Source organism: Streptomyces xanthophaeus, from assembly GCF_000725805.1.
GTDB lineage: Bacteria > Actinomycetota > Actinomycetes > Streptomycetales > Streptomycetaceae > Streptomyces > Streptomyces xanthophaeus.
On sequence record NZ_JOFT01000050.1, the window covers coordinates 1 to 55248 of the forward strand.

56 protein-coding genes (1 of these 56 only partly in view) are annotated in these 55248 nt (G+C 72.9%); 28 read left to right on the forward strand and 28 right to left on the reverse strand.

Features of this window, described 5'->3' with window-relative positions; translation table 11 throughout:
- The first annotated feature begins 168 nt into the window (after positions 1-168).
- Complete coding sequence (locus IO30_RS0126545) at positions 169-540, forward strand: hypothetical protein (RefSeq protein WP_031146870.1); 372 nt, start codon at positions 169-171, stop codon at positions 538-540.
- The gene (locus tag IO30_RS0126550) at positions 537-806 is read left to right on the forward strand and encodes a DUF4031 domain-containing protein (RefSeq protein ID WP_031146872.1); all 270 of its coding nucleotides are present in this window, start codon (positions 537-539) and stop codon (positions 804-806) included. The genes IO30_RS0126545 and IO30_RS0126550 overlap by 4 nt, the downstream gene beginning before the upstream one ends.
- Positions 807-827: 21 nt before the next feature.
- Here the strand turns inward: IO30_RS0126550 and IO30_RS0126555 are convergent, their stop codons facing one another.
- Together IO30_RS0126555 and IO30_RS0126560 are read right to left on the reverse strand one after the other, a co-directional pair.
- Positions 828-2066 carry a Cmx/CmrA family chloramphenicol efflux MFS transporter gene (locus tag IO30_RS0126555; RefSeq protein WP_051859937.1) on the reverse strand — a complete coding sequence of 413 codons (1239 nt, stop codon included), beginning with the start codon at positions 2064-2066 and terminating at the stop codon, positions 828-830.
- Between the two features lie 233 nt (positions 2067-2299).
- Positions 2300-2965: an HD domain-containing protein gene (locus IO30_RS0126560; RefSeq protein WP_031146876.1), complete on the reverse strand. Its 666-nt coding sequence runs from the start codon at positions 2963-2965 to the stop codon at positions 2300-2302.
- A gap of 142 nt (positions 2966-3107) precedes the next feature.
- On the opposite strand from IO30_RS0126560, the gene IO30_RS0126565 reads away from it, so the two are divergent.
- Positions 3108-3803, forward strand: a complete 696-nt coding sequence (locus IO30_RS0126565) for a copper homeostasis protein CutC (RefSeq protein WP_031146878.1) — start codon at positions 3108-3110, stop codon at positions 3801-3803.
- A gap of 535 nt (positions 3804-4338) precedes the next feature.
- Here IO30_RS0126565 and IO30_RS0126570 read toward each other — a convergent pair.
- A complete protein-coding gene (locus IO30_RS0126570) occupies positions 4339-6438 on the reverse strand; it encodes a HelD family protein (RefSeq protein ID WP_031146880.1) in 2100 nt (699 codons plus the stop codon).
- A gap of 327 nt (positions 6439-6765) precedes the next feature.
- Between IO30_RS0126570 and IO30_RS0126575 the strand changes: the two genes are divergently transcribed.
- Together IO30_RS0126575 and IO30_RS0126580 are read left to right on the forward strand one after the other, a co-directional pair.
- A complete protein-coding gene (locus IO30_RS0126575; protein WP_031146882.1) occupies positions 6766-6951 on the forward strand; it encodes a hypothetical protein in 186 nt (61 codons plus the stop codon).
- A 468-nt stretch (positions 6952-7419) separates the two neighbouring features.
- Positions 7420-8223, forward strand: coding sequence for a glycosyltransferase family 87 protein (locus IO30_RS0126580; RefSeq protein ID WP_237403434.1), 804 nt, complete (start codon positions 7420-7422; stop codon positions 8221-8223).
- Here IO30_RS0126580 and IO30_RS0126585 read toward each other — a convergent pair.
- Entirely contained in the window at positions 8189-9832 is a 1644-nt protein-coding gene (locus IO30_RS0126585; RefSeq protein ID WP_031146886.1) for a DNA repair helicase XPB, read from the reverse strand. The two genes, IO30_RS0126580 and IO30_RS0126585, sit on opposite strands and share 35 nt — an antisense overlap.
- Positions 9833-9972: 140 nt before the next feature.
- Between IO30_RS0126585 and IO30_RS47915 the strand changes: the two genes are divergently transcribed.
- A complete protein-coding gene (locus IO30_RS47915) occupies positions 9973-10977 on the forward strand; it encodes a GNAT family N-acetyltransferase (RefSeq protein ID WP_324617568.1) in 1005 nt (334 codons plus the stop codon).
- Here the strand turns inward: IO30_RS47915 and IO30_RS0126600 are convergent.
- Together IO30_RS0126600 and IO30_RS0126605 are read right to left on the reverse strand one after the other, a co-directional pair.
- Entirely contained in the window at positions 10962-11564 is a 603-nt protein-coding gene (locus IO30_RS0126600) for a DUF4291 domain-containing protein (RefSeq protein ID WP_031146888.1), read from the reverse strand. The two genes, IO30_RS47915 and IO30_RS0126600, sit on opposite strands and share 16 nt — an antisense overlap.
- A gap of 47 nt (positions 11565-11611) precedes the next feature.
- A complete protein-coding gene (locus tag IO30_RS0126605; protein WP_037895206.1) occupies positions 11612-14134 on the reverse strand; it encodes a helicase C-terminal domain-containing protein in 2523 nt (840 codons plus the stop codon).
- A gap of 86 nt (positions 14135-14220) precedes the next feature.
- Here IO30_RS0126605 and IO30_RS0126610 point away from each other — a divergent pair, with 86 nt between their 5' ends.
- A complete protein-coding gene (locus IO30_RS0126610) occupies positions 14221-15234 on the forward strand; it encodes a hypothetical protein (RefSeq protein ID WP_031146892.1) in 1014 nt (337 codons plus the stop codon).
- 59 nt (positions 15235-15293) lie between these two features.
- Here IO30_RS0126610 and IO30_RS0126615 read toward each other — a convergent pair whose 3' ends face one another.
- Both IO30_RS0126615 and IO30_RS0126620 read right to left on the reverse strand, forming a co-directional pair.
- Positions 15294-16154 (reverse strand): hypothetical protein, encoded by an 861-nt coding sequence (locus IO30_RS0126615; RefSeq protein ID WP_031146894.1) that lies wholly within the window; start codon positions 16152-16154, stop codon positions 15294-15296.
- Between the two features lie 9 nt (positions 16155-16163).
- The gene (locus tag IO30_RS0126620; RefSeq protein WP_031146896.1) at positions 16164-16664 is read right to left on the reverse strand and encodes a SigE family RNA polymerase sigma factor; all 501 of its coding nucleotides are present in this window, start codon (positions 16662-16664) and stop codon (positions 16164-16166) included.
- Between the two features lie 203 nt (positions 16665-16867).
- Between IO30_RS0126620 and IO30_RS0126625 the strand changes: the two genes are divergently transcribed.
- Positions 16868-17494, forward strand: coding sequence for an HAD family hydrolase (locus tag IO30_RS0126625; RefSeq protein ID WP_031146898.1), 627 nt, complete (start codon positions 16868-16870; stop codon positions 17492-17494).
- Positions 17495-17529: 35 nt separating this feature from the next.
- Here IO30_RS0126625 and IO30_RS0126630 read toward each other — a convergent pair whose 3' ends face one another.
- Positions 17530-17781: a hypothetical protein gene (locus tag IO30_RS0126630; protein WP_031146900.1), complete on the reverse strand. Its 252-nt coding sequence runs from the start codon at positions 17779-17781 to the stop codon at positions 17530-17532.
- A gap of 217 nt (positions 17782-17998) precedes the next feature.
- On the opposite strand from IO30_RS0126630, the gene IO30_RS47690 reads away from it, so the two are divergent.
- Complete coding sequence (locus IO30_RS47690; protein ID WP_031146902.1) at positions 17999-18382, forward strand: cold-shock protein; 384 nt, start codon at positions 17999-18001, stop codon at positions 18380-18382.
- Positions 18383-18455: 73 nt separating this feature from the next.
- Here the strand turns inward: IO30_RS47690 and IO30_RS0126640 are convergent, their stop codons facing one another.
- The 4 genes from IO30_RS0126640 to IO30_RS0126655 all read right to left on the reverse strand — a co-directional run bounded on the left by IO30_RS0126640 (position 18456) and on the right by IO30_RS0126655 (position 22578).
- The gene (locus IO30_RS0126640) at positions 18456-19313 is read right to left on the reverse strand and encodes a 1,4-dihydroxy-6-naphtoate synthase (protein ID WP_031146904.1); all 858 of its coding nucleotides are present in this window, start codon (positions 19311-19313) and stop codon (positions 18456-18458) included.
- The gene (locus IO30_RS0126645; protein ID WP_037895209.1) at positions 19300-20025 is read right to left on the reverse strand and encodes a futalosine hydrolase; all 726 of its coding nucleotides are present in this window, start codon (positions 20023-20025) and stop codon (positions 19300-19302) included. The genes IO30_RS0126640 and IO30_RS0126645 overlap by 14 nt, the downstream gene beginning before the upstream one ends.
- Positions 20026-20037: 12 nt before the next feature.
- Complete coding sequence (locus tag IO30_RS0126650; RefSeq protein ID WP_031146908.1) at positions 20038-20523, reverse strand: hypothetical protein; 486 nt, start codon at positions 20521-20523, stop codon at positions 20038-20040.
- A gap of 675 nt (positions 20524-21198) precedes the next feature.
- Positions 21199-22578, reverse strand: a complete 1380-nt coding sequence (locus IO30_RS0126655; RefSeq protein ID WP_063768274.1) for an MFS transporter — start codon at positions 22576-22578, stop codon at positions 21199-21201.
- 349 nt (positions 22579-22927) lie between these two features.
- Between IO30_RS0126655 and IO30_RS0126660 the strand changes: the two genes are divergently transcribed.
- Positions 22928-23845 carry a DUF3027 domain-containing protein gene (locus tag IO30_RS0126660; RefSeq protein WP_031146912.1) on the forward strand — a complete coding sequence of 306 codons (918 nt, stop codon included), beginning with the start codon at positions 22928-22930 and terminating at the stop codon, positions 23843-23845.
- 104 nt (positions 23846-23949) lie between these two features.
- Here the strand turns inward: IO30_RS0126660 and IO30_RS0126665 are convergent, their stop codons facing one another.
- The 5 genes from IO30_RS0126665 to rfbA all read right to left on the reverse strand — a co-directional run bounded on the left by IO30_RS0126665 (position 23950) and on the right by rfbA (position 28815).
- Positions 23950-25218: an acyltransferase family protein gene (locus IO30_RS0126665; protein WP_051859939.1), complete on the reverse strand. Its 1269-nt coding sequence runs from the start codon at positions 25216-25218 to the stop codon at positions 23950-23952.
- Positions 25219-25358: 140 nt separating this feature from the next.
- Entirely contained in the window at positions 25359-26315 is a 957-nt protein-coding gene (locus tag IO30_RS0126670; RefSeq protein WP_031146916.1) for an NAD-dependent epimerase/dehydratase family protein, read from the reverse strand.
- Between the two features lie 84 nt (positions 26316-26399).
- A complete protein-coding gene (locus IO30_RS0126675; protein WP_031146918.1) occupies positions 26400-27296 on the reverse strand; it encodes a glycosyltransferase family 2 protein in 897 nt (298 codons plus the stop codon).
- A gap of 41 nt (positions 27297-27337) precedes the next feature.
- Positions 27338-27943, reverse strand: a complete 606-nt coding sequence (locus IO30_RS0126680; protein WP_031146920.1) for a dTDP-4-dehydrorhamnose 3,5-epimerase family protein — start codon at positions 27941-27943, stop codon at positions 27338-27340.
- Positions 27940-28815: a glucose-1-phosphate thymidylyltransferase RfbA gene (gene rfbA / locus IO30_RS0126685; RefSeq protein WP_031146922.1), complete on the reverse strand. Its 876-nt coding sequence runs from the start codon at positions 28813-28815 to the stop codon at positions 27940-27942. The genes IO30_RS0126680 and rfbA overlap by 4 nt, the downstream gene beginning before the upstream one ends.
- Positions 28816-28920: 105 nt before the next feature.
- On the opposite strand from rfbA, the gene rfbB reads away from it, so the two are divergent.
- The 3 genes from rfbB (at position 28921) to IO30_RS0126700 (ending at position 31767) form a co-directional block, all read left to right on the forward strand.
- Positions 28921-29898 carry a dTDP-glucose 4,6-dehydratase gene (gene rfbB, locus IO30_RS0126690; protein WP_031146924.1) on the forward strand — a complete coding sequence of 326 codons (978 nt, stop codon included), beginning with the start codon at positions 28921-28923 and terminating at the stop codon, positions 29896-29898.
- Positions 29895-31253: a lipopolysaccharide biosynthesis protein gene (locus IO30_RS0126695; RefSeq protein ID WP_063768469.1), complete on the forward strand. Its 1359-nt coding sequence runs from the start codon at positions 29895-29897 to the stop codon at positions 31251-31253. The genes rfbB and IO30_RS0126695 overlap by 4 nt, the downstream gene beginning before the upstream one ends.
- Before the next feature lie 136 nt (positions 31254-31389).
- Positions 31390-31767, forward strand: coding sequence for a hypothetical protein (locus IO30_RS0126700; RefSeq protein ID WP_031146928.1), 378 nt, complete (start codon positions 31390-31392; stop codon positions 31765-31767).
- A gap of 13 nt (positions 31768-31780) precedes the next feature.
- Here IO30_RS0126700 and IO30_RS0126705 read toward each other — a convergent pair whose 3' ends face one another.
- A complete protein-coding gene (locus tag IO30_RS0126705; RefSeq protein WP_031146930.1) occupies positions 31781-32800 on the reverse strand; it encodes a hypothetical protein in 1020 nt (339 codons plus the stop codon).
- Between the two features lie 76 nt (positions 32801-32876).
- Here IO30_RS0126705 and IO30_RS0126710 point away from each other — a divergent pair, with 76 nt between their 5' ends.
- Positions 32877-33569 carry a GDSL-type esterase/lipase family protein gene (locus IO30_RS0126710; protein ID WP_031146933.1) on the forward strand — a complete coding sequence of 231 codons (693 nt, stop codon included), beginning with the start codon at positions 32877-32879 and terminating at the stop codon, positions 33567-33569.
- Positions 33570-33629: 60 nt separating this feature from the next.
- On the opposite strand, the gene IO30_RS0126715 is transcribed toward IO30_RS0126710, so the two are convergent.
- Positions 33630-34619, reverse strand: a complete 990-nt coding sequence (locus tag IO30_RS0126715; protein ID WP_031146935.1) for an aldo/keto reductase — start codon at positions 34617-34619, stop codon at positions 33630-33632.
- Positions 34620-34804: 185 nt separating this feature from the next.
- Between IO30_RS0126715 and IO30_RS0126720 the strand changes: the two genes are divergently transcribed.
- The 4 genes from IO30_RS0126720 to IO30_RS0126735 all read left to right on the forward strand — a co-directional run bounded on the left by IO30_RS0126720 (position 34805) and on the right by IO30_RS0126735 (position 36816).
- On the forward strand, positions 34805-34996 hold the full coding sequence (locus IO30_RS0126720; protein ID WP_031146937.1) for a hypothetical protein: 192 nt from the start codon (positions 34805-34807) through the stop codon (positions 34994-34996).
- Positions 34980-35504 (forward strand): DUF6879 family protein, encoded by a 525-nt coding sequence (locus IO30_RS0126725; RefSeq protein WP_031146939.1) that lies wholly within the window; start codon positions 34980-34982, stop codon positions 35502-35504. The genes IO30_RS0126720 and IO30_RS0126725 overlap by 17 nt, the downstream gene beginning before the upstream one ends.
- On the forward strand, positions 35501-36331 hold the full coding sequence (locus IO30_RS0126730) for a helix-turn-helix domain-containing protein (RefSeq protein WP_037895222.1): 831 nt from the start codon (positions 35501-35503) through the stop codon (positions 36329-36331). Before IO30_RS0126725 ends, IO30_RS0126730 begins: the two co-directional genes overlap by 4 nt.
- Positions 36332-36594: 263 nt before the next feature.
- Positions 36595-36816 (forward strand): DUF7848 domain-containing protein, encoded by a 222-nt coding sequence (locus tag IO30_RS0126735; protein WP_031146943.1) that lies wholly within the window; start codon positions 36595-36597, stop codon positions 36814-36816.
- A gap of 268 nt (positions 36817-37084) precedes the next feature.
- Here IO30_RS0126735 and IO30_RS45570 read toward each other — a convergent pair whose 3' ends face one another.
- Both IO30_RS45570 and IO30_RS0126750 read right to left on the reverse strand, forming a co-directional pair.
- Positions 37085-37225, reverse strand: coding sequence for a hypothetical protein (locus IO30_RS45570; RefSeq protein ID WP_157853373.1), 141 nt, complete (start codon positions 37223-37225; stop codon positions 37085-37087).
- Positions 37226-37466: 241 nt separating this feature from the next.
- On the reverse strand, positions 37467-37772 hold the full coding sequence (locus IO30_RS0126750) for a hypothetical protein (protein ID WP_031146945.1): 306 nt from the start codon (positions 37770-37772) through the stop codon (positions 37467-37469).
- A 142-nt stretch (positions 37773-37914) separates the two neighbouring features.
- On the opposite strand from IO30_RS0126750, the gene IO30_RS0126755 reads away from it, so the two are divergent.
- From IO30_RS0126755 to IO30_RS42165, 4 genes are all read left to right on the forward strand, one after another.
- Entirely contained in the window at positions 37915-38907 is a 993-nt protein-coding gene (locus tag IO30_RS0126755) for a helix-turn-helix domain-containing protein (RefSeq protein ID WP_031146947.1), read from the forward strand.
- Positions 38908-39112: 205 nt separating this feature from the next.
- Positions 39113-39259 carry a hypothetical protein gene (locus tag IO30_RS45575; RefSeq protein WP_157853374.1) on the forward strand — a complete coding sequence of 49 codons (147 nt, stop codon included), beginning with the start codon at positions 39113-39115 and terminating at the stop codon, positions 39257-39259.
- Positions 39260-39463: 204 nt separating this feature from the next.
- On the forward strand, positions 39464-40897 hold the full coding sequence (locus IO30_RS42160) for a C40 family peptidase (RefSeq protein ID WP_051859941.1): 1434 nt from the start codon (positions 39464-39466) through the stop codon (positions 40895-40897).
- Between the two features lie 157 nt (positions 40898-41054).
- Entirely contained in the window at positions 41055-42569 is a 1515-nt protein-coding gene (locus tag IO30_RS42165) for a VCBS repeat domain-containing M23 family metallopeptidase (RefSeq protein ID WP_051902602.1), read from the forward strand.
- Between the two features lie 124 nt (positions 42570-42693).
- Here the strand turns inward: IO30_RS42165 and thpR are convergent, their stop codons facing one another.
- Genes thpR through IO30_RS0126785 form a run of 3 tightly spaced genes read right to left on the reverse strand, consistent with a single transcriptional unit; the run spans position 42694 to position 45098 of the window.
- A complete protein-coding gene (gene thpR / locus IO30_RS0126775) occupies positions 42694-43245 on the reverse strand; it encodes an RNA 2',3'-cyclic phosphodiesterase (protein WP_031146952.1) in 552 nt (183 codons plus the stop codon).
- A gap of 46 nt (positions 43246-43291) precedes the next feature.
- A complete protein-coding gene (locus IO30_RS0126780) occupies positions 43292-44635 on the reverse strand; it encodes an MFS transporter (RefSeq protein WP_078904431.1) in 1344 nt (447 codons plus the stop codon).
- A gap of 25 nt (positions 44636-44660) precedes the next feature.
- Entirely contained in the window at positions 44661-45098 is a 438-nt protein-coding gene (locus tag IO30_RS0126785; RefSeq protein WP_031146956.1) for a MarR family winged helix-turn-helix transcriptional regulator, read from the reverse strand.
- Between the two features lie 119 nt (positions 45099-45217).
- On the opposite strand from IO30_RS0126785, the gene IO30_RS0126790 reads away from it, so the two are divergent.
- Positions 45218-45400, forward strand: coding sequence for a hypothetical protein (locus tag IO30_RS0126790; RefSeq protein ID WP_031146958.1), 183 nt, complete (start codon positions 45218-45220; stop codon positions 45398-45400).
- On the opposite strand, the gene IO30_RS0126795 is transcribed toward IO30_RS0126790, so the two are convergent.
- Positions 45393-46847: an NCS2 family permease gene (locus IO30_RS0126795; RefSeq protein ID WP_031146960.1), complete on the reverse strand. Its 1455-nt coding sequence runs from the start codon at positions 46845-46847 to the stop codon at positions 45393-45395. The two genes, IO30_RS0126790 and IO30_RS0126795, sit on opposite strands and share 8 nt — an antisense overlap.
- 128 nt (positions 46848-46975) lie before the next feature.
- On the opposite strand from IO30_RS0126795, the gene IO30_RS0126800 reads away from it, so the two are divergent.
- Together IO30_RS0126800 and IO30_RS0126805 are read left to right on the forward strand one after the other, a co-directional pair.
- Positions 46976-47338, forward strand: a complete 363-nt coding sequence (locus tag IO30_RS0126800; protein ID WP_031146962.1) for a DUF2530 domain-containing protein — start codon at positions 46976-46978, stop codon at positions 47336-47338.
- A gap of 109 nt (positions 47339-47447) precedes the next feature.
- Positions 47448-49913, forward strand: a complete 2466-nt coding sequence (locus IO30_RS0126805) for a cation-translocating P-type ATPase (protein ID WP_031146964.1) — start codon at positions 47448-47450, stop codon at positions 49911-49913.
- Positions 49914-50008: 95 nt separating this feature from the next.
- Here the strand turns inward: IO30_RS0126805 and IO30_RS0126810 are convergent, their stop codons facing one another.
- Positions 50009-51199: an MFS transporter gene (locus tag IO30_RS0126810; protein WP_031146966.1), complete on the reverse strand. Its 1191-nt coding sequence runs from the start codon at positions 51197-51199 to the stop codon at positions 50009-50011.
- A gap of 83 nt (positions 51200-51282) precedes the next feature.
- Here IO30_RS0126810 and IO30_RS0126815 point away from each other — a divergent pair, with 83 nt between their 5' ends.
- From IO30_RS0126815 to IO30_RS0126825, 3 genes are all read left to right on the forward strand, one after another.
- Complete coding sequence (locus tag IO30_RS0126815; RefSeq protein ID WP_031146968.1) at positions 51283-52278, forward strand: ArsR/SmtB family transcription factor; 996 nt, start codon at positions 51283-51285, stop codon at positions 52276-52278.
- A gap of 47 nt (positions 52279-52325) precedes the next feature.
- On the forward strand, positions 52326-52916 hold the full coding sequence (locus IO30_RS42170) for a hypothetical protein (RefSeq protein WP_031146970.1): 591 nt from the start codon (positions 52326-52328) through the stop codon (positions 52914-52916).
- A 138-nt stretch (positions 52917-53054) separates the two neighbouring features.
- Positions 53055-54446 (forward strand): S41 family peptidase, encoded by a 1392-nt coding sequence (locus tag IO30_RS0126825; RefSeq protein WP_031146972.1) that lies wholly within the window; start codon positions 53055-53057, stop codon positions 54444-54446.
- A gap of 47 nt (positions 54447-54493) precedes the next feature.
- Here the strand turns inward: IO30_RS0126825 and IO30_RS0126830 are convergent, their stop codons facing one another.
- Positions 54494-55248 carry the end of a sacsin N-terminal ATP-binding-like domain-containing protein gene (locus IO30_RS0126830; protein WP_373316544.1) on the reverse strand. It continues 2392 nt past the right edge of the window, so 755 of the gene's 3147 nt are visible here — the last part of the coding sequence; its start codon lies off the right edge, out of view; its stop codon occupies positions 54494-54496.

Sequence of the window (55248 nt, forward strand, 5' to 3'; positions counted from 1 at the left end):
GGGGGAGGGGGAGGGGGAGGGGGAAGGGGAGGGCTTGGTGAAAGTTTCTTTCGCGTTCTCGCTCACGTCTGAAATCTATTTTCAGACCGGGGCGGACGTCAAGAACCCATAGGTCCCCGTGAGGAAAGGACCTTCGCCCGTTGGGCCGTACGGGTCCACAATGGGCGCATGGACCACGCGACCCCCCTGGAACAGGCGCTTCATGTCGCCCGTGCACTCGTTCTCGCCGATCTCGCTGCCGGTGAGGTCGCCGAAGCCGATGTCGTCTCCCTCGTCGAGGACTCGGTCACGCACCGCCGGTGGTGGGTGGAGCAGTGGCCGGAGGGGGCCGACTACCTCCCCGGACTCGTCGCCCAGGACGTCAAGGACGCACTGCTGGAGAAGTACGGACGCTGGCCGCTGTGCCCGGTCTGCGGCCACGGCGACCCGCACGCGCTGGACATCGAACCCGAACTCGGACCCGACCCGCACTGGGTGTGCACGGAGGCGGGCGTGAAGGTAGCGGCGGTCGGTGCCCTCGGACCGGTACTCGGCCGGTGACCGTCTACATCGACCCGCCCACCTGGCCGGGCCACGGCCGCATGTGGTCGCACCTGGTCAGCGATGTCTCGTACGAGGAGCTGCACGCCTTCGCGGCCCGCATCGGCTGCCCGCCGCGCGCCTTCGAGCGGGACCACTACGACGTGCCCTCGTACCGGTACGCGGACGCGGTCGACGCGGGCGCGGTGGAGATCGGCAGCAAGGAACTGGTGCGCCGCCTCACGGACGCGGGCCTGCGGCGGCCCAAGGGCCGCGCCCAGGCGTAGGCGCAGGCGCAGGCGCAGGCGCTAGGCCGGTTCGGGCGCGGGAGCCGTCGTGGTGGTCGTCGCCGTGGTCGGGGCGGTGGCCGAGGAGGCGATCACGCGGGTGGCCGGGGGCGGCGTACGGCGGTGCAGGCGCAGGGAGAGCGCCGTCAGCGCGAGGGCGGCCACGGTCATGGCGCCGCCCGCCCAGGCGGTGGCGGCGAAGCCGAGGCCCGCGTCGATGACCGTACCGCCGAGCCAGGGGCCGCCGGTGTTGCCGAGGTTGAAGGCGGCCGTGGTGGTGGCGCCGGCCAGGGTCGGGGCGGCCCCGGCCACGTTGAACATGCGGGCGTTGAGCGCCGGGGCGGTGAAGAAGGCCGAGAAGCCGAGCAGGAAGGCCAGGGCGATCGCCGCGGCCTGCGCGGACGCGAGCAGGGCGAGCGCGGCCAGGAAGACGGTGGAGGCGCTGATGCCCCACAGCAGCACGCCGAACAGGTGCGCGTCGGCCACCCGGCCGCCGAGGGTGGTGCCGGCCAGCGCGCCGAGGCCGAAGAGGCCGAGGATCCACGGGACCCACTGCGAGTCCAGCCCCGCCACGTCCGTGAGCAGCGGCGACAGGTAGCTGAAGGCGCAGAAGACACCGCCCGCGGCGAGGGCCGTGATGACGATGGACAGCCACACCTGCCGGTCGCCGTAGATGCTGAGCTCCCGCCGGAGGCGGGGCTTCTGCTCGGGCAGCGGGATCTTCGGGACCAGGGCGAGGATGCCGACGAGGGCGACGGCGGAGGCCGCGCCCACCGACCAGAACGCGGAGCGCCAGCCCAGGTGCTCGCCGAGGAAGGCGCCCGCGGGGACGCCGAGGACGTTCGCGATGGACAGGCCGCCGATCATGACGGCCATGGCGCGGGCCCGCTGGTTGCGCTCGACCATGGCGATGGCGACGGCCGCGCCGACGGCCCAGAACCCGGCGCAGGCCAGGGCCGAGACCACGCGGGAGGCGAAGAGGAGCTCGTACGAGGGGGCCAGCGCGCCCGCGACCTGCCCGAGGCCGAAGAGGCTGATGAGGGACAGGAGGGTGGTGCGGCGGGGGAGCCGCAGGGTGGCCACGGCCAGCAGCGGGGCCCCGATGACCATGCCGATCGCGAAGGCGGATATCAGCAGGCCCGCCTGCGGGATGGTGACGCCCATGTCCTCGGCGATGGGGGGCAGCAGCCCGGAGAGCATGAACTCGCTGGTGCCGAGTGCGAAGACGGACAGGCCGAGGACATAGACGGCGACGGGCATGCGGGAGCGTGCGGCTGGTGCGGGCATGTACCTCACCAACCCCGGCGAACGGGATCGAATTCCCGGAAACCGGGTGGCGGGCCGGTCCCAGGGCCCGGCGGGGGGCGGGTCGGAGGTCCTGGCGGGGGTCCGGTCAGGGTCCGGTCAGGGGCCGGTCGTGGTCCGGTCGGGCGTCCGGTCGGGGTCCCGCCGGTGGCCCGGCGGCGGGACGGCGGCGTCCGGCCGGCGTCCGGTCAGGCGCGGGCCTCCAGGGCGGCCAGTTCCGCCGTGAGGTTGGCGCGGGCCGGGGCCTCCCACTGGGCGGCGGCGTACGGGGTGCGGAAGAGCCTGGGCAGGTCGAGCAGCTGGCGCAGCACGGCGGCGCGGCCCGTGCGGAAGGCGTCGTCGGGGACGAAGCCGTACTCGGCGCGGACGGCGGCGGCGTAGGCCGCGTACGCCTCGGGGGCGGCGGCCAGGACCGCCAGGTCGGCGTCGCAGAGCACCTCGCCGTCGGCGTCGCCGGGGGCCGGGTCGTGGGTGACGGTGAGCCGGACCAGGCGGGCCACCTCGGCGGTGCGCGCGGGGTCGATGCCGAGCTCGGGCAGGGCGCGCTCGGCGAGGGCGGCGCTGCGCTCCTCGTTCTCGGAGCGGTCGGGGCGGTAGACGGCGTCGTGGAACCAGGCGGCGAGCCGGACGGCGGCCGGGTCGGCGGCGTACTGCTGGAGCTGGTCGATCCGTGCGAGGACGTGGATCAGGTGCGCGGTGGTGTGGTAGCGGCGCTGCGGCTCCGCCCAGGCGGCGAGGAGGCGCTCGGCGTAGGGGTCCGGGTCGGTGTCCTCGGCGGCGCCGGCCGCGTCGACGGTGGCCCGCCAGTGGGCGCGGAGGGCCGCGGTGTCGGTGTGCGTGGTCCCTGTGTCCATGCGCACATTGTGGGGGTGGCGTGATTGTGCTGGTGAAGCCGGGGCACGGGCCCGTACTCTGGATATTGGACTAGACCTATTTTCCATACTGGCCATATCGCCGTATGAGCCACATGAGCAGCTTTCCGAAGGATGGGATCGAATGAGCAACCGTGCGCTCCTGGAGGTGATCGCCCTCGACGCGGAGGACGCGGTCGCGGCCCAGGCCGGTGGGGCGGACCGACTCGAACTGGTCACCGACATGGCCGCCGACGGGCTCACCCCGCCGCGCGAGACCTTCGCGGCGATCAGGGCTGCGGTCGACATCTCGCTGCGCGTGATGCTGCGCAAGGCCGACGGCTTCGCGGCGGGCGGCGCCGCGGAGCTCGACGTCCTCCTGGCGGAGGCGCGGGCCCTGCGGGCCGAGGGCGCGGACGAGTTCGTCCTCGGCTTCCTGAACGCGGACGGCAGCCCCGACCTCGCGGCCGTCGAAGCGGTCGTGGCGGAGCTGGACGGCTGCCGGTGGACCTTCCACCGGGCGATCGACCGCTCCGCGGACCGCGAGGGCCTGCGCAAGGCCGTCGCGGACCTGCCCGGCCTCGACACCTACCTGACGGCGGGTGCGGCGTCCGGGGTCGACGAGGGCCTGCCGGTGCTGCTCGCGGAGGCGGCCCGGCGGGGCGAACCGGGCTACGGGCCGCGGATCCTGGTCGGAGGCGGCCTGACGCTGGAGCACCTGCCGGTGCTGCGCGCCGGGGGCATCGACGGCTTCCACATCGGCGGGGCGGCCCGCCCGGACGGCTGGTCCCGCCCGGTCTCGACCCCGGCGGTGGCCGCCTGGCGCGAAGCCCTGTCCTGACGGACGCACGGGCGGTCGGCCGGCCTGGCCCTGCGGGCAGGCGTGGCTCTGCGGCCCGCAGGTCTGTCGGCCGGCCCGGCCGTGCGGTCCGCCGCGGAGCCGGGCACTGATGCCCGGGCGGAGTGAGGCTGGGGGCCGTGGCCCACAGCCCTGACCTTGATCCACGGCCCGGGCTCCGGCCCTGCGGGTCTGTCGCTGTGCGCCCGGGCGCTGCTGCCGCCCGGGCGGTGGGCGGTGGGAGCCCGAGGGTGCCGCGCTGCGTAGCCCTGTACTGACCCCCGGCCGGGGCCCTGGGATCAGGCGCGCGGGCCGGGCCCCCGGGTCAGGGTGTGGGCCCGGGCCTCTGGGTCAGGGTGTGGGCCGGGCCCTCTGGGTCAGGGGTGTGGGCCGGGCCCCCGGGTCAGGGCGTGGGCCCGGGCCTCCGGGTAGGGCGCGTGGGCCCGGCCCTCTGGGTAAGGCGGGGGCAAGGCCCGGCCCTCCGGGTCAGGGCGTGGGCCAGGCCCTCTGGGTCAGGCCGCAGGGGCGGGGGCTGTCGTCACGTCAGGGTCTGCGGCAGCGGGGCCGAGTGGACGAGGGTGAGGCCGGAGACGGCTCGGGTGAGGCAGACGTAGAGGCGGCGCAGGCCCGTGCGCTCGTCCGGTTCGCCCTCGACGACCGCCGCGGGTTCGTCCAGCACCACGTAGTCGTACTCCAGGCCCTTCGCCAGCGACGCCGGGACCAGCGTCAGCCGGGACTCGGCCGTCGTCTCCTCACCGGGCTCCAGGTACGCCAGCTCCGCCGCCCGCAGGGCATGCGCCAGCTCCGGGATGCGGGCGTCCGCCGCGATCAGGCCCGTCGAGCCCTCGTGCGCCAGCGCGGCCCGGCACGCCGCCACCACCGACGCGGTCAGGTCCGTGCTCTCCTCGATCCGCAGCGAGCCCGGGGTCTCGCGGACCGAGGACACCGGGGCCAGCCCCGGCGAGATCGACGGCAGCAGCCGGGAGGCGTACGCGATCACCTCGCGCGGCACGCGGAAGCCCGCCGTCAGCTCCTCCACCACCGCCTGCGGCTTCCCCAGGTGCGCCAGGGCCTCGTCCCAGCTGCGGGTGGCCCACGGGGTGGTGCCCTGCGCGAGGTCGCCCAGCACGGTGGTTGAGCCCGTCGTGCAGCGGCGGCCCACCGCCCGGTACTGCATCGGGGAGAGGTCCTGCGCCTCGTCGAGCACCACGTGACCCAGGGAGTGCGTCCGCTCCACCAGGTCCGAGGCCTCGTCGATCAGGACCAGGTCCGCCGCCGACCACTTCGCGGACTTCACGCTCCGGAAGGGCTTCGCCCACAGCAGCAGCTCCTGCTCTTCCTCCGTCAGGACGTCCGCCGCGTGCACCGCGAGGAACTCGGGGTCGGAGAGCAGGCGCAGCACCAGCTTCGCGGGCTCGACCGGCGGCCACATCTGCTTCACCGCCGCCTTGACCGCCGCGCTGCGCGCCACCGCGTCCTGCACCCGGTCGTCCGGGGCCTCGCCCGCCTGCTCCATCCGTACCAGCACCGCGTGCGCGATCCGCTGGGGCAGGGCGTCGCGGGCCGCGCCGTAGCGGATGTCGCGCTCCAGGAGCTGCGTCACGAGCTCCTCCAGCTCGTACGCGGGCACCCGCCAGCGGCGCGAGCCGCGGACCACCATCAGGGGCTCGGTCGGCAGGGTGACGTGCGAGCGGACCGCGCGCCGCAGGACCTCCGCCATCCGGGCGTCGCCCTTGACCACGGCGGTCGGCGCCGCGTCGGCGCCGCGCACCTCCAGGCCCTCGCGGGCCACCAGGTCGTCGACGGTGGCCTGCTGGACCTCCAGCTCGCCCAGGGCCGGGAGGACCTGCTCGATGTAGTGGAGGAAGGAACGGTTCGGCCCGATGACCAGGGTCCCGGTGCGGGCGAGGCGGTCGCGGTGGGCGTAGAGGAGGTAGGCGACGCGGTGCAGGCCGACGGCCGTCTTCCCGGTGCCCGGTCCGCCCTGCACGCACACCGAACCCGACAGGCCGGAGCGGACGATCTCGTCCTGCTCGGGCTGGATCGTCGCGACGATGTCCCGCATGGGGCCGACGCGCGGCCGCTCGATCTCCTGCTGGAGCAGCTTGCTGACGGCGGCCGCCTCGGCGGGGTCGGACAGGTGCTCGTCCTCGTACGCGGTCAGCTCGCCGCCGGTGTAGCCGAAGCGGCGGCGCAGTGACACGTCCTGCGGGTCCTTCTTGGAGGCCCGGTAGAACGGCTGGGAGACCGGTGCGCGCCAGTCGATGACCATCGGGTCGCCGCCCGCGTCGTGGACGTGGCGGCGGCCGATGTAGAACTGCTCGCCCTCCGCGCCCTCGGCGAGGTCCGCGCCCGGGGCGTGCAGGTAGTTCAGGCGGCCGAAGAACAGCGGGGTGTGGGCGAGGTCGGCGAGGGCCTTGATGCGGTCGTCGATCTGGGCCTGGAGGACGATCGCGTTGACCCAGTTCGCGGTGACGTCGCGGATGTCGAGGGACTCGACGTCCTCGCGCATGGCGCGCAGCGCCGAACGGGAGGCGGCGAGGTGCGCGCGCTCGCGGGCCAGCGGATCCGGGGCGTGGGGGGCGGTGACAGGTGCGGGTGCGGGGACGGGTGCGGGGACGGGGGCGTGCGCGGGCACGGGACTGCCTCCAACTGCTGGCTGGGTGCTGAACAGATGGCCCGCCGGTTACCGACCGGTGGGCGGCTCTCCCCGGACGTGCGGACGGGAGGCGGCAAGAGCGGAGATTCTAGCCATCGCGGTGCGGCGGCGCGAACGGAATACGGGGGCCGGAAGTCCTCCGGTGCGGGACCTCCGTACGGGTTGCAGGACCCGGCTCCCGGGCGGAGGTCAGACCGGGGTAGGGGCCCTAGGGGACGGCATGAGCCGTGAGGAGGACGCCGGGGGGCCCGGGATTCCGTCCGCAGGGCGATGCGCCGGACGGGGGCCCGGGAGCACCATGGATCCATGAGCACCGCAACCTTCACCCCGGCCCGGGGCGGGCGCCCGGCAGGCGCCACCGCCCTCACCGACACCCGCCACCGCACCGGCTTCGGCGGCCTCCTGCGCGCCGCGAAGGTCTTCGCGACGACCGCGGTGAGCGTCGTCGTCCTGGGCGAGTACGCCGAGGAAGCGGGCGTAGTCCGCCGCTGACCGGCTGCGCCGCGCCCGGCGGATGCGGCCTTGCCGCCGCTGACCTGGCTGCGCCGCGCCCCTGCGGGTGCGGCCTTGCCGCCGCTGACCTGGCTGCGCCGCGCCCCTGCGGGTGCCGTGCCCTGCTGCCGCTGACGGGCTCTGCCGTCACACGTGATGCGGCCCGGATGCTCGCTGCTGGGGCTGCGCTGCCCGCTGCGTTGACGCGGCCCCGGTGCACCGCCGCGCGCTGGTGGCCCCGGTTCACCGTTGCCCGGGGACGCGTCTGACCTGCCCTGTTCGTGCCGGGGCGGCGGCTTCCGCCACGGCTGCGTAGACCCGTCCGCGCCGGGGGCCGCTGATGCGGCCCTGGCTGCGCAGCCGGGAGGTGGGCGGTCGCCCGTGGCCCGCTGAGCCGGCCGGGTCCTTGCCGCTGACCGGGTGGCCGGATTCGGCGGGGGCGCGGGGAAGATCCAATAGGGTCGCGCCGTGACCTGGAGTGCCGCCGTCAGACGTTCGCCGTCGTCCCTCGCCGGCGTTCTGCTCGCGGGGCCGCTGCTCGCCCTCGGCGTGCTGTGCGTGGCCCTGCGCATTCCCATGGCGGACGTCTTCGCCGAGGGGCTGACCACCGCCGAGTGGGGGCCGCCGCCCGGCTATCCGCCGTTCGCGGCGATCCTGTTCACCCCGGCCGCCTGGCTGCCGCCCGCGCTGCTGCGGGCCGTCTTCGTCCTCGGCAACGCCGTGCTGCTCGCCCTGCTCGTCAGGCTCTCCTGCCGGCTGGCGGGGCTGCCCGCGCGGACCGGCCCCGTCCTGGCCGTGACCATCGCCGGCCTGTGGCTGGAGCCGCTCTTCCAGACGCCGCTGCCCGGCCAGGCCGACCTGGCCCTCGCCTGCCTGGCCGTGTGGGACCTGGGCCGGCCCCGGGCCGCGCTCGGCAAGGGCTTCGCGCTGGGCATCGCCGCCGGTGCCGCTCCCGCCGCCGCGGCCGTCGCCGGGTACCTGCTGCTGACCGGCCGCGTCCGGGCCGGGCTGACGGCCCTGGCCGCCTTCACCTGCGCCGCCCTGCTGGGCCTGCTGGTGCTGCCGCAGGCCTCCGCGGAGTTCTGGGCCCGGCAGCTGCCCCACACCGGCCCCGGGATGCTGCTGGACTGGCCCAGGCTGTGGGTCTGGGGCATCCCGCTGCTGGCCGTCCTGTTCGCCGCGGCGCGCAGGACGGCCGGCTTCCTCCCGGGCGGGGCCGGGGCTCCCGCCGCGGCCGTCAGTCGCTGGTCAGCAGCTCGTCGGCGTCCATGATCCGGTAGGCGTAGCCCTGTTCGGCCAGGAAGCGCTGGCGGTGCGCCGCGAAGTCCTGGTCGATCGTGTCGCGGGCGACGACCGAGTAGAACCGCGCCTCGTGCCCGTCCGCCTTCGGCCGCAGCACCCGGCCCAGGCGCTGCGCCTCCTCCTGGCGCGAGCCGAAGGTGCCGGACACCTGGATGGCGACCGTGGCCTCGGGCAGGTCGATGGAGAAGTTCGCCACCTTCGAGACGACCAGCACGCTGATCTCGCCCTCGCGGAAGGCGTTGAAGAGCTTCTCGCGCTGCGCGTTGGAGGTCTCGCCCTTGATGACGGGGGCGTTCAGGTGCTCGCCGAGCTCGTCGAGCTGGTCGATGTACTGCCCGATGACGAGGGTCTGTTCGCCCTGGTGCTTGCGCACCAGCGCCTCCGTGACCTTCCGCTTCGTCGCCGTCGTCGCGCAGAAGCGGTACTTCTCCTCCGTCTCGGCGGTCGCGTACGCGAGGCGCTCCGTCTCCGTCAGATTGACGCGGACCTCGACGCAGTCGGCGGGCGCGATGTAGCCCTGCGCCTCGATCTCCTTCCACGGCGCGTCGAACCGCTTCGGCCCGATCAGCGAGAACACGTCCGACTCGCGCCCGTCCTCGCGGACGAGGGTGGCCGTCAGGCCGAGGCGGCGGCGGGCCTGGAGGTCGGCGGTGAACTTGAACACCGGCGCGGGCAGCAGGTGCACCTCGTCGTAGACGATCAGGCCCCAGTCCCGGGAGTCGAACAGCTCCAGGTGCGGGTAGACGCCCTTCCGCTTCGTCGTGAGGACCTGGTACGTCGCGATCGTGACGGGCCGGATCTCCTTGCGGGTGCCGGAGTACTCGCCGATCTCCTCCTCCGTCAGCGAGGTCCGCTTGACCAGCTCGTGCTTCCACTGGCGGGCCGAGACGGTGTTCGTGACGAGGATCAGCGTGGTCGCCTTCGCCATCGCCATGGCCCCGGCGCCCACCAGCGTCTTGCCCGCACCGCAGGGCAGCACGACCACACCGGAACCGCCGTGCCAGAAGCCCTCGACGGCCTGCTGCTGGTACGGGCGCAGCGCCCAGCCGTTCTCGGCCAGGTCGATCTGGTGCGCCTCGCCGTCGACGTACCCGGCGAGGTCCTCGGCCGGCCAGCCCAGCTTGAGCAGGGTCTGCTTGATCTGCCCGCGCTCGGAGGGGTGCACGACCACGGTGTCGGGGTCGAGCCGGGCCCCGACCAGCGGGGTGACCCGCTTGGACCGCAGGATCTCCTCCAGCACCGGCCGGTCGGTGCTGGTCAGGACCAGCCCGTGGACGGGGTGCTTGGAGAGGGTGAGGCGGCCGTAGCGCGCCATGGTCTCGGCGACGTCGACGAGCAGGGCGTGCGGGACGGGGTAGCGGGAGAACTCGACGAGGGCGTCGACGACCTGCTCGGCGTCGTGCCCGGCGGCGCGGGCGTTCCACAGGCCGAGCGGGGTGATCCGGTAGGTGTGGATGTGCTCGGGAGCGCGCTCTAGTTCGGCGAAGGGAGCGATGGCCCGCCGCGCGGCACCGGCGAGCTCGTGGTCGACCTCGAGAAGGAGGGTTTTGTCGCTCTGGACGATGAGAGGCCCGTTCACACACGTCCCTTTCCTGCGTGGGGTGGCCGTCCGGGCGCGGGCGGCCAAACCTCCAGTCTGCCGCATCGCCGTGCCGGCAGGAGGGTTCCGGGCGGCCGGGGCGGTTGACGGGGTGGGGGCGGGGTGGGTTCGCTGGGGGGATGTCTGATCTTCGTATTGAGGCCGTGGGCGACGATGTCACGCTCCGGGACTGGCGGTACGTCCACAATCTGATCATTCCCACCGACCCGCTCTCCGCCGACGCGGTCCGCGAACGCGCCGGGCGTCACCGGCTGGACGTCGCCTACGCCGGGCACGCGCTGGTCGGCTGCATGACCGTACGGCCGCCCGGGGACGGCGACGCGGACGGGGACGGGGACGGCGAAGCGGGCGGTGACGGGGCGCGGGTGGTCACCGTGATCGCGCGGATCCTGCCCGAGTACCGCGGGCACGGCCTCGGCGCCCGGCTGTACGCGCACGGGCTGGCGCAGGCGCGGGCGCTCGGGGCGCAGCGGGTGCGGACCGTGGTGCTGGAGTCCGACGCGGACGGGCTGCGCTTCGCCCTGGCGCACGGCTTCACCGAGACCGAGCGCTACCTGCTGCCCGGGGACACCGTGGCCTTCGTCGACCTGGAGTCCGACGCGGAAGCCGGCCCGTACGCGGACCCGTACGCCGACCGGGGCGCCGGCCCGGAAGGGGCCGCGCAGGCCTTCGTACCGGCCGGGTTCACGCCGCCGCTCAGCCTGGAGGGCGACGGTTTCCGGCTGGAGCCGCTCCGCGAGGAGCACAACGCCCGGGACCACGCCGCCTGGACCGCCAGCATCGCGCACATCCGGGCCACCCCCGGCTACGGGACGACGTGCTGGCCGCCGCCGGAGGGGATGTCCGAGGAGTCGAACCTGTCCGATCTGCAGCAGCACGTACGGGACTTCGCCGGGCGGCGCGGATTCGCGTACACCGTGCTGGAGGGGGCGGACGGGGGCGATGAGGTCATCGGCTGCGTCTACGTCTACCCCGGCAAGGACGACCCGCAGCGGGCCCACGTCAGCTCCTGGGTGCGCGCCGACCGGGCCGGGCTCGACGCCCCGCTGTACGCGGCGGTCACCCGCTGGCTGGCCGAGGCCTGGCCCTTCGCGGCCGGGCAGGTCGACTACGCGCCGAGGTGAGGCAGCGGGCCCGCCGGGTACGGGGTCTCCACGGGCAGCAGGGCGTGCGCCGCCGCGTCCTCGCCGCCCCGGATCAGGCCGTGGACCTCGCGGGCCAGCGGGGTGACGTCGCGGATGGAGACGGTCCACCGGTCGGCGTAGGCGCGCGAGGCCGGGCCCGACAGGCCCAGTTGGAGCGAGCGGTGCGGCAGCGGGTTCAGGTGCAGGTCGCGCTCCGGGTCCCACTGGACGCGGGCCGAGCTCCCGCGCAGCGCGTGCTGCCAGGCCTCGCGGTCGGCGTGGACGCCGGGGACGTAGTGGGACAGGCAGGCGCCGCGCAGGGCCTCGTCGAAGCCCTCGCGGGTGATCTCGACGGCGAGGACCGTCTCCTGGTCGGCCTTGGTGGCCCAGCCGCAGCGGTACATCATCCACAGGAACGAGGGCTTGACCCACGTCATCCGCTCCCGCTTCCAGGCGGGCGGGAAGCGGCCGTCGCGGGCCGCCGGGACCCCCAGGCGGGGTGCGTAGGCCTGGTAGACGGTGACCGTGGCGTCGGTGTGCGCGGCGCGGATCTGGTGCCGCGGTGTGTGCGGGGCGGGCTCGGACATGGGGTCCAGCCTGCGGGTTCACCGGCGGCCGGGCCAGCGGATTTCCGTCAGAGGTGTTCGTCCTCCAGCTCGGCGACGCCCGTGATCCGGTGCAGGGCGTAGGTGCGGACCTCGTCGGCGGTGTGGTCGTAGCCGGTGACGAATCCGCCCTCCACCCGGACCGGGGCGAGGACCCGCTGGCTCGCCGCGCCCTCCGCGTTCACGTAGCCGATCCACACCGCCGACCCGGTCAGCGCGGCCGCCTGGACCGTCGCCAGGGTCTCCGCGGCGCTCGTGCGCGGGAGTTCGCCGGGGACGCCCGTCCCGGCGGCCGGCTCCTTGCGGACCGCCGTCGCCGCCAGGTCGCCCGCACGGATCGCCCGTACGGCCGCCGCCAGCAGCGTGGCGTCGGGCACCGGCGGCCCGTCCGGGACGGGGGCGGGCGCCGAGCGGGCCGGGGTGCGGTGGGCGTCCGCGCGGGACACCAGCACGTCACCGGTACGGGATTCCGCGGCCGGCGCGTAGCCCATCGACCGCAACCCGTCGAGCAGCACGGTGGGTTCGGCCTGCGCGGCCAGCACCGTCGGGGCGAGGCGGCGCAGCCCCAGCCCGGCGGAGCGCTTGTCGGCGAGGATCTCGCCCAGCACCGAGTCGTCGTCGCAGCGGACGTACGAGGAGGCCGCGCCGACCCGCAGGTGCCCGTGCCGCCGGGCCACGTCGTCGATCAGGTAGGCCAGCGGCTGCGGGACCGGGGTGCGGCTGTGCTCCTTGAGGAAGGCGTGCAGGTCGGCGGCGGCGTGCCCGGCGTCCAGGGCGCGGCGCACGGACCCGGGGGTGAACCGGTACACGGTGGCCCCGCCCTTGGACTCCACGTCGGCCAGCACCGCCAGGGTGTCGCCGAGGGGGCGGCGCAGCGGGCCGGGGGCCACGGCCGTCAGGTCGGCCTGGAGCAGGACGTGGTCCACCGGCTCCGGCAGCAGCGGGGCCAGCAGCGGCGCCGGGTCCTGGTGCTCCAGCAGGGCGCGGCCCGGGCCGGACAGGGCGCCGCGGCCGGTGACGCCGAGGACCTCCGCCTCGGTCAGGGTCCAGTGCGCGAGGCGGGCCCGCAGATCGCTCGCCCCGCGTACGGGGCGTTCCCAGGCCAGCCGCGCCAGCAGGGTCTCGGGGTCGGCGGAGGCGCCCTCGGGCAGTTCGCCGAGGAGTTCCAGGACGCGGCGGCGCACCTCGGGGGCGGCGGAGCGGTCCAGGTCGGGGCCGAGCGTGGAGAGGGTGCGGCCCTTGGTGTCCTGTTCGCCGACCAGGCCCGCGGTGCGGGTGGCGGGCAGCCAGGCCGCGGCGAGCACCGACCAGCGTTCGGCGGGCGGGAGTTCGGTCCACACGTCGAAGGCGGGGGTGGGCGCGTACCGTTCGTCGGCCTCGCCGTCGCTGGCCAGCAGCCCGGCCGCGTAGGCGAGTTCGATCCAGAAGGAGGCCGAGGACTCGGTGGTGTCCAGGGAGGCCGCGGCCCGCTTCAGGTCCCGTACGGAGAGGCCGCCCGCGCGCAGCACCGGCGGACCGGCGTGCTCCCAGGACTTCACCAGCTCCTCGACGGTCGACAGGGCGGCCAGCGCCTGGCCCGCGGCGTTCGCGTCCACAGCCTGTGGACGGTGCTCGCGGTGCACGGCCACCGCCGGGGCCACCGGCGCGGTGTCGCGGTGCGCGAGGCCCCCGCGCAGGTGGAGGGCGACCTCGCGGGGCAGGACGACGGTCCGCGCGGAGGCGGGCAGCAGCAGGCCCCGGTCGCGCAGCCAGCGCACCGGCGGCGTCGGGCTGGGGGTCACCTCCCCGTACGGCGGCCCCCACACGAGCCGCCCCAGCACCTGGTGCGCCTCCGCCGGGGCCTCGTCCAGCAGCGCCGACATCCGCTCGGGGTCGGTGAACAGGGCGGTCAGCGCGGTCACCGCGGACACCGGGTCGTGGGTGGCGGGCAGCCCGGCGGCCAGCACGATCTCCTGGATCCGGGTCGGCGACATCCCGGCCGTGGCCTCGGCCGTGGTGGGGCCCAGCCCGGTCGGGGAGGGGCGCTGGGCGGAGGGCGCGAGGAGTTCGCGGGCCGTGCGGACCAGCCGCAGCCGGTCCCCGTCACCCCACACCAGGGCCTGGTCGCGCAGGGTCTCCAGGGCCCCGGGGAGCGCGGCGCGGGCCGGGTCGCCCGCGGCGTCCGATGCGCCGAGGTGGCCGGTGAGCAGGGATTCCAGCACCGGGTACGGGCACGGTTCGGGGGCCACCGCCAGGGCCTCGGCGGTCTGCAGCGCGAACCGGTCGAGGCGGTCCAGGGCCCGTACGACGGAGGCCCGCGTCCCGGCGCGGGTCGCCAGCTGGGTCACGTCGCCCGGTACCGGGCTGACCAGGTCCGGGCGGGCCCGCAGCAGGGCGGCGAGGGACGCGTCGTCGCGGGAGCGCAGGGCCTCGGCGAGGGAGCGGTGGGCGCCTGCACCCGTGGTCGCGGGCGCACTTCGGCCCGTGCCCGCCCCCGGACTTCCTGCAGCACTGCTTGCCTCAGGCACAGTCGCCTCCTGGTCGCGTCGGCCGGTCAGTCGGCCGGTCCCCATCCGGCCAACGGTATCCGCTGAGCCCGGGGCCGCTCCACGGGCGCACGCGCTACGGTTCCGGCAGGCGGTACGGGAGGAGCCGGGGCATGGCAATCGAGAGCGACCATCTGGTCTACGAATATCTGAGCCGTGTCGGGGACTTGGCGCAGCAGCGGCAGCTGTCCTCCGGCGACCGGATGCGCCTGGTGGCGGGGCTGCGGGACGAGATCGACCGTCGGCGCGCCAAGTACGAGCCGGAGACCCCGGCGGCCGTGCGCCGCATCCTGGACCGGATCGGCACGCCGGAGGAGGTCCTGGACACCCTGGCCGCCGCCGGGAGTCCGTCGGCCGTCACCCCCGCCCCGGCCCCGGCCGGGGAGGCCGCCCAGGGCGTGCCCACGCAGCGGGGGCCGGGCCGGCTGCGCCGCAGGGCAGCGCCCGGGCCCGCTCCGGCGGCGGAGCCCGTGAACGTGCCGCCGCACCTGGCCGGGCTCGACGACCTCGGGCCCTCCGGCGGGGCCGAGCCCGACTGGTGGCGGGTCGCCCCCGGGCCGTACGGGGCGGGGCCGCAGGTGGAGGGCTTCGCGGGCGGCATCGAGATCCCGGACCTGTACAAGGAGGGGTTCGAGGAGGAGGACGCGGCCCCGGCCGCCGACGCCGCGGCGACCGCCGGCGAGCCGGAGGGGCGCGGACGGGGCTTCGTACGGTTCCTGCGCGAGCGGCGGCGGGCGAAGCGGGAGGCGCGGCCCGCGCCCGAGGCCGCGGCGCCGGCGGCCCCCGCGGCCCGGCCCCGGCCGAACGCCTTCCTGCTGCTGGCGGCTGCCGTCCTCGTCGTCGGCGTGGTCAGCGGCTACTGGCTGCTGCTCGTCGTCGGCTGGCTGCTGCCGTACGCCTCGCGCCTGCTGGCGCCCGCCGAGCGCAAGTGGGCCGTGTTCGGTCCGCCGGGCGTGGTGCTGGCGGGCGCGGGGGTGTGGCTGTGGGGCCGGATGAACGGCAGGTGGGGCGAGGCCCTGGCCGAGGACCAGCTGAGCGGCGCCCTGACGGGCATGTGGCCGTGGCTGCTGCGCGGCGCGGCCCTCGCCTCCGCGGCGTACCTGGTCTGGCGCTCCCGCCGCCACTGACCCCGGGCCGGGGCCGGAGCCGGCCGCCCCCGGTCGGCCCCGGCCGGGGGCGGGGCGGGTCAGCCGCCCTGGACGACGGTCTGCTTCTTCTCCATCGGGTTGGCGTCGGCGGTCTTGACGAGGCCGAGGAAGGCCGGGGACCTGACCACCTCCAGCAGCTGCTCCTTGGTGACCGGGGCCGAGGTGTTCGTCGTGGAGTCCGCGCCGACGTACAGCAGGACGGTGCTGGCGCCGTAGCGGAAGGAGACCCGGGCCACGGTCACGTTCCCGTCGCCCTCGGGGCTGGTCGACGCGGTGGCCTCGATGCCGCCGGGCAGGGTGGCCCGCTTGCAGGTCTGCCCCTTGATCTCCAGGCACTCCCGTTCGCCGGTGCCCGGTCCGGCCGCGGGCCGTACCGAGAAGAGGAGCGTGAAGGTGCTGCCGTCCTTGGTGGCCTGGTACTGGCGCACCGCGAGGTCGGTCCGCTGCACGAGGCCGACCGCATCGGGCAGCAGGTCCTGCAGGACGGTGACGGCCTGGTCCTGGAAGCTCTCCTGCCGGACCCGCTCGGCGGGCGGCAGCTGCGCCATCGAGGACTCGCCCGGGCTCGGTTCGATGTGGACCGGCGGAGGCGGGCCCGAGGAGGACGGCGTGGCCTGCGGCGGTGCGGTCGGCGAGGGCGCGGCGGCCACCTCGCCCGCCCCGGAGGCCTTCCCGGACCCGGCCGGCAGCGCGGCGGCCCCGGCCACGCCGAGCACGGCGAGGGCCAGCACCCCGCCGCCGATCACCGCCCGCAGGCGGGCCTTGCGGCGGCGCCCCTGGGCCAGGGCCGGACCCGCCAGGTCGGGCAGCGGCGGCAGTTCCGCGGTCGTCCGGTCCATCGCCTCCCGCAGGAGCCGCACCGCCCGGTCGTCGTTCGTGAGGTCTTCGTTGGTGCCCATGACGTCTCCTCAGCTCTCGGTGGCGTAGATGTGCGCCTCGCCGAGCTGCGTGCGCAGCTTCGCGAGTGCGCGCGAGCACTGGCTCTTGACCGTTCCCTCGCTGCACCGCAACAGCTGGGCGACCCGCTCGGTGCTGAGGTCCTCCCAGTAGCGCAGGACGACCATGGCCCGGGCCCGCGGCGGGAGCGCGGCCAGCGCGGCGAGCAGCGTGACGCGCAGCTCGGCGTGCTCGGGCACGGGGAGCGGATCGGCGTGCGTGTGGGCCAGCAGGTCCCGCAGCCGCCGTCGCCGCTCGGCGAGGAAGGTACGGGTGAGCACGGCCTTGGCGTAGGCCTCGGGGTGATCGGCGGCGGACACCCGCCGCCAGTGCTGGAACAGCTTCGCGAGCGTCGTCTGGGTCAGATCGCGTGCCCCGTCCGCGTTCCCGCACAGCAGGTACGCGGTCCGGTACAGCTTGCGCTGACTGGCCCGGGCAAAGGCCTCGAAGTCGTGCTCGGTGCCTGGCGGCATCCGCCCTCCCCTTCACATCGTGTCTCTCACCCCTGTCCTGAGTACCGCCGCAGGAAAAAGGTTGAGCACGGATGTGCGGGTCTCGCCCTGTGGTCACGGCCGGGGCGACAGGCGGTGTGCCGGGCGAGACATGTCAGCCATTTCATGATCTGGCAAGGCGGGCCTCAGACCGTGTTCCCCTTCCCGCAGCCCCCGTCGGCACAATGGCCGGTATGAACCTCACCGTCGGCTTCGACCTCGACATGACCCTCATCGATTCGCGCCCGGGCATCAGGGCCGCCTATCAGGCCCTGTCGGCCGAGACGGGTACGTACATCGACGCCGACGAGGCCGTCACGCGGCTCGGTCCGCCGCTGGACGAGGAGCTCGCCCACTGGTTCCCGAAGGCCCGGATCCCGGAGGTGGCGGACCGCTACCGGGAGATCTACCCCACCCACGCCATCGCGCCGACCCCGGCGATGCCGGGCGCCCGCGAGGCGGTCGAGGCGGTCCGGGCGCTCGGCGGCCGGGCCATCGTCGTCACCGCCAAGCACGAGCCCAACGCCCGCCTGCACCTGGCTCACCTGGGCATCGAGCCGGACGCGGTCATCGGCTGGCTCTGGGCGGAGGCCAAGGCCGGTGCGCTGCGGGAGTACGGGGCGCAGGTCTACGTCGGCGACCACGTGGGCGACGTACGCGGGGCCCGTACGGCCGGTGCGCTGTCGGTGGCGGTGCCGACGGGGCCGTGCGCGGAGCCGGAACTGCGGGCGGCGGGCGCCGACGTGGTGCTGGCGGACCTGACCGCGCTGCCGCAGTGGCTGGCGCAGTACGTGGCCGAGCAGGCGGCCTGATCCCGCGGGCGCCCCGGGCGCCCCGGCGCGACCCGTCAGGCCTGGGAGTCCCGGGCCTGCCTGCGCCCCGCCGCGGCCGAGCGGAGCACGCCCGCCGCCGAGATCGCGAAGCCCACGCCCATGAGCATGCACACGGCCCAGGCGTACGAGGGGAACGGGTCGATGTCCAGGACCAGCGGGGCCATCGTCACCAGGGTGGCCACGGCGCCCGCGATGAACACGATGCCACCGGCCTTCACCAGTGCGTCACCGGGGCGTGCTTCGTCGACGCGAGAAGTATCAGTCACCGCACCAGGGTAGTTCCCGCGCCGGGAAGGCCCGCAGGGAGCGTTCTCGCGCCAGGGACGAGATCCGGGCAGAGGGGGTTCGGCCATGCTTGACGGGGTGGTTGTGAGGGGAGACTCTTCACAGCGAGAGCAGGCAGTCACGGCCCTGGTAGATGGATACCCTGACCTGCTGAGACATGTTGGTTCGGTTTCGGGTATGTGAGACGGGGTGCGTGCTTTGCCCACCGGCAAGGTCAAGTGGTTCAACAGTGAGAAGGGCTTCGGCTTCCTCTCCCGCGACGACGGCGGCGACGTCTTCGTCCACTCGTCGGTGCTCCCCACCGGCGTCGACTCCCTCAAGCCCGGCCAGCGCGTCGAGTTCGGTGTCGTCGCAGGCCAGCGCGGGGACCAGGCGCTGTCGGTGACGGTGCTCGACCCGGCGCCGTCCGTCGCGGCCGCCCAGCGCCGCAAGCCCGACGACCTCGCCTCGATCGTGCAGGACCTGACGACGCTGCTGGAGAACATCACCCCGATGCTCGAACGCGGCCGCTACCCCGACAAGGTGCACGGCGCGAAGATCGCCGGCCTGCTGCGCGCGGTGGCCGACCAGCTCGACGTCTGACCCCTACGGACCACGGCCGCGCCCCGCCGCTCCCCGTGAGCGGCGGGGCGCGGCCGCCCCGTACGGTCCCGGTCTACGGGAAGTCCAGCGCCCCCGGAGCGAGCGCCGGCACCAGGCCCTCCGCCGCGGCCCGGGTCAGCAGCCCCCGCACCGCCGCGTAGCCGGACTCGCCGAGGTCGGCGGTGAACTCGTTGACGTAGAGCCCGATGTGCTGATCTGCGACGGCCGGGTCCAGCTCCTGGGCGTGGGCGCGGACGTAGGGGCGGGAGGCCTCCGGGTCCGCCCAGGCCATCCGGACCGAGGTACGGGCCGACGCGGCCAGCTCCCGCAGCCGCTGCGCGCCCAGTGCCCGCTTGGCGATGATCGCGCCGAGGGGGATGGGCAGGCCCGTGGTGGACTCCCAGTGCTCGCCCATGTCGGCCAGGCAGTGCAGCCCGTAGTCCCGGTAGGTGAACCGGGCCTCGTGGATGACCAGTCCGGCGTCCACCCGCCCGTCCCGGACCGCGGGCATGATCTCGTGGAACGGCAGCACGACCACCTTGCCGACGCCCTCGGGCAGCACGTCCGCCGCCCACAGCCGGAACAGCAGGTAGGCGGTGGACCGTTCGCTCGGCACGGCGACCGTACGGCCCGTCAGGTCCAGGCCGGGCTCGCGGGTCAGCACCAGCGGGCCGCAGCCGCGGCCCAGGGCCCCGCCGCAGGGCAGGAGCGCGTACTCCTCCAGGACCCAGGGCAGGACGGCGTAGGACACCTTCAGCACGTCCAGCTCGCCGCGCTCGGCCATGCCGTTGGTGATGTCGATGTCGGCGAAGGTGACGTCGAGGGCGGGCGCGTCCGGGACGCGGCCGTGCGCCCAGGCGTCGAAGACGAAGGTGTCGTTCGGGCAGGGCGAATAGGCGATCTTCAGCGGTTCGCGGTCACCGATGCTCATGGCGTTCTCCCCAGTTCGCGAGTACGGGTCCCAGGACGCGGAAGCCCTCGGTGAGGGCGGCGAGGGCGTCCCCGATCCGCCAGGCGGCGCGGTCGCGCGGACCCACGGCATTGGACACGGCGCGGATCTCCAGCACGGGCAGCCCGTGCGCGGCCGCCGCCTCCGCGACCCCGAAGCCCTCCATGGCCTCGGCCCCGGCCAGCGGGTGCCGGGCGGCGAGCGCGGCGGCCCGGGCGGCGGTCCCGGTGACGGTGGAGACGGTCAGGACGGGGGCGAGCAGCGCCCCGGTCGCCTCGGCGGCGCGGGCGGCGAGCTCGGCGGGCGGCAGGTGCACGCTGTGGCCGAAGCCGAGCGCGGCGACGTCCAGGAAACCGTCGGGGGTCTCGGCGCCCAGGTCGGCGGCGACGAGCGCGTCCGCGACGACGAGGGAACCGACGGGTGCGGCGGGCTCGAACCCGCCGCCGATGCCCGCGGAGACGACGAGCTCGTACTGCGCGAGGGCCAGGGCGGTGGCGGTGCCGGCGGCGGCAGCCGCCGGTCCGACGCCCGCCACCAGCACGTCGAAGGCGATGCCGGGGAGGTCCCGCCGGGTGATGAGGTACCCGGCGGGAAGCGTGCGCGGCTCAGGACCGGGAGAGTCCGGATGAGGGGTGAGACCGGTGAGGACGGAGTCTGCCTCCGCCGCCACCGCGGTCACGACGAGCGCGCGCACGGGGGCCGCCCGTTACTTGAGCTTGAGGTTGAAGGACCAGACGGAAAGGGGCTTGCCGTCCTCGGCCACCTGGACGATGGCCAGCTTCTTCGAGGAGGGGGCCTCGCCCTGGCCGCCGGTCGCGAAGACGTCGGCGCCGGGGAAGCTGCGGTAGGTGTTCGAGGAGGGCTCGGTGATCGGCTGTCCGTCGAGGACCGCCTGCCACTTCTTGCCGTCCTCGACGACCTCCGGCTCCACGCCGAGGCGCAGGGTGTCGCCGCGGGCGTAGTCGATGGTCTTGGCGTTCTTCAGGCCGCTGAGGCACTCCTGGACCTTGTCCGTGGAGAGCTCGGTGCCGTCGTGGCAGGCGGACTCGGCGGACACCGAGGAGGTGCCGACCGTCACGGTCGCCAGTGGTGTCGGCTTGTCGCAGGCCGAGAGGAGGAGGAGGCCGGCGGACACGGCTCCGAGGGCCGCGACGCTGCGGCGGGCCCTACCCGAGAAAAGCGGTGCGGTCATGAGCCGAAGGCTATCGGGCCGGTGGGCTGCGCCGCTGCACGGGGTCCCCCCGGGCCTGGCGTGTGGCGTACGTCTGCGGCGCCGCTGCTACGGGGCTCCGCGGTTTCCCGTGCGGGGCTCAGCCGTGTGGCGGTGTCCCGCCTGCGGCGCCGTTGCTACGGGGCTCCGCCCCGGACCCCGCGCCTCAAACGCCGGCGGGGCTGGATTTTGCCCAGGCGGGGCGTTGGATGTGCTGGCCGTTGCGGTGCTTGGCGGGGTCGGGGGGTGTGGGGCGGGGTCCCTCCGGAGTGTCTCCTCTCCTCGGCTCGCGCACTGAGCCCTGGCTGCGAGAGAGACGGCCCAGGTTGCGCGCTCGTCCTGCGGGGACCCTCCTGCGCGCCCCCACCCCACACGCCCGGGCCCTGGAAGCACAGCCTGGTCTCCTTGGCGGAGCCGTGGCGGCCGCAGGACGAGCGCGCAACCAGGGCTCTGATATTCGAGACCGGGCTCAGTGCGCGAGCCGAGGAGACACCCCGGAGGGGCACCGCTCCCCGACCCCCAACGCACAGGCCCCGCTGCAACGAGGCAAAAATCAGCCCCTCCGGCGATTGAGGAGCGGGGTCTGGGGCGGAGCCCCAGGGGGCTGGGTGTCTGGGCCCGGCCATACGCACAGGCCCCGCCAGGGCCCCGCAAGGGTCACGCCACGCGGGGGCGGGACGTGCCCTGGTGGGGGCGGGGGGTGGTGAAGAGGCCGCGGAGGGCCATCGTCGTGCCGAGGGCCACCAGGGTCGCGGCCACGGCCATGCCCAGGACGCCGTTCAGCGGCAGGGCGATGCCGATCGCGCCGCCCAGTACCCACGCCACCTGGAGCAGCGTCTCCGAACGGGCGAAGGCGGAGGTCCGGACGGCCTCCGGGACGTCGCGCTGGATCATCGCGTCCAGGGAGAGCTTCGCCAGGGCCTGGCAGAAGCCCGCCGTGGCGGCCAGTACGGCCATGAAGAGGCCGCTGAACAGGATCGCCGCGAGGACCGCCACCGCGAGGGTCACCGACAGCACCGCCGCGATGATCGCCTCCGGGGCCCGCGCCCGCAGCCACGCCCCCACCGCGGTGCCGCACGCGTTGCCCACGCCGGCGCAGACGCCCACGATGCCCAGCGACACCGCCGCGCTCTGTCCCGCCAGCGGGTGCTCGCGCAGCAGGAACGCCAGGAAGAAGATGAGGAACCCGGACAGGGCGCGCATCGAGGCGTTCGCGAGCAGCCCGCACAGCACCGGGCGGCTGACCGTGCGCAGGCCCGGCCGCTTCGAGTGCGCCTCGTGCGTGGAGAGCCGGGCCCGGCGCTCGCCCTTGGCCTCGTCCACCTTGTGCGGCAGCGTGAACGCCGCGAAGGTGCCGCAGAGGAACACCACGCACGCCCCGTACAGGGGCCATGCCGGGCCGATCGTGTGCAGGGCGGCGCCCACCGGCGCCGCAGCGCCGGTGGCGAGCAGACCGGCCAGCGTGACCCGGGAGTTCGCCTTGACGAGTGAGAAGTCCGGCGGGAGCAGGCGCGGCACCACGGCGCTTCTGACCACCCCGTACGCCTTGGACGCCACCAGGACGCCCAGCGCCGCCGGGTACAGCTCCAGGCCGCCCGTCGCCACCGCGCCCGACATCATCACCGCCAGCAGCGCCCGCGTCAGCATGGCGGCGGCCATCGCGGCCCGCCGCCCGTGCGGCAGCCGGTCCAGCAGCGGTCCGATCACCGGGGCCAGCAGGGTGAAGGGGGCCATCGTGATCGCCAGGTACAGCGCGACCCGGCCGCGGGCCTCGTCCGTGGGGACGGAGAAGAAGACCGTCGAGGCCAGCGCCACCGTGATCATCACGTCGCCCGCGCCGTTGATGGCGTGCAGCTCGATCAGCTTGCCGAGCCCCGACTCACCGGCGCCGTGGGCGTGCGTGGCCCGCCGGATCCCGCGCGCCGTACCGGTGATGGGCAGGTGCAGGGCATGCCCCAGGGCCCGGCCGGCCCGCCTGGCCGGTCCCGAGCCGTCGCCGGACGACCGTACGGGTGCCACCTGGCCATAGTGCCCCACAGGGCCCGTGGCGACCCCCCTCCGGCGCGTCGCGGACCCCGGCCGGTCACGGGACCGGGACCCGCTCGGCACCCGATCGTTGCGCGAATCGGACCTTGCATGTGGGCCCAAGGCTTCGGAGGAGGTAGCGTGCGTAGCGCGCCACCGGCGGTTGCTCTTGGCCGCGCGCCTCTTGGTGATCCCGCAGAATGGATCGCAGGAAGGTGCGCCCGAGGCCGATCGGGTGCGGACGTCGACGCGGCCCTCTGGTCCGCTCCGCCCGCGCCACGTACGGACAGCACCGACGGGTCGTTGTGGACGACAGTACGGACGGCGCACACGTGAGACGGCGTAGGAGAGAACGAGACCAGTGAGTGCTGCGACGACGCGAAGCCGTACCCCGCGTACCCCCGACCGCCTGTGCGTCGAGGCGGTAGAACTCGCCCGCGCGGCGGCCGAGGAGGCCGCCTTCCCCGGAGTGGTGGGCGAGCACGCCTCCGTCGTGGCGGAGGGCGACCGTGTCGTCACCCACTACTTCGAGTGCAAGGAACCCGGCTACCGGGGCTGGCGCTGGGCCGTCACCGTGACGCGCGCCTCCCGCGCGAAGAACGTCACGCTCGACGAAACGGTGCTGCTGCCCGGCGACGACGCCCTGCTGGCTCCCGAGTGGGTGCCGTGGAGCGAACGCCTGCGTCCCGGCGACATGGGCCCCGGCGACCTGCTGCCCACCGATGCCGAGGACCTGCGCCTGGAGCCGGGCTGGTCGGGCGAGGACGCCCCGCCGCCGAACTCCGTGGTCTCCACCGAGATGGCCGAACTGGTCGAGGCGGAGGACGCGGACGTCACCGACCGCACCGTGGTCCCGGTGCGCGGCTCCATCACCTCCGTCGCCGAGGAACTCGGCATGCGGCGTGCGCGCGTCCTGTCGCGGTACGGGCTGCACAGCGCCGCCGACCGCTGGGACGACTCCTTCGGCGCGAAGACCCCGATGGCGCAGGCCGCGCCCGCCTCGTGCGTCTCCTGCGGTTTCCTCGTCGCGATCGGCGGCTCGCTCGGCCAGGCCTTCGGCGTCTGCGCGAACGAGTTCAGCCCGGCGGACGGCCGGCTGGTCTCCCTGTCCTACGGCTGCGGCGGCCACTCGGAGGCCGCGGTCATGCCCGCGCCGCTGCGGCCCGCGCCGCCGGTCCTCGACTCGATGGCCACGGACGAGTTCCCGCTGCGCCCGGCCCCGGACACCGGCTCCGTCCCGGTCTCCGACCTCCAGGCCGCGGACCTCGGCCACTCCTGAGCCGCAGCAACGCCCCGTACGAACGACAGCGCCCGCCCGGGTCCGGCCCGGGCGGGCGCTGTCGTTCGTACGGGTACGGGTACGGCTTCGGCTGCGGAAGCCGGTCAGGCGGAGACCGTGGAGGACTGCTCCGGCTTCGTCCCGCCGGCCTCGGGGGCGGCCGCCGGAGCGGACTGCTGGGCGGGGACGCCCGGCTCGCGCCGCAGCTTGCGTACGAACCAGGGAGTCCAGTTCTTCGCCTTCATCGCGGGCGATTCGATCAGGTGCCAGGACAGGGCCGCCAGGGCCACCGTGCCGGCCATCGCCAGCAGCAGGAAGACGGGCTTGCCGTACTTGGCGTACCCCATCAGGGCCAGCGCCTGCTCCACGGTGAAGCCGTAGATGTAGATGCCGTACGAGTAGTCGCGCTTGCGCCCGACCTTCTGGAAGGGGCGCGGCAGCCGCACCGCGAGCCAGATCAGCAGGTACGCGAAGGCGGGGTAGCCGAAGACGAAGACGCCGCCGAAGAGGATCGTCGCGCCGAGGACCAGGGCGCTGAGGGCGGCCAGGCCGTCGCTGATCGGCAGGCGGTCGCGGTACAGCTGGAAGGTGGCGCCGATCAGGAACACGAAGCACAGGTGGACGATGAAGTGCACCGTCATGCTGCCCAGGAAGGGCACTTGCACGGCCGAACCCATGTCACCGGGGATGCCGCGCAGGGAGGGGGCGGTGAGCCAGTCCCGCAGGATCAGCAGGCCGAGGGCCCCGGTCAGCAGCGGGACGAACTTGCGGGCCCGGGTCAGGACTCCGCCGACGGCCAGCACGCCGACCATGATGTAGCAGAAGATCTCGTACTTCAGCGACCACAGGGCGCCGTTGACGCTCCCGTCGAAGTTGGTCCCGCGGGCCTTCCCCTCGGCGATCACCCCGGCTATGTCCCAGTGGGTGCTGATGGAGGTGTTCCACGTGCCCTTGAGGTAGCTGAACGGCCCCTCGGGGTGGTTCCAGTAGCCGTTGACCGAGCCGTGGAGCCAGTAGTACAGCGCGGGGAGGATCAGCAGCGAGGAGACGAGGAGCGAGCCCCACAGGCCCGGCAGGATGCGCAGCGCGCGGTGCCAGGCGTAGCGGCCGGCGGTGGTCCGCGCCCCACTGCCCGTGATCATGAAGCCGGACAGGACGAAGAAGCCGATGACGGCCATCTTGCCGACGTCGGTCTGCTCACCGCTCCAGCGCCACAGCGGGTCCAGGGGCCCCCATCCGAGCGGCCACACGTGCGAGAGCACGACCGAGGAGGCGAGGAGCAGTCTCAGCACGCCGAAGCTGTTGGCCCGCGGGGAGTACAGCTCGGCGAGGGTTCCGCGACGGCCGGGCAGGACGGGTGCTCTGCGAGACATAGGGAGGGTCAGACTTCCTGGAGAGGGGGCGCCGGGAGTGCTGGCTCGGCGTGGGGCCGACGGGGGCCTCGCAGAATCCTACGGACGGGCGGCGCCGTGCTCCTGCCGCGTGCCCGGATTCCGTCCGGCGGACAGGGTCGTCAGTTCCGGGCCGCGGAAGCGGCCGTCCACAGTTCGGCGACCGCGTCGCGCAGGCTGCGGACCGGCTTCCAGTCCAGCGCACGCTCGGTGGCGCTGATGTCGAGCTGGTGCCATTCGGTCTCCGGGCCGCTGCCGTCCGGCGCGGGCACCTCGGTGACCTGCGTGGGGACGCCGCTCTCCTCGATCAGCAGCTCGACGAGCTCGCGGGCGGTGCTCGCCCGGCCGAGGCCGAGGTTGAGGACCGGCGGGCAGGGGTTCGCGGGCGCGAGGGCGGCGACCATGGCGTCGACCCCGTCCTGGAGGTGGAGGAACTCGCGCTGCGCCGTGAGCGGCATCAGCGACAGTTCGGCGACGGTGCCCGCGGCCTGCGCGTCGGCCAGCTTGCCGGCCATGACGCCCAGCAGGCTGTGCGCGGGCTGTCCGGCGCCGACGACGTTGCCCAGGCGCAGGACGACGGCGTCCAGGCCCTCGTCGCGGACGGCCGCCGCCACCAGCTCGGTGGCCCGGAGCTTCAGCTGCCCGTAGACCGTGGACGGGCGGGCGGGGGAGTCCTCGGTGTACGTCTCGCCGACCGGGAAGAGGCCGTACTCGTGGACGGTGCCGATCTGCACCAGCCGCGGCGGCTCGGCCATGGACCGCAGGGCCTCCAGCAGGCGGCTGACCATGCCGAGGTTGGCGGGGCCCATCTGCTCGTCCGTCAGGCCCCACATGCCGCCGGCCGCGTTGACGACCACGTCGATGCGGTGCTGCGCGAACAGTTCCGCCAGCTCGGCCGGGGCGTCGACGGTGAGGTCGAAGGCGGCGAACTCGCCGGGCAGTGCGTCGGCCGGCTGCTTGCGGGCGACGGCGAGCAGGCCGTGGCCGCGCTCGTGCAGCGTCGCGCACAGGCGGCGGCCGATGAAGCCGGTGGCACCGAGGACGGCCACGCGGGGCAGGGACGGGCTGGTGACGGACATGGCGTGGGCTCCCGGCGGTCGGAGGGGGTGGGCGGACGGGGCGCGCGGCCGGGCGGTACGCGGCGCCCGGTCAGCGGTGGTCGGTCAGCGGTGGTCGTTGCCGACGATGTGCCGCAGCAGTGTGCGGGCGCCCTCGCTCTGCTTGTTCTTCAGCGCGCCGGGCAGCATCGTCGCCGCGTGGATGCGGGAGGACAGGTGCAGCCGGGAGGCCTTGGCGGCCTTCGTCCAGCCCTGCGCGTCCAGCCGGTCCGCGACGTCCATGAAGTAGCGGTTGACCTCCTCGAACCGGCGGCCGGTGAAGGCCTGCTGGGAGGAGATGCTGACCGCGTGGCGGCGGTACTGGAAGCACTGGGTGTCGGAGATCAGCATCTGCTCGCCGGCCTGGATCAGGTCGATCTCCAGCGCGAGGTCCTGGGTGACCTCCAGGTTGTCGCGCAGGCCGGCCTTGCGGACGGCCTCGGTGCGCCAGCAGATCGACGGGAAGTACAGCCAGTTCCCGCGCAGCAGGCTGGTGGCGAGCTGCTCGCCGCCCATCAGCACCTCACCCTTGAACTTGGGTGCGTATAGCCGCTTCTTGGCCTGGTCGACGAGTCCCTCGGTGGGCTTGCCGTTGCCGTCGATCACCTGGACGCCGGGCTGGATCATGCCCACGCCGGGGTGGCGGGCGATGGCCGACCGCACCGTCGCCACGTAGTCGGGCAGCATGATGTCGTCGGTGCCCATCATGACGAAGTGCTCTTCGCGGACCAGGCCCAGGCACTTGCGGTAGTTGCCGGTGACGCCGAGGTTCTGCTCGTTGCGCTGGTACGAGACCCGCGGGTCGTCGAGCTCCGCGAACCAGCCCGGGACGTCGGGCTCCTTGCCGTCGTCCACCACCACCAGCCGCCACTCGGGGTCGCTCTGGGCCAGGATGCTGCGCACGGCGGCCTGCATCAGGGCCACGTTGCCGTAGTAGGGCAGCATGATGTCGAGAGTTGTCATGAGCAGCGCACCAGGGGTTTCGGGAGGGATCGGGACGGAGCTCAGCCGGCGTCGCGCAGCGACCGGCGGTGACGCAGGCATTCCTCGTAGTCGGGCAGCAGCCCCGACTCGATGGCCTCGGCGAGCGAGGGAGCGGCCGCGTCGCGGGCCGACAGCTGCGAGGCGGTGCCCGAGGGCCACTCGATCGCCAGGTCGGGGTCGAGCGGGTGCACCGAGTGCTCGGCGGAGGGGTTGAAGGTCTCCGAGCAGATGTAGGACAGGGTGGCGTCGTCGCTCAGCGCGCAGAAGCCGTGGCCCAGGCCCTCCGAGATGTAGACCGCGCGGCGGTCCACGTCGTCCAGGCGCACGAACTCGTAGGTGCCGAAGGTGGGCGAGCCCACGCGCAGGTCGACGATGACGTCGAGGACGGCGCCGCGCACACAGGTGACGTACTTGGCCTGGCCGGGCGGGACGTCGGCGAAGTGGATGCCGCGCACGACGTCCTTGGCCGACACCGACAGGTTGCCCTGCGCCAGGCGCAGCGGGTGCCCGACCGCCTCGGCGAGGTGGTCGAAGCGGTACCACTCCATGAACAGCCCGCGCGGGTCGCCGTGCTGGACCGGGGTGATCTCCCAGGCGCCCTCGATGGAGAGCTCGCGGATCTTCATCGGCCGTTCTCCTCGTCGAGCAGGTCCAGCAGGTACTGGCCGTAGCCGCTCTTGAGCAGCGGCTCGGCGAGCTCGCGGAGCTGGTCGTCGCTGACGAAGCCGGACCGCCAGGCGGTCTCCTCGATGCAGCCGATCTTGAAGCCCTGGCGCTCCTCGATCACGCGGACGAACTCGGAGGCCTGGACCATGGAGACGAAGGTGCCGGTGTCGAGCCAGGCGGTACCGCGGTCCAGGACCGTGACCTGGAGGTCGCCGGACTGCAGGTAGGCGTCGTTCACGGCGGTTATCTCGAGCTCGCCGCGGGCGCTGGGCTCGATGGTGCGGGCGATCTCCACGACACGGTTGTCGTAGAAGTACAGGCCGGGCACCGCGTAGCGGGACTTCGGCTTCTCGGGCTTCTCCTCGATGGAGATGACCTGGCCGTCTGCGTCGAACTCGACGACGCCGTACGCGGTCGCATCGGCCACCGGGTAGGCGAAGACCATGCCGCCCTTGGGGTCGGTCCGCTGCGCGAGCCGGGTGCCGAGGCCGCTGCCGTGGAAGATGTTGTCGCCGAGGATCAGCGCGACCGGCTCGTCACCGATGAAGTCGGCGCCGAGGACGAAGGCCTGGGCGATGCCCTCCGGACGCTCCTGCACGGTGTACTGGATGTCCAGGCCGAGCTGGGACCCGTCGCCCAGGAGCCGCTGGAACTGCTCCTGGTCCTGCGGGGTGGTGATGATCAGGATCTCGCGGATCCCCGCCATGACCAGCGTGGAGAGCGGGTAGTAGATCATTGGCTTGTCGAAGACGGGGAGCAGCTGCTTCGACACGGCTCGGGTCAAGGGCCAGAGGCGGGAGCCGGTGCCGCCCGCAAGGAGAATTCCACGCATGGTTGCCACCATACGTTGCGTCCCTTCGGGTGAGGTAACCCGCGAGGGCCGCCCCCGGACGGCGCAGTGAGGGCCCCGCCGGTCGCACAGTAAGCTGAACGCACTATGCGCATTCTCGTGACCGGTGGCGCCGGTTTCATCGGCTCGCAGTTCGTCCGTTCCCTCCTGTCGCAGGACCCCGCGGCGCGGGTCACGGTCCTCGACAAGCTGACCTACTCCGGCGTCGAGGCGAACCTCGCCCCGGTCGCGGACCACCCCGGCTACACCTTCGTCCGCGGTGACATCTGCGACGTCGAGGCCGTCGACCAGGTGATGGCCGGCCACGACGCCGTCGTGCACTTCGCCGCCGAGTCCCACGTGGACCGCTCCATCGCGGGCGCCGGCCCCTTCGTGATGACCAACGTGGTCGGCACCCAGGTGCTGCTGGACGCCGCCCGCAAGCACGGCGTCGGCCGCTTCGTCCACGTCTCCACCGACGAGGTCTACGGCTCGATCACCGAGGGCTCCTGGACCGAGGAGTGGCCGCTCGCGCCGAACTCCCCGTACTCCGCCTCGAAGGCCTCCTCCGACCTGCTGGCGCTGGCCTACCACCGCACGCACGGCATGGACGTCGTCGTGACGCGCTGCTCCAACAACTACGGGCCGTACCAGTTCCCCGAGAAGGTCATCCCGCTGTTCGTCTCCAACCTGATGGACGGCAAGCACGTCCCCCTCTACGGCGACGGCGGCAACGTCCGCGACTGGCTGCACGTCTCGGACCACTGCCGCGGCATCGAGCTGGCGCTGCGCAAGGGCCGCGCCGGCGAGGTCTACAACATCGGCGGCGGCACCGAGCTCACCAACAAGGAGCTCACGGGCGTCCTGCTGGAGGCCGCGGGCGTGGGCTGGGAAATGGTCGACCGGGTCGAGGACCGCAAGGGCCACGACCTGCGCTACTCCATCGACATCAGCAAGATCAGCTCGGAGCTCGGCTACGCGCCGCAGGTCACCTTCGAGGACGGCATCAAGGACACCATCGCCTGGTACCGCGAGAACCGTGCCTGGTGGGAGCCGCTCAAGGTGAAGGCCGCCCAGCAGTCGTGAACGACACGCCGGATGCCGCGGCGGCCGTGAAGCGGTCGCCGCTGGCGAAGCTGGCCGCCACCCTGCCGCCGGGCACCCTGCTGGTGATCGGCGGCACGGTCGTCCTCGGCGCCGCCTCGTACGTCCACCTCATGGCGGCCGGACACAGCCTCGACACCGACGCCATGGCCTCGCTGTCCGTGCTGTGGACCGTGCTCATGGGCGTGGGCATCGGCCTGTTCTTCCCCGTCGAGCAGGAACTCACCCGGATCGTCGCCGCACACCGCGTCGGCGGCCACGGCGTCTCCGGCGTCCTGCGCCGTGTGACGGTCCTCACCGCCGCCCTGTGCGGCCTGCTCGTGACGGGCATGGGCGTCGCGGCCCGGCCGCTCGCCGACACCTTCTTCGACGGCCGCGTCGACATGGTGTGGGCGCTCGCCCTGTCCTTCGTCACCCTCGCCGCCAGCAACGTGACCCGGGGCGTCCTGGCGGGCCTCGGCCACTTCGCCCCCTTCGGCCGTCAGCTCGGCATCGACGGCGTCCTGCGCATCGGCCTCGCCGTGGGCTTCGCCCTGGCCGGAGTGAGCTCCCCGCTGGCCTTCGCACTGATCCTCGCGGTCGCCCCGCTGATCGCGGTCCTGGCCACGCTGCGGCCCGTGCTCCAGGGGCTCGGGCCGGGCCCGGCCGAGAGCTGGACGAGGCTGCTGGCCGGTCTCGGCCCGCTGATCGCCTCGACCCTGCTCTCGCAGGTCGTCGTCAACGCCGCCGTCGTCAGCACCAAGCTGCTGGCCCCCGCCGAGGCCGCGGTCGTCGCCGGTCTGCTGAACGTCATCGTGCTGGCCCGCGTACCGCTCTTCGTCTTCGGCTCGCTCCAGGCCTCGCTGCTGTCCGGGCTCTCCGCGGCGGCCGCCGCCGGGGACCGGGCCGGCTTCTCCCGGCTCCTGGGCCGGACCTGCCTGGTGGTCACCGCGCTGGGTGTGGCAGGCGGACTGCCCGCCACCCTGCTCGGGCCCTGGCTGATCCAGGTGCTGTTCAAGGCCGAGGACGGACTCGGCCAGACCGTGTTCTTCTGGATCTCCGCGGGCACCCTCTTCTACATGCTGGCCATGGTCCTCGGCCAGGCCCTGATGGTCCTGCACAAGCACGGCCTCCAGCTGCTGGGCTGGGCCGTCGCCACGCTGGTCCTGGTCGGCGTCACCCTGCTGCCCGGCGAGGCCACCACCCGCGTGTGCCTGGCCTACACCCTCGCCTCGCTGTCCGCGGTGCTCGGCATGGCGGCCGCCCTGTGGCTGACCTTCCCGCGCGGGCCCGCCGCCACGGAAGCGGCGACCGGAGCCGGCGCGGCCCCCCGGTCCACCCTGATCGACTCGGCCTGACCCTGCGGGGCCGGGGCCTGCCCGGCGGACTCGGCCTGCCCGGCGGGCGGGCCTGACCGGCGGGCGTACCCGGCCACGCGGACTCCGGGGAATACCTCCTCGACGAGGGACGACCCCCGTCCGTAGGCTCGGCCGCATGCCCCGCAAGGACAGCAGCACCCGCCGCCTCGTCGCCGACGGACGTGCCTACCGGTGGGCCGTCCGGCACGGCCACCGGGTCCTGGAGGACGACGGCTGCCGCAAGACCCTCAGCGTGTACGCCGACCCCCCGGGCTCCGGCGGCATGCTGCGCTTCGTCTTCGACGAGGGCCCCGGCCGCTACGTCTCGGGCTTCACCACGGGTTCGGGCGAGGTCGGCGCCGTGGGCATCGGCGCACTCAACCTGCACGAGCCCGGCACCGTACGGGTCCTGCTCGACGCGGCGCTGGCCCGCGGCTGGCGGCCGCAGGAGCGGCAGGAGACCAGGGCCGACGGCTGGAGCTACCTGGAGGCGGCCCTCGGCGCGGGCCGCTGAGACGGCGCCCGGGCTACTTCGGGGCCCGGCGCCGCACCAGCCGCCTGAGGGCGACCACCAGCACCGTGCCTCCCGCCAGGACGAGCGCGCCCTTCGTGAAGCTGCCCTCCGGCTCCGGCGACTGCGCCGAGGGGGCCCCGTCCGGCGGGGAGCCCGGCTTCGCCGCACCGGGGGACGCCGAAGCCTGCGGGGCCGCGCCCACCGGGACGGCGACGACCCGGCTGGAGCCGCCCTCCGAGCCGAACATCAGCGCCGAGCCGTCCGCCGTGTACGTCACCGACTCGGCCTGCCCCTGCCACGGCGCGTCCACCCGCTCGCCCTCGCCCTGCGGCCGCCCGTCCTTCCATGCGTAGGTCTTCGCGAAGAAGTACCCGCGCAGGGCCAGGCGTCCGCCGTCCGGGGAGAACGCCCCGTCCGTCACCCACGGCAGGTCCGCGACCCGCCGGAACACGTTCGGCACGGCCGTCGACAGCTCCGCCGGACCCTCGTACAGCCCGCCCTTGTCCTCGTTCTTGCTCGCGATGTACACGCGGCCCGTCACCGGATGCACCATCAGCGCCTCGGCGTTGCGCGGTCCGTCCGCGTAACGGACCGTGAACTGCGTCGCCTTGACGGTGACGTCTCCCAGTTCCTTCGGCTCCGGGAAGCGGTAGATCCACACGTGGTCCCAGGACCCGTCCAGGTTGTCGCCGATGTCGCCGATGTACAACTGCCCGTCCGGACCCAGCGACACCGCCTCCACGTCGCGCGGCTTGCCGATGCCCGTCAGCGTCACGCGGGCCACCGTCCTGCCGGTCGCGGAGTCCACCGCGTAGATGTACGGCCCGTCGTCGCTGTCGTTGTGGGTCCAGTACACGCCGGGGTGGATCCGGCTGGCGGCGAGCCCGCTCGACTCCTTGATCCGGGGATCGGAGATGGTGAAGGACGCCGCCCCGGGGGTCTCGGCCGCCAGCGCCGCACCCGGCAGCGAGACCAGGGAGGCGGCGACGGCGACGACGGCGACGAGGGCGGACGACACGGGCAGCAGGCGCATCCGACCAGCTTGCCAGGCCACGGCGCGTGTCCGGCATCACAGGGGCGCCCGCGCCGTGATCCGCGATGATGACCGGATGCGTTTCATGTTCGTCGGCGACTCCATGACCATCGGACGCGCCGGCGACTACACCTGGCGCTACCGGATGTGGCAGCACCTCGACGCCGCCCCCGACGGCCCCCACGAGATCGTCGGCCCGCGCTGCGAGCTGTACGAGGCCAGGGCCGACGCGGCCGTCAGCCACGCGTACGCCGACCCCGACTTCCCGGAGCACGCCCGCCGCCACCTGGCCGGCTGGGGCGAGGGCTGGCAGCACATGGCCCCGCTCATCGGCCCCGCCGTGCGCGACAGCGGAGCCGAGGTCCTGCTGGTCTCCCTCGGCCTCATCGACCTCGGCTTCTACACGCGCGCCGACCAGACCGCCGAGAACGTCCACCGCTTCGTCGCCGCGGCGCGCGCCGCACGCCCCGGCATCAGGATGGTCCTGCTGCCCGTCATACCGAACGTCCGGGCCGAGGAGGACGCGCCCTTCGCGGCCGAGGTCGTCCGCTTCAACGAGCTCCTGGCCAAGGCGGTCGCCGACCTGAGCACGCCCGCCTCGCCGGTCCTGCTGGCCGCGCGCCCGGCCGCGTACGACATCCGGCACGACACCTACGACGGCACCCACCCCAACGCCTCCGGCGAGCACCGCCTGGCGGGCGAATTCGCGACGGCCCTCCACCAGGCCTGGGCGATCGGCGGCCCGTACGTCCCGCGGCAGACGCCGTAACCGTGTGGTGCGAGGGCCGCCGCCCCCCTCGCAAGGGGCGGCGGCCGATGTACTACTGGATCACCAGGCGAAGGCCTCCGGGGAGGGCCCCGGCCCGGGGAAGATCTCGTCCAGTCCGGCCAGCACCTCCTCGCTCAGCTCCAGCTCCAGCGCGCGCAGCGCACTGTCGAGCTGCTCGGCGGTGCGCGGGCCGACGATGGGGCCCGTCACGCCCGGCCGGGTGAGCAGCCAGGCCAGGGCGGCCTCGCCGGGCTCCAGGCCGTGCTTGTCGAGCAGGTCCTCGTACGCCTGCACCTGCGCCCGTACCGTGCTGTTGGCCAGCGCGTCCGCGGACCGGCCGGAGGCGCGGCGGCCTCCCTCGACTTCCTTCTTGATGACGCCGCCCAGCAGCCCGCCGTGCAGCGGGGACCAGGGGATGACCCCGAGGCCGTAGTCCTGGGCGGCAGGGATGACCTCCATCTCGGCGCGCCGCTCGGCGAGGTTGTAGAGGCACTGCTCGCTGACCAGGCCGACCATCCCGCGCCGGGCGGCCGTCTCGTTGGCCTGGGCGATCTTGTAGCCGGGGAAGTTGGAGGAGCCCGCGTAGAGGATCTTGCCCTGCTGGATCAGTACGTCGACGGCCTGCCAGATCTCCTCGAAGGGGGTCCGGCGGTCGATGTGGTGGAACTGGTACAGGTCGATGTGGTCGGTCTGGAGCCGCTTGAGGCTGGCCTCGACGGCCCGGCGGATGTTCAGCGCCGACAGCCGGTCCTCGTTCGGCCAGGTGTCGCCCTCGCGGGACATCGAGCCGTAGACCTTGGTGGCCAGGACCGTCTTCTCCCTGCGCCCGCCCCCATTGGCGAACCAGGTACCGATGATCTCCTCGGTGCGGCCCTTGTTCTCACCCCACCCGTACACATTGGCCGTGTCCACGAAATTCAGACCCGCGTCGAGCGCGGCATCCAGGATTCCGTGGCTGGTCGGTTCGTCTGTCTGCGGACCGAAGTTCATCGTGCCGAGTACAAGTCGGCTGACCTTGAGTCCGGTGCGTCCGAGCTGCGTGTACTTCATGAGGCACAAGCCAACTGCTTGGAGTCCACTCCAGGCAAGAGCCAACCCGTGCAGCCGCCCCTTTTATGTGCTGTGCGCCGGAAGGCTAGCCGGTTTCCCGTTGTGGAAACCCGAAGGTCTTGCCTGGCTGAAGGCGCTATGGAGAGCATGGAGTGGACCGCAGGGCGCCACAGCGAGGGGGCACGGTGGAGGTTAGGAAGCTGGTCACGACCTGTGAGAACGGGGACTGCCCCACGCTCTACGCGACTGACCGGGACACCCTTCTCGTACAGGGTGGGGTGCCGGCCGACCACGGACTGGCGATCCCGGCGCACGAGAGCCTGGTGGAAGTCCCCATGGAACTCATCCGGAAGGCCATCCGTGATCAGCTCATCTAGCAACCTGGCGGGGCGGTTCAAGACTTTCGATCGTGAAGCGTTCCGGCTGGAGATCCTGGACGACTACAACGTGCCGTCGAGCGCAGAGAACCTGCGTGCGTTCCTCGCCGGTGAGCCGCAGCCGGAGGACTTCAACGACGGTTGGGTCGAGACCGTTCGATCCGCCACGCAGACCGGCAAACGGATGTACCGGGTGCACATTGTCTCCCGACCGTTGACGGACTACCTACGCTACGAGCTCGGCTGGGGATACATGAAGAACATGACGGGCGGCGAGGAGTTCTTCATCCTGGACATCACCGGGAAGCCGAACCCCCTGGCAGGGGTGCCGGACTTCTGGCTGTTCGACGAGGCTTCCCCGGTCGTCATGAACTACGACGACACGGGTGCGTTCCTCGGGCCGGAGTTCCTTGATGCCGGGCGTGCGGCGGACTTCGTCGGTTACCGGGACACGGCTCTCGCCCACGCCGAGCCGTTCTCCGAATGGTGGGCGAAGTACGGCGGGTGAACAGAACCGAACTGGGGTCGGCGCTGCGGGCGCTCCGGCAGGCATCCGGGAAGGAGGCCAAGGCCGTCGCACGCAGCGCCGTCATGTCCACCGCCAAGCTGTCCAAGATCGAGAACGGTCACGTGGCGCCCAGCGTGGTGGACGTGGAACGCATCCTTACGGCCTTGGACGTGTCCGAACAGGTGAAGGCCGAGTACATGGCCGCGGCGCGTGCTCAGGCCACGGAGGCGACGGCCTGGCGGCTGTTCCGGCGCATGGGCTTCCACCGGAAGCAGGAGGAGATCAGGGCTCTGGAAGCCTCGATGAAGCTCCTGCGGCTGTTCCAGCCGTCCCTGGTCCCTGGGCTGTTGCAGACACCCGAATATGTGCGCGCCGTGTTGCGCGGCAAGGGACTGAGCGAGGAACAGCTTGCCCGCACCATCGGAGCTCGGATCGAGCGTCAACGGGTGCTGTACGACACCGGCAAACAGCTCCGCTTCGTCATCACGGAACCCGTGCTGCGCTGGCGCCTCCTCCCGCCCGCGATGATGGCAGGACAGCTGGACCGCATCGCCTCCGTCTCCCGCCTGCCGAACGTGGACGTCCGAGTCGTCCCCCTGGACCGCCCGCAGGCCGACGTGCCGGGGCACTCCTTCGTCATTCGGGACGACCGCATGGTGACGGTCGAGACCACGCACGCCGAGGTGATCGTGACCGAACCCAGGGATGTCGCCCTGTACGTCGACAAGTACGAGCGCTTCGCCTCGGTGGCCGTGGCCGGTCACGCGATGCGGGCGATGCTCGCTGAGGTCCGGGACGGATTCTTGCGCGAACGGGAAACGGGCTAGATACCGGTGATCAGAGGCTGGACCATCGTCTCCACCGATTGAGCGAGTGGGGAGGCGCACGCCATGAGCAGAGCGAAGACGACGATGTCAGGACCGGTGCACCTGTCGTTGCCGAACCTGCCGCCAGAACCGGCGGACGGCTGTGGGGTGTGCAGTGCCCTGATCGTGCAGCGACGGGAGGCACGGGGCAGGGGCGACCTGTCGGCGGCGACGCATGCCGACGTGGAGATCCGTAACCATCCTCACCGGGCGCGGAGGCCTCGATGAGGCGCACCGTGCTGCGATACGTGGAGCACCGGGTCGTGCAGCATCCGGGGACGGACGTGACCTTCGAGGCCGAGTGCCTGCGCTGCGACTGGCAGGCGCCGGCATCGCAGGACGGGGCGGCCGTCGATGTCGAGTGCATGAGCCACACGGGCCGTACGGGGCATCAGGGCTTCCGCCGCCGGTGTACGTCCTTCGCGTGGGTCGGGCGTACGGAGTGACGCACGCGAAAGGTGGCGCCTGGCCCCGGGCGGGTTCGCCGGCGGGTGGGGCTACTGGCCGACGGCTGCTGCCACGGCCACGACGACGAACATCAGCACGAGCACACCGGCCATGACACGGTTTCTGGTCTTGGGATCCACCCGTCGAGACTAACGCGGCAGCCCCTGCATCGTGGACGCAGGGGCTGTGCCGTACCCGCGCTGCGCGGGCGATGTGCCGCGGATCACTGCGGGGCGCAGCGGGCCGTGGCGGCGTGGCGTGGAGCGGTCACTGCCAGCTCATGTCGTTGGTGGCGGAGACCGGGGGCTTCGCGGTGGGCAGGGTGGCGGCGGAGGCGACGGCGGGGGCACCGACGGCGAGGGTGAGGGCGAGGACCGCGGCGGCCTGGAAGATACGGGTGATGCTCATGAGGTCGGTTTCCCTTCGGAGTGCCCTGAGGCAGGTGCGGCTGGTGGTTCCCGGTGGTCCTGCGCCCCGCGGTGGCGCCGTCCCTTTCCGGTGAGACACAGCTAAGCCGCACCCGGCCGGGCGCAGAAGGCATCTCCGCTGGCCCAAACCGTCCCTGGACGGTTACGGACACCGCCGCCCCTCAGCCCGCCCTGCTCTGCGACCAGTACGCGGGCATCAGCGGGACGCCCACCGCCGCCCCTCAGCCCGCCCTGCTCTGCGACCAGTACGCGGGCATCAGCGGGACGCCCACGTCCAGCAGCTGCGCGGCGGGCAGCGCACGGACCCCGAGCAGCCGCAGGCAGACCGACTCCGCACGCTCCTCGGCCGCCTCCAGGGAGTCGGCCACCACGTAGAAGCCGAGCGTGAAGTGCCCGGGCGGCTGCGGGTGCACGGCCAGGTGCTCGATCCGGTCGCCGGGGCGCAGGCCCGCGCGGGCCGCCTCGCGCAAGTCGTCGGGGAGATCCTGCGGGGGAGCCGTCCGCAGACGGGCGTGGACGAGGTACATGTCTCCACCGTGCCCCGCCGGGCGCGCTCTACGTGCCAGCAGGGCTGGCCGGTTGAGGACGTGGCCGGATCGGTCCCAAGGGGCCTCCCCTCTGAGATGATCATGCGCGTAGCGACGTACCAATGGGTGTTGGGGGACACAGGTGTTGACCGAATTGGGGTTGGACGCAAGAGCCGAGGCCGTCTACCGGGCCATGCTGGTGCAGCCGATGTCGGGGGTCGCGGCGCTCGCCGCGGCCGTGGGGTCCGACGAGGACGGCGTGCGCGAGGCGCTGGACCTGCTCAGCGAGCTCGCGCTGGTGCAGCCGTCCGCCGAGGACAGCGGGCGGCTGCGCGCGGTCTCCCCGGACATCGGGATGGAGATCCTGATGGCCCGCGGGCAGGCCGAGCTGGCGGCGCAGCAGCAGCGGCTGGAGGCCTCGCGGGCGGCCGCCGCCCGGCTGATCTCCGAGTACTCCGAGCTGCGCCCGGCAGCCAGCCATCCGGGGGTCGAGCAGCTCATCGGCCTCGACGCGGTCCGCGACCGGCTCGTCGCGCTGACCCGGGAGACGAAGGAGGAACTGCTGGCCTTCTCGCCCGACGCCACCTTGAGCGAGTCGGCGCTGGCGGCCTCGCGCCCGCTGAACCGGACGCTGCTGGAGCGCGGGGTGCGGATGCGCACGCTCTACCTCGACAGCGTGCGCAACAGCCGGCCCTCGGTGGAGCACGCCAACTGGCTGACGGAGCTGGGCGGGCAGGTCCGCACGGTGGCCGCGCTGCCGACGCGGATGCTCATCGCGGACCGTTCGACCGCGCTGATCCCGGTGAGCGACGACTCCTCGGCGGGCGCGGTGGTCCTGACCGGGCACGGGATGCTGGTCGCGCTGTGCGCGCTCTTCGAGTCGACGTGGGAGTCGGCGCAGCCGCTGGCGGAGGTGGCGGTGCCGGGGCCGCACGGGCTCACGTCACAACAGAGCACCGCGGTGAGGCTGTTGTCCGAGGGGCACACGGACGACGCGATCGCCAAGCGGCTGGGGGTGTCCTCGCGGACGGCCCGGCGCATCGCCAACGACCTGATGGAACGGCTCGGTGCCCGCAGCCGATTCGAGGCGGGCGTGCGCGCCGTGCAGCAGGGCTGGCTGCCCTTGAACCCGTAGGGCCCGAACCGTCCCACCGAGGCCGCCCGGCCGGATCACCCCAGGTGATCCGGCCGGGCGGCCTTCTGCATGGACGGGTTCGGCCATGGCCCGTTCGGGCCAGTCGATCTCTCTTCCGGTGCGTGCTGCGGGCGGCGAATCTATTGCTTGTCAGCGAGGGAGACCTCGGGGACCAGCACGGAAGACGAAAGGAAGAACACCTCTCATGCGTACGGGAATCCTCCGGGCCACCGCGGTCCTCGCCCTCACCCTCGGCATCACCTCGATCGCCCCGATGGCCTCGGCCCACGCCCCCTCCCACCCGGCGAAGGTGAACGCGCCGGCCAACGCCCCCGCCACCGCGGCGCGTTAGCCGACCGGCCCACCCGCCCCACCCGCACCACCCCTGCTCCCCCTGGACCGCTGTACCTGCAGGACAGCTGTCCGTCCGCACCACCACCGCACCACCGCACCACCGCGCACCACCGCGCACCTCGTACTTCCCCGCGCCGCCGGTCGAGCCCCCCGCTCCCGGCCGTCGCATCCGAACCTTCCGAACCCGAACCGGAGCACAGCCATGTCCCGATACCTGCAGAACACCCGCCGCACGGCCGTCGCCGCCCTCGTCGCCGGGGCCGTCGCCTCCGGCATGGTGGTGGCCGTCCAGTCCACCGCCAGCGCCGCACCGGCCGCCGTCACCGCGGAGCCCGCCCCCAACCCCGACTTCGGCAGCACCGGACAGGGAACGGAGTCCCCGGTGGAGGAGGAGCTCCGCGGGTCGCTGTACGCCGCCTCCACCCAGCAGATCAGCCGCAGCGCGGTGATCGAGCGGGCCAGGGACTGGGTCGGGATCGGGCTCAGATACGACTGGGACGGCAAGCACAACGGGTACCGCACCGACTGCTCCGGCTTCGTCTCGATGGCCTGGGACCTCGACTCCTCGCTGACCACCGACACCTTCGAGCCGCGGGGCGTGGTCAAGTCGATCTCCAAGGGGGAGCTGAAGGCCGGTGACGCCCTCCTGGACAACGACTCGGGCGCCGGCGGCCACGTCGTCCTCTTCGAGAAGTGGGCCAACTCCGACAAGACCAAGTACTACGGGTTCGACTTCACCCCGAGCGGGGTCCACCACCGCGTCTACGACTACCCGTACTACCCGGGCTACGGCCCGTACTACCCGGTCCGCTACAAGAACATCGCCGACGACACCGTGGTCACGCCCCCGGTGGTGCCCTCCGGCATGAGCGACCTGGTCGCGGCCAACCTCAACGGCGACGGGGTCGACGACGTGGTCGGCGTGGAGGCCTCCACCGGCAAGCTGTGGCTGTACAAGGGCAGCGCGAACGGGACCATCGCGAACGGTGGCGGCCGTGTGGAGATAGGCAGCGGCGGCTGGAACGGCATGTCCAACCTGGCGGCCGGTGACTTCACCGGTGACCGCAAGGACGACATCATCGCCACCCAGGAGTCCACCGGGAAGCTCTTCCTCTACCCCGGCACCGGCAGCGGCCTCGGCACCCGCAAGGAGATCGGTTCGGGCGGCTGGAACGGCATGCACGACGTGGTCGGCGGCGACTTCACCGGCGACGGCAAGGCCGACATCGCCGGCGTCGAGACCTCCACCGGCAAGCTCTGGCTCTACAAGGGCAACGGCGCGGGCGCCGTCGGCGGGGGCGGCAGCCGGGTCATGATCGGCAGCGGTGGCTGGAACGGCATGCACGACCTGGTCGGCATGGACGTGGACAACGACGGCAAGTCCGACGTCGTCGGGGCGGAGACCTCGACGGGCAAGCTCTGGCTGTACAAGAGCAACGGCGCGGGCCTGAACTCCCGTACGGAGATCGGCTCGGCCGGCTGGAACGGCATGAACGACCTCACCGGCGGCGACTTCACCTCGAACGCGAACGACGACCTCGTCGGCGTCGAGAAGTCCACCGGAAAGCTCTTCCTCTACCCGGGTACCGGCACGGGCCTGGGTGCGCGCAAGGAGATCGGCACCGGCGGCTGGTAGCCCCGGCCGGGCCGCAGGAGCGCGGGGGGCGGGACGGCGTCCGTACCCGCCCCGCCCTTGCGCACCTCCGCCCCGCCCTCCCCTCCTTCTTCGCCCTCGGGCACGACTCCCTCTTCCTGAAACTCCCTTGGCACCCCGTGCCGGTTTGGACTTCCCCATGTCTTCTTCGTCCTCCTCCGTCTCCTCCACCTCCGTCGCCCGCTTCCTGACCCGCCGGGTCCGCATCGCCACCGGTCTCGTCTGCGCCACCGTCGCTGCCGTCGCCCTCTCCGCCGGCGGGGCCAACGCCGACGGCGCCCCGGAGGACCCGCACGGCGACCTGCACGAGCTGAGCGCCACGGAGTTCGGCCTCCCCGAGAACGGCACGTTCAGCGCGGCGGCCACGGCCTCCGGCGACAACCGGCCCGACTTCCAGATGCCGTTCAAGTGCGGCGAGGTCTGGCAGGGCGCGTCCCGCTCCGGCCACAGCCCGAGCCCGAACGCCGTCGACTGGACGCAGGGCGGCTCCACGGCCAACTCCCCGGTGGTGGCGAGCGCCGCCGGTACGGCCACGGTCACCGACCTCGGAGGCCGCAGCTACGGCAAGTACGTGATCATCAACCACGGCGGCGGCTGGTCCACGGTCTACGCCCACCTCAACGGCTTCAGCATCTCCAACGGCGCGCAGGTCAAGGCCGGCCAGCAGATCGGCATCGTGGGCAGCACCGGCAACTCCACGGGTGCCCACCTGCACTACGAGCAGCGCTACAACCGCGACGACCAGCGCACGGTCTTCAACGACACCGCCTTCTACGGCAGCGGCCGCTGGTCCAAGTCGCTCACCAGCAAGAACTGCGCCACCAAGACCCCGGAGCCGCCGAAGCCCACCGGCCCGGGCGGCGGGGACACCGGCAACGGCGGCATGACGGACCTGGCCTCGGCCGACCTGAACGGCGACAACGTGGTCGACGTCGTGGGCGTGGAGGCCTCCACCGGCAAGCTGTGGATGTACAAGGGCAGCGCGAACGGGACCATCGCGGGCGGCGGCAACCGCGTCATGATCGGCAGCGGCGGCTGGAACGGCATGTCCAACCTGACCGGCGGCGACTTCACCGGCGACGGCAAGGACGACATCGTCGGCGTCGAGGAGTCCACCGGCAAGCTGTGGCTCTACAAGGGCGCGGACAACTCCGCCCTCGCCACCCGCGTCATGATCGGCAGCGGCGGCTGGAACGGCATGTCGAACCTGACCGGCCTGAACCTGAACGGCGACAAGATCGCCGACCTGGCGGCGGTCGAGACCTCCACCGGCAAGCTGTACCTCTACCCGGGCACGGCCGGCGGTCAGATCGGCGCCCGCAAGGAGATCGGCTCGGGCGGCTGGAACGGCATGTCGAACCTGACCGGCATGGACCTGAACAACAGCGGCCGCCAGGACCTCGTCGCGGTGGAGAAGTCCAGCGGCAAGCTGTTCATGTACCCCGGTGACAAGGGCTACCTGAGCCCGCGCATCGAGATCGGCTCGGGCGGCTGGAACGGCATGTCCGACCTGATCGGCGGCGACCTGCTGAACTCCAGCCTCTCGGACGACCTGGTCGCGGTCCAGAACACGACCGGCAAGCTCTTCCTCTACCCGGGCACGGGCTCGGGCGGCCTGGGCGACCGCAAGGAGATCGGCACCGCGGGCTGGTAGCCCCGGCGCAGCACCGCACCTGAAACGAGCAGCGGCCCGTCCCCCCGGGGGGACGGGCCGCTCCCGCACGTCAGGGCTTCGTCGCCAGTCCGCCAGTCCGCCAGTCCGCCAGTCCGCCAGCCCGTCAGCCCTTCAGCGGCCAGGCCCCGACCGTCTCGTAGCGCGGCTGTTCGCCGGGCACCCCGCTCGCGGGCAGGTTGCTGCGGACCAGGCTGAGCTCGGTGACCTGCCAGGAGGTGCCCTCGTAGGAGCCGAGGGCGCTCACGTACGGCGTCAGGTCCGCACCGTCGCGGCTGCGGGCCAGGGTGAGGTGGGGGGTGTAGCGGCGGTGCTGGTCCATGGGTACGCCGGCCCGCCGGGCGGCGGCGTCGGCGCGTTCGGCCAGCAGCCGCATCGCGTCGAGGTCCCCGGCCGCGCCCGCCCACAGGGCCCGGTCACCGAAGTGGCCGGAGCCGTGCAGCCGCAGCGCGAAGGGGGCGGTGCGGCCGGCGGCCCGGGCCAGCCGCGCGTGCAGGTCCGGCAGCACCTCCTCGCGCACCTCCCCCATGAAGGCGAGCGTGAAGTGCCAGCCGGCCCGGCCGGTCCAGCGCAGCCGGTCGTCCTGCACCCCCTGCACGGCCCGGGCCAGCTCGGCGACGGCGGCCTCGGGCGGCAGGACGGCGGCGAACAGTCTCATGCCCCCGAGCCTAGGGCGTGTCCGGCCCCCGGGGCGGGCGCGCCGGTCAGGCGGCCTTCACCAGCTCCCCGCTGCGCACGGCGGGTACGAAGGACACCCCGTGGCGGCTGACGTGCAGGCGGAGGTTGCCGACGCGGGCCAGGACCACGGCGATCGCCACGGAGGCGACCAGGGAGATCGCGCCGCCGGCGGCCATGCCGATCCGGGCGCCGTAGGTGTCGGTGATCCAGCCCAGCAGCGGTGCCCCCAGCGGGGTGCCGCCGGTGAACACCATCATGAACAGGGCCATGACCCGGCCGCGCATCTCGGGGTCGGTGGCCATCTGGACGCTGGAGTTGGCGGTGACGTTGACCGTCAGACCGAAGACGCCGATGGGGACGAGCAGCGCGGCGAACAGCCAGAAGCCGGGTGCGAAGGCCGTCACGAGCAGCAGGACCGCGAACAGCACCGCGGCGGCGACCAGCAGCCGCAGGCGGGAGTGCCCGCGCCGGGCGGCGAGCAGGGCGCCCGCCAGGGAACCCGCGGCGATCAGGGTGTTGAAGAGCCCGTAGGTGCCGGCGTCGCCGTGGAAGACGTCGCTGACGAAGGCCGACAGCCAGATCGGGAAGTTGAAGCCGAAGGTGCCGATGAAGCCGACGAGCACGATCGGCCAGACCAGCTCGGGGCGGCCCGCGACGTAGTGCAGGCCCTCGCGCAGCTGGCCCTTGGCCCGGGGCCGGGGTTCGACGGGGTGCAGTTCGGCCGTCCGCATCATGAGCAGGCCCGCGATGGGTGCGGCGAAGGAGAGCCCGTTCAGCAGGAAGGCCCAGCCGGAGCCGACGGCGGTGATGAGCACACCGGCGATCGCCGGGCCGACCAGCCGCGCGGACTGGAAGTTCGCCGAGTTCAGGCTGACGGCGTTGGCCACCTGGTCCTTGCCGACCATCTCGGGCACGAACGTCTGCCGGGCCGGGTTGTCGACCACGGTGACGAGGCCGAGTGCGAAGGCGGCGAGGTAGACGTGCCAGACCTGGACGTGGCCCGCCAGGGTGAGCGCGGCCAGGGCTATGCCGGTGAGGCCCATCGCGCTCTGGGTGGCGAGCAGCAGCGGCCGCTTGGGCAGCCGGTCGGCGAGTACGCCTCCGTAGAGGCCGAACATCAGCATCGGCAGGAACTGCAGGGCGATGGTGATGCCGACGGCGGAGGCCGAGCCGGTCAGCGAGAGGACCAGCCAGTCCTGGGCGATGCGCTGCATCCAGGTGCCCGTGTTGGAGACCATCTGGCCGGTCGCGAAGAGCCGGTAGTTACGGATCTTCAGCGAGCTGAACATGGAGTTCTTGCCCGCGGGTACGGCGGTAGTGGGGGTGGATATGTGGCCGGGTGCGGAGTCTGCTCCGTTTCCCGTACTCAAAAGCGTTCGCCTCCTGGCGTCGTTCCTACAGGTGCGCGAGCTTCTCCAGGACGGGGGCTGCGGCGCGCAGCTTGGCCCATTCGTCCTCGGTCAGCTCTGCCGCGAGCCCGGCCAGGAAGGCGTTGCGCTTGCGGCGGCTCTCTTCGAGCATCGCCTCGGCCGTTTCCGTCTGGCGGACCACCTTCTGGCGGCGGTCGTCGGGGTGCGGTTCCAGCGTGACCAGCCCCTTGGCCTCCAGCAGCGCGACGATGCGTGTCATCGACGGAGGCTGGACGTGCTCGCGCCGGGCCAGCTCGCCAGGGGTGGCCTGGCCGCAGCGGGCGAGGGTGCCGAGGACCGACATCTCGGTCGGGCTCAGCGACTCGTCGACGCGCTGGTGCTTGAGGCGTCGGCCCAGTCGCATGACGGCGGAGCGGAGGTCGTTCACGGCGGCAGCGTCGTCGCCATGGGAGAGGTCCTGCATGTCCTTAGAGTAACTCATTACCCTCCCTAAAGAACAACGGATAGATTTAGTCACTCGTACGGGTGAGTCGGCGGCGGAAAGTGACACGCGTGCGCACCCGCTGCCCCGACTCTTTCGGCATGGGGACACATGTGCTGAGCATGCGCATAGACGGGGAGCTCCTCGAACGGCTCCGGACTCATGCCGCCAAACGCGGAATGAGCGTCCAGGACTATGTGGTCCGGACGCTCATTCGCGACGACTTCGACGAGCGCTTCAAGGCGGCCGTCGACGAGACAGAGAAGTTCTACGGCCTTACGTGAGGCCGAGCGCCGGCATCGCGTAGTAGAAGACGAACACCGCCGCCACGACGTACATGGCGGCCGGGACCCCGCGGCCCCGGCCCGTCGCCAGGCGCAGCGCGCAGAAGCTCACGAAGCCGATGCCGATGCCGTTGGTGATCGAGTAGGTGAAGGGCATCATCACCATGGCCAGGAAGGACGGCACGGCGATGGTGAAGTCGCTCCAGTCGATGTCCTTGACCGAACCCGCCAGGATCAGGAAGCCGACCGCCACGAGCGCCGGGGTGGCCGCCTGGGAGGGGACCATGGTGGCGAGCGGGGTGAGGAACAGCGCCACGGCGAAGAGGCCGCCCGTCACGACGTTCGCCATGCCGGTGCGGGCGCCCTCGCCGACCCCGGCCGTGGACTCCACGAAGCAGGTGGTGGCCGAGGAGGAGGTCGCGCCGCCCGAGGCGACGGCCAGGCCGTCGACCAGCAGGACCTTGTTGATCCCGGGGAAGTTTCCGTCCTTGTCGATCAGCTTCGCCTCGTCGCCGACGCCGAGGATGGTGCCCATCGCGTCGAAGAAGCAGGACAGCAGCACGGTGAAGACGAAGAGGATGCCGGTCAGCATCCCGACCTTCCCGAAGCCGCCGAACAGGCTGACCTGACCGACGAGCCCGAAGTCGGGAGCCGCCACCGGGTTGCCCGGCCACTCGGGGACGGTCAGTCCCCAGGCCTCGTCCGGCAGTCCGGTGATCAGCTGGACGGCGACCGCGACGACGGTCATGGCCACGATGGAGATCAGGATCGCGCCGGGCGTCTTGCGGATCAGCAGGGCGAGGGTCAGCAGCACGCCGACGACGAAGATCAGCACCGGCCAGCCGTGCAGGTGGCCGTCGCTGCCGAGCTGGAGCGGGACCGTGGTGTGCGCGGCGTCCGGGATGCGGGAGACGAAGCCCGAGTCGACCAGGCCGATCAGCATGATGAACAGGCCGATGCCGATGGCGATGCCCTTGCGCAGGCCCAGCGGGACGGCGTTCATCACGCGCTCGCGCAGACCGGTGGCGACCAGCAGCATCACCACGAAGCCGGCCAGGACCACCATGCCCATGGCGTCGGGCCAGCTCATGCGCGGGGCCAGCTGGAGGGCGACGACGGTGTTGACGCCGAGGCCCGCGGCCAGGGCGATCGGGACGTTGCCGATGACACCCATGAGGAGGGTGGTGAAGGCGGCCGTCAGGACGGTGGCGGTGACGAGCTGGCCGCCGTCGAGCTGGTTCCCGTACATGTCCTTCGCGCTGCCCAGGATGATCGGGTTCAGCACGATGATGTACGCCATCGCGAAGAAGGTCGCCAGGCCGCCGCGCACCTCGCGGGCCATGGTGGAGCCGCGCTCGGAGATCTTGAAGTAGCGGTCCACCGCGGAGGCGGGCCGGGGGCCGGGCTCCGGAGCGGTGTCGGCGGGGGCGGGGGCCGGGGTGCTCATACGGTCCTCATTGGGTGGTTCATATGAAGAAAATGGGCCACGCCCAAACCGTTTCAGTATGAACACATGAACGAAGGACCGTCCATCTCCGCGCGTAGACCCGAAAATGCGCCGCCTAGACTTGGGCCATGGCGAAATGGACTGCGAAGCACGAGGCTCCCGAGCCCCTTGAGGGTCCTGTGGTCGCGACCGTCACGGGCGGCACGATCATCTGGTTCGCCCTCTTCCTGGTCCAGCTCCCCTTCTACGGATGGTTCGCCGACCGCGGTCAGCTGTGGTGGGTGTGGACCTGCGCGGCCGGCGGCTTCCTCGGCCTGATCGGCATCTGGTACGTCCGCGGCCGCGACGCCGCCCTCAAGCGCCACGCCGCGGAGGCCGAGGCCGCAGCCGCAGCCGCCGACGTACAGCCGGGGCCGACCGGTCCGACCGGGCAGCCGGGACAGCAGGCGGGCCAGGCGGGTCCGGACGGGCAGGCCCGGCCGGGCGGCTGAGGGCCGGCCCGCGCCGTGTGCCACCCGGGAAGGATTCGGGTCATCCCGAAGTCGGATCTTCCGACTCCTCGGCGGGTGAACCGTTCGAACCGCCCTTAACGTCGGAAGCATGACGCAGCGGGCGAAGACCGAATCAGAGGGACCGGAGCCCGGCGGCGGGTCCGCCTCGACCGCCATCGACGCGGGCGCGGAGCTGGACCCCGTACACCCGGTGAAGCCGCCCGCGCCGAAGTTCAAGCCCGGCGGTCTGACCACCGCCGAGGTCGCCGAACGCGTCGCCCGCGGCGACGTCAACGACGTGCCCGTCCGGAGCAGCCGCTCCACGACCGAGATCGTCCGCGCCAACGTCTTCACCCGGTTCAACGCCATCATCGGCGTCCTCTGGGTGATCATGCTCCTCGTCGCCCCGATCCAGGACAGCCTCTTCGGCTTCGTGATCATCGCGAACACGGGCATCGGCATCATCCAGGAACTGCGCGCCAAGAAGACCCTCGACGGCCTCGCCGTCATCGGCGAGGCCAAACCCAGCGTCCGCCGCGACGGCAGGACGGCCGAGGTCTCCACCTCCGAGATCGTCCTCGGCGACGTCATCGAACTCGGCCCGGGCGACAAGGTCGTCGTCGACGGGTCCGTGGGCGAGGCCGACGGACTGGAGATCGACGAGTCCCTGCTCACCGGCGAGGCCGACCCCGTCCTGAAGAAGCCCGGCGACGAGGTCATGTCCGGCTCCTTCGTGGTGGCCGGCGGCGGCGCCTTCACCGCCACCAAGGTCGGCCGCGAGGCCTACGCCGCCCAGCTCGCCGAAGAGGCCTCCCGCTTCACGCTCGTCCACTCCGAGCTGCGCTCCGGCATCTCCACCATCCTCAAGTACGTCACCTGGATGATGATCCCGACCTCGATCGGCCTCATCATCAGCCAGCTGGTCGTCAAGGAGAACAACTTCAAGGACTCCATCGCGCGGACCGTCGGCGGCATCGTCCCGATGATCCCCGAGGGCCTCGTGCTCCTCACCTCCGTGGCCTTCGCGATCGGCGTCATCCGGCTCGGCCGCAAGCAGTGCCTGGTGCAGGAACTCCCCGCCATCGAAGGCCTCGCCCGCGTCGACGTGGTCTGCCTCGACAAGACCGGCACCCTCACCGAGGGCGGCATGGACGTCACCGAGCTCCGCCCGCTCGGCGGCGCGGACGCCGCGTACGTCAAGAAGGTCCTCGGCGCCCTCGGCGAATCCGACCCCCGCCCCAACGCCAGCCTCCAGGCGATCATCGACGCCTATCCGGACAGCGCGGAGTGGCGCTGCACCGAGTCCCTGCCGTTCTCCTCCGCCCGCAAGTACAGCGGCGCCAGCTTCAGCGAGGGCGACGGTGAGAACAACACCTGGCTCCTCGGCGCCCCCGACGTGCTGCTGCCCACCGGGGACCCCGCCCTCGACGAGATCAACGACCTCAACGAGCAGGGCCTGCGCGTCCTCCTGCTCGCCCGTTCCGCCCGCGAGCTCGACGACGCCGCCGTCGCCACCGGCGTCCGGCCGACCGCCCTCGTCGTCCTGGAACAGCGGCTGCGCCCCGACGCCGCCGACACGCTGCGCTACTTCGAGGACCAGGACGTCAAGGCGAAGGTCATCTCCGGCGACAACGCGGTCTCCGTCGGCGCCGTCGCCGGGAAGCTGGGCCTGCCGGGCGCCGAGAACACCGTCGACGCCCGCAGCCTGCCCACCGACCAGGGCGACATGGCGAAGGTCCTCGACGAGAACTCCGTCTTCGGCCGCGTCACCCCGCAGCAGAAGAGGGACATGGTCGGCGCCCTCCAGGCGGGCGGCCACACCGTCGCGATGACCGGCGACGGCGTCAACGACGTCCTCGCGCTCAAGGACGCCGACATCGGCGTGAGCATGGGCTCCGGCTCCGAGGCCACGCGGGCCGTCGCCCAGATCGTGCTCCTGAACAACAGCTTCTCCACCCTCCCCTCGGTGGTCGCCGAGGGCCGCCGGGTCATCGGCAACATCACGCGGGTCGCGACGCTCTTCCTCACCAAGACGGTCTACTCGGTCCTGCTGGCCGTCCTGGTCGTCTGCTCGCAGGTCGAGTACCCCTTCCTGCCCCGCCATCTGACGCTGCTCTCCACCCTGACCATCGGCATCCCGGCCTTCTTCCTCGCCCTGGCCCCGAACAAGGAACGCGCGAAACCGCACTTCGTGAAGAGGGTCATGCGGTACGCCATCCCCGGCGGCGTGATCGCGGCGACCGCCACCTTCGTGACGTACCTGGTCGCCCGCCACCACTACGCCGGCCCGGACGCCCTGAAGGCCGAGACCAGCGCGGCGACGCTCACGCTGTTCCTGACCTCGATGTGGGTCCTGGTGATCATCGCCCGCCCGTACACGTGGTGGCGGGTGGGGCTCGTCGGTGCGATGGGCGGGGCGTTCCTGATCGTCCTGGTCGTGCCCTGGCTCCAGGACTTCTTCCAGCTCAAGCTGGAGGGGACCACGATGCCGTGGATCGCGGTGGCCATCGCCGCGGGCGCCGCCACCCTGATCGAGTTCACCTTCCGCTGGGTCGACCGGAAGTTCCCCGCCTGACCGCGGTCGTACGCCCGTCGTAAGCCCGTCGTACGACCGTGCCGCCCGGGTCCTGACCCCTGTACAGGGCCCGGGCGGCACGGGGTCCGGGGGCCCTACGCGGCCAGCGCGTGGGCGTCGCGCGCCTCGACGCGGGTGCGCAGGGCCAAGGTGACCGCCGCCGTGACCAGGCCCGCGACGAGGGCGGCCCACCACAGGACCGCAGGGCCCAGGCCGGTGTAGACGCTCACGCCCACCGTCAGCGCGGTGAAGCGGGCCACGCCCCAGGTCCAGCTGAAGGCGCCCTGGTAGCGGCCGCGGGCATGGGCCGGGGCCAGCCCCGCGACCACCGAGGCCGCGATCCCGGCGACGACCACCTCGCCCAGCGACCACAGCACCACCGACAGCGCGTAGCCGGCGATGCTGTCGGCCAGGCCCGTCACCGCCACCCCGAGGGCGATCAGCGCACTGCCCGCGGCCTGGACCCGTAGCTGCGGCAGCTTCGCGAGGCGGGCCGTCACGAACGGCTGGAGGCCCACCACCAGCACCGCGTTGACCGCGGCCAGCGCCCCGTACACGGCCGGGGAGAGCCCGCTGTCGCGGACGGCCAGCGGCAGCGCGACCTCGGTCAGCGAGTACACGAACAGCTGGATGCCGAAGACGGGGAGCAGCAGGAGCATCAGCTTGTCGCGCACGACGACCCCGTAGCCCACGCCCGCGTCCTCGCCCGGCGCCGCCGGCGCCCGCTCCGGCTCGCGCAGCCGGGCCGCGACCACGGCGGCGTAGACCAGCAGGGTCCCGGCGTCGACCGCGAAGAGGAGCCAGTAGCCGTGCGCCGCGAGGAAGCCGCCGAGGACGCCGGCGACGGCCGTGCCGATGTTGACGCCCCAGCCGAACAGCGCGTACGCCCGCTGGCGCCGCTGCGCGTCCACCGCGTCGGCCAGCAGCGCGTACGCGGCCGGCCCGACCGTGGCCGAGGCGGCGCTGAGCAGCAGGGCCGCCGCCGCCATCGTCCACACCCCGGGTGCGAGGAACAGCGCGCCCTGCGCGGCCGCGGCGCCGACCAGGCCGATCAGCATCGTCGGGCGGCGCCCCATCCGGTCGGCGAGCGCCCCGCCGAGCACCGGCCCCAGCAGGTTGCCCGCCCCGAGCGCGCCCAGGACGTACGAGGTCTCGGCGCCGGTGATGCCGCGGTCCGCCAGCAGGAACACCAGGAACGGGGTGACGAGGTGGCCGAGCCGGTTGACGATCGTCCCGGCGAAGAGGGTCCAGACGGTGGGCGGGAGTCCGCGGAAGGTGGAGGGCATGTGTGGAGCCTGCGCCCTGCACCCCGGGACCCGAACTGATTAAGCTCAGACCGAATCCAACGGATCCTCGGGGGGCGTTCTTCATGGAATCAGGGCTGAGTTTCTCGGCGGCGGACCTGGCGCAGACCAGGTTCGCGGTCTCCCCGATGTGGGAGGTCGTCACCAGTTTCCGGCTGCTCGGGGAGGACACCGACCCGCCGCTGCACCGCCGTTGGGCCGCGCAGGTCAGGCCCCGGCTGCTGCGGGCGGGCCTGGACCGGGGCTGGCTGGCCGCGCTGATCCCCGGCGACGGCTACCTCGCGGACTTCCTCAACCCGGCCCCGGCCGGGCCCTTCCCCCAGCTCTGCGACGAACTCGACGCGATCCGCCGCAGCAGCCCCGAACAGGTCCGCGCGGACCTCGCCACGCTGAGCCGCAAGTCCGGCGCCCCCTCGGCCCGGCTCCGGCTGCTCCATGAGGAGCCGGCCGCCGCGCTGGAGAAGGTCGCGGAGGAGATCGAGACGTACTGGGAGCTCGCGCTCGCCCCGTACTGGCCCCGCATCCGCCAGCTGCTGGAAGCCGACCTCTTCCACCGCGCCCGGCAGGTCGCCGAGCACGGCTCCGCCTACGTCCTGAACGAGCTGCACTCCACGGTCAGCTGGGACGACGGCACCCTCCACCTGGTCCGCCGGCAGTGCGCGCTGACCCGGGACCAGACGGGCTCCGGCATGCTCCTGGTGCCCTCCGCCTTCGCCTGGCCCCGCGTACTGACCCGCTCGGTGGCGCCCGACCCGCCCCAACTGGCCTACCCCGCCCGGGGCATCGGCGACCTGTGGGAGCCCCGTACGACGGGGGCTGCCGCCGAGGCCGTCGCCGCCGTCCTCGGCCGCTCCCGCGCCCAGCTGCTCGCCGAACTCGACACCCCGGCCTCGACCACGCAGCTCGCCCGCAGTTGCGGCCTGTCCGCCCCAGGGGTGTCCCAGCACCTGACGGCCCTGCGCAACGCGGGCCTGGTCACCGCGCACCGCAACGGCCGCTCGGTGCTCTACGCCCGCACGGCCGTCGCCGACGCCCTGCTCACGCCGGTGGCGGCGCCCTAGGTGTAGTGGCCCGCGGCGTTGATCATGAGTCCGTCTAGGATGCGCTGATGCAGACCATCGCGCCGCCGCGGATACCGGCGAACGACCTCCGGCCCGGCCGTCATTGGTACGTCACAGCAGCCTCGATCGCCGTCGTGCTGATCGTGCTGGGTGTGCTCATCGGTGTGTACCGGTTCTACAACGTGATCGACGCGGTCGACACCGACCGTCAGTTCGCCAACGGCCAGACCGTCTCCCTGCGGCTCGACCCGGACAGCGAGCAGGCGATCTGGATCCGGGACGAGGAATTCGAGCCGACGGCCGACCCGGAGTGCAGCATCACCGGGCCGGGCGACCCCCGTCTCACCGAACCGGGGATCGACGTGTTCCTCACCCGTCACGAGACCTGGAACCCGCTCCTCACCATCGACGTGGCACGAGCGGGCGACTACGAGATCACCTGCTCCTCCCACGCACAGTCCAAGTACGCCATCGGGGACTCCGGAGGGATCTTCGCGCTCGCGGGCTGGCTGATCCTGGCCATCGCCCTTCCCGTCCTCGGCGTCACCGTCTGCGTCGTCATCGTCCTCGTCACCGCCGTCCGCCGCCACCTGCACCGCAAGCGGCTGCTTGCCGAACGCCAGGGCGCCGGCAGCTAGCTCGTCCGGGCCGGGGTACCGCCGGTAGCGGGGGGCTGGCCCCACCCCTGACCGGCCGGACAGCAGGATGGCCCGGTGGATCTCTTGTCGGCGACGGTGGGCGGTACCGAGCAAGTCGCCTACAGAGAAGGCAAGATCGTGCGCATTGTCACGGCCACCGCCGTCGCCCTGGCCCTCGTCGGCGCAGCCGCGCCGGCCGCCACCGCCCACCAGTCGGCCACCGACGGCATCTGGCGCACCGACGGCTACGGCACCGTGCTGTCCATCCGGAACGGAACTCTCCAGGAGTACCAGACCACCGCCGTCAGCTGCATCGCGGGCGACACCGCGCAGCGCACCGGCCCCGGCACCTACACCACGTCCGGCAACGCCGTCCTCACCGTGCGCACCCGGGGCGACCGCGACCGCGCCTCCGTACGGCTGGACGGTGACGTCGGCGAACGGAACCTGCGCCGGATGACGGAACTGCCCGGAGCCTGCACCCGTCCGGCCCCCGGGGATCCGCTCGCTTCCTTCGACGTCTTCTGGCAGTCCTTCGAGGAGAACTACCCCTTCTTCGCGGCCAAGGGCATCGACTGGCACGCCGTACGCGACCGGTACCGGCCCACGGTCCACGAAGGGACGAGCCCGGACGAACTCTTCGCCGTCTTCGGCAAGATGGTGGAACCGCTCCACGACGCCCACGTCGCCGTCTGGGACGTCGACGCCGACGGCGACGGCTACCCCGACCGGCGCTTCGCCCAGCCCCGCCCCGGCACCGTCCTGCCCGACGGGAAGCTCGACGCCGAGGTCAAGAAGTTCGTCGTGGAGCGCGACCTCAAGGACGCCCGGAACGTCCAGGACTTCGCCGCCGGCCGGATCACCTACGCCGACCTCCCCGGCGGGCAGGGCTACCTGCGGATCTCCGGCTTCGGTGGCTACGCGGGCGACGACGCCCCCTACGCCGCCGAGCTGGCCGAGCTCGACAAGGCACTGGACGCGGTCCTCGGCCAGGACCGCACCCGGCACCTGTTGGGCCTGGTCATCGACCTGCGGATCAACGGCGGCGGCTCCGACGCCATGGGTCTGCACATCGCCGGGCGGCTCACCGACACCCCCTACCTCGCCTACTCCAAGCGGGCCCGCAACGACCCCGCGGACCCCGCCCGGCACACGCGCCCCCAGCCCCTGTACGTCACGCCCGCCCCGGGCCCCCGCTACACCGGGCCGGTCGCCGTACTGACCGGCGGCTCCACCGTCAGCGCGGGCGAGACCTTCACCCAGGCCCTCATGGACCGGCCCGGCCGGACCGTGCGGATCGGGCAGCCCACGCAGGGCGTCTTCTCGGACGTCCTGGAACGCAAACTGCCCAACGGCATGGCGGTCTGGCTGCCGAACGAGGAACTGCTGACCCGGTCGGGCAGGACCTTCGACGGCGCCGGAATCCCGCCTCACCTCACCGAACCGGTCTTCACCCCGGAGGAGTTCGCCCGGAACGAGGACTCGGCCTTCGACCGGGCCGTGAAGGTCCTGCGCGGCCAGGCCGACTAGCCGAACCAGCCGACTGGCCGAACCAGCCGACTGGTCGAACCAGTCGGCTAGTCGAACCAGCGGTCGCGGGCCAGTTCCGGCGTGCGGGAAGGGTCCTCCAGCAGGGCCGCGACCTCGAAGCGGCGCGGCCACTGCCCCGCCGACCAGGCCAGGCCCGCGGCCACCCCCTCCAGGGTGGCCGCGTGCAGGGTGCCGTCAGGGGTGCGGCGCCAGTCCAGCTCGATGCCGCCCGCGACCAGTTCCTCGTGCTCGACGTACGTCAGCGGGGTCGACGGGCCCAGCAGCAGCAGGACCGACTCCGGGACCTCGTGCTCCTCGCCCGGGGTGGTGACCTCCGCCGGGACCGTGTCCGAGAGCCGGCGCACCTGGAGCAGCTCCGCGAGGTCCGCCGCACGGGACGGCGCGACCGGCAGCAGCGGCAGGCCCGCCGTCAGCGGCAGCAGGTCCGGGGCGTCCGCGATCAGCGCGTCGGCCGCGTCCACCACGACGACCTCGCCGTCCACCACCGCCCGCAGCTCGTCGGGCAGGGTCACCTGCTCGGGATCCAGATCGGCCAGCGCCCCGTACAGGCCGTGCAGCTGGCGGCCGCTCACCTCACGCTCCGGATCGGCGAGACGGCCCAGCAGCTCGCCCGCGCCGCCCGGTTCGTCCAGCAGGGCCGCCACGGTCGTCCGTACGCCCAGCGCCCGCAGGACCTGCTCGTCCTCGAAACCGGTGGCGTCCGCCGGGGTGTACAGGCCCTCCAGCAGCGGGTCGCCGCCCGCCGCGCGCAGGCCCGCCGGGCGGCGGCCGTCGAGCACCG

Excerpts from the sequence above, each read along its gene's own strand:
- IO30_RS0126545 (WP_031146870.1), top strand. The coding sequence starts at position 169 with ATGGACCACGCGACCCCCCTGGAACAGGCGCTTCATGTCGCCCGTGCA.
- IO30_RS0126555 (WP_051859937.1), bottom strand. The coding sequence starts at position 2,066 with ATGCCCGTCGCCGTCTATGTCCTCGGCCTGTCCGTCTTCGCACTCGGC.
- IO30_RS0126560 (WP_031146876.1), bottom strand. The coding sequence starts at position 2,965 with ATGGACACAGGGACCACGCACACCGACACCGCGGCCCTCCGCGCCCAC.
- IO30_RS0126565 (WP_031146878.1), top strand. The coding sequence starts at position 3,108 with ATGAGCAACCGTGCGCTCCTGGAGGTGATCGCCCTCGACGCGGAGGAC.
- IO30_RS0126575 (WP_031146882.1), top strand. The coding sequence starts at position 6,766 with ATGAGCACCGCAACCTTCACCCCGGCCCGGGGCGGGCGCCCGGCAGGC.
- IO30_RS47915 (WP_324617568.1), top strand. The coding sequence starts at position 9,973 with ATGTCTGATCTTCGTATTGAGGCCGTGGGCGACGATGTCACGCTCCGG.
- IO30_RS0126600 (WP_031146888.1), bottom strand. The coding sequence starts at position 11,564 with ATGTCCGAGCCCGCCCCGCACACACCGCGGCACCAGATCCGCGCCGCG.
- IO30_RS0126605 (WP_037895206.1), bottom strand. The coding sequence starts at position 14,134 with ATGGGGACCGGCCGACTGACCGGCCGACGCGACCAGGAGGCGACTGTG.
- IO30_RS0126610 (WP_031146892.1), top strand. The coding sequence starts at position 14,221 with ATGGCAATCGAGAGCGACCATCTGGTCTACGAATATCTGAGCCGTGTC.
- IO30_RS0126615 (WP_031146894.1), bottom strand. The coding sequence starts at position 16,154 with ATGGGCACCAACGAAGACCTCACGAACGACGACCGGGCGGTGCGGCTC.
- IO30_RS0126620 (WP_031146896.1), bottom strand. The coding sequence starts at position 16,664 with ATGCCGCCAGGCACCGAGCACGACTTCGAGGCCTTTGCCCGGGCCAGT.
- IO30_RS0126625 (WP_031146898.1), top strand. The coding sequence starts at position 16,868 with ATGGCCGGTATGAACCTCACCGTCGGCTTCGACCTCGACATGACCCTC.
- IO30_RS0126640 (WP_031146904.1), bottom strand. The coding sequence starts at position 19,313 with ATGAGCATCGGTGACCGCGAACCGCTGAAGATCGCCTATTCGCCCTGC.
- IO30_RS0126650 (WP_031146908.1), bottom strand. The coding sequence starts at position 20,523 with ATGACCGCACCGCTTTTCTCGGGTAGGGCCCGCCGCAGCGTCGCGGCC.
- IO30_RS0126665 (WP_051859939.1), bottom strand. The coding sequence starts at position 25,218 with ATGTCTCGCAGAGCACCCGTCCTGCCCGGCCGTCGCGGAACCCTCGCC.
- IO30_RS0126670 (WP_031146916.1), bottom strand. The coding sequence starts at position 26,315 with ATGTCCGTCACCAGCCCGTCCCTGCCCCGCGTGGCCGTCCTCGGTGCC.
- IO30_RS0126675 (WP_031146918.1), bottom strand. The coding sequence starts at position 27,296 with ATGACAACTCTCGACATCATGCTGCCCTACTACGGCAACGTGGCCCTG.
- IO30_RS0126680 (WP_031146920.1), bottom strand. The coding sequence starts at position 27,943 with ATGAAGATCCGCGAGCTCTCCATCGAGGGCGCCTGGGAGATCACCCCG.
- rfbA (WP_031146922.1), bottom strand. The coding sequence starts at position 28,815 with ATGCGTGGAATTCTCCTTGCGGGCGGCACCGGCTCCCGCCTCTGGCCC.
- rfbB (WP_031146924.1), top strand. The coding sequence starts at position 28,921 with ATGCGCATTCTCGTGACCGGTGGCGCCGGTTTCATCGGCTCGCAGTTC.
- IO30_RS0126700 (WP_031146928.1), top strand. The coding sequence starts at position 31,390 with ATGCCCCGCAAGGACAGCAGCACCCGCCGCCTCGTCGCCGACGGACGT.
- IO30_RS0126705 (WP_031146930.1), bottom strand. The coding sequence starts at position 32,800 with ATGCGCCTGCTGCCCGTGTCGTCCGCCCTCGTCGCCGTCGTCGCCGTC.
- IO30_RS0126710 (WP_031146933.1), top strand. The coding sequence starts at position 32,877 with ATGCGTTTCATGTTCGTCGGCGACTCCATGACCATCGGACGCGCCGGC.
- IO30_RS0126715 (WP_031146935.1), bottom strand. The coding sequence starts at position 34,619 with ATGAAGTACACGCAGCTCGGACGCACCGGACTCAAGGTCAGCCGACTT.
- IO30_RS0126735 (WP_031146943.1), top strand. The coding sequence starts at position 36,595 with ATGAGGCGCACCGTGCTGCGATACGTGGAGCACCGGGTCGTGCAGCAT.
- IO30_RS45570 (WP_157853373.1), bottom strand. The coding sequence starts at position 37,225 with ATGAGCATCACCCGTATCTTCCAGGCCGCCGCGGTCCTCGCCCTCACC.
- IO30_RS0126750 (WP_031146945.1), bottom strand. The coding sequence starts at position 37,772 with ATGTACCTCGTCCACGCCCGTCTGCGGACGGCTCCCCCGCAGGATCTC.
- IO30_RS45575 (WP_157853374.1), top strand. The coding sequence starts at position 39,113 with ATGCGTACGGGAATCCTCCGGGCCACCGCGGTCCTCGCCCTCACCCTC.
- IO30_RS42160 (WP_051859941.1), top strand. The coding sequence starts at position 39,464 with ATGTCCCGATACCTGCAGAACACCCGCCGCACGGCCGTCGCCGCCCTC.
- IO30_RS42165 (WP_051902602.1), top strand. The coding sequence starts at position 41,055 with ATGTCTTCTTCGTCCTCCTCCGTCTCCTCCACCTCCGTCGCCCGCTTC.
- thpR (WP_031146952.1), bottom strand. The coding sequence starts at position 43,245 with ATGAGACTGTTCGCCGCCGTCCTGCCGCCCGAGGCCGCCGTCGCCGAG.
- IO30_RS0126785 (WP_031146956.1), bottom strand. The coding sequence starts at position 45,098 with ATGCAGGACCTCTCCCATGGCGACGACGCTGCCGCCGTGAACGACCTC.
- IO30_RS0126790 (WP_031146958.1), top strand. The coding sequence starts at position 45,218 with ATGGGGACACATGTGCTGAGCATGCGCATAGACGGGGAGCTCCTCGAA.
- IO30_RS0126795 (WP_031146960.1), bottom strand. The coding sequence starts at position 46,847 with ATGAGCACCCCGGCCCCCGCCCCCGCCGACACCGCTCCGGAGCCCGGC.
- IO30_RS0126800 (WP_031146962.1), top strand. The coding sequence starts at position 46,976 with ATGGCGAAATGGACTGCGAAGCACGAGGCTCCCGAGCCCCTTGAGGGT.
- IO30_RS0126805 (WP_031146964.1), top strand. The coding sequence starts at position 47,448 with ATGACGCAGCGGGCGAAGACCGAATCAGAGGGACCGGAGCCCGGCGGC.
- IO30_RS0126810 (WP_031146966.1), bottom strand. The coding sequence starts at position 51,199 with ATGCCCTCCACCTTCCGCGGACTCCCGCCCACCGTCTGGACCCTCTTC.
- IO30_RS0126815 (WP_031146968.1), top strand. The coding sequence starts at position 51,283 with ATGGAATCAGGGCTGAGTTTCTCGGCGGCGGACCTGGCGCAGACCAGG.
- IO30_RS42170 (WP_031146970.1), top strand. The coding sequence starts at position 52,326 with ATGCAGACCATCGCGCCGCCGCGGATACCGGCGAACGACCTCCGGCCC.